Source organism: Streptomyces sp. DSM 116793 (genome assembly GCF_057320905.1).
This window is the reverse complement of sequence record NZ_CM170494.1, coordinates 8,453,010-8,510,055: the sequence shown is the minus strand read 5'-3', so window position 1 is coordinate 8,510,055 and position 57,046 is coordinate 8,453,010. Positions and strand designations below refer to the sequence as shown.

General features: G+C 72.3%; 48 protein-coding genes (2 of these 48 only partly in view). 20 read left to right on the top strand and 28 right to left on the bottom strand.

Annotation, left to right across the window (positions count from 1 at the left end; translation table 11 throughout):
* Positions 1–379, top strand: the final stretch of a protein-coding gene (locus ACSMXW_RS33545) for a LysR family transcriptional regulator (RefSeq protein WP_485801927.1). 503 nt of this gene lie to the left of the window's left edge; only the last 379 of its 882 coding nucleotides appear in the window; the start codon falls outside the window, past its left edge; its stop codon occupies positions 377–379.
* A 239-nt stretch (positions 380–618) separates the two neighbouring features.
* Here the strand turns inward: ACSMXW_RS33545 and ACSMXW_RS33540 are convergent, their stop codons facing one another.
* A complete protein-coding gene (locus tag ACSMXW_RS33540) occupies positions 619–2,754 on the bottom strand; it encodes a putative bifunctional diguanylate cyclase/phosphodiesterase (protein ID WP_485801926.1) in 2,136 nt (711 codons plus the stop codon).
* On the bottom strand, positions 2,751–3,563 hold the full coding sequence (locus ACSMXW_RS33535) for an SAM-dependent methyltransferase (RefSeq protein ID WP_485801924.1): 813 nt from the start codon (positions 3,561–3,563) through the stop codon (positions 2,751–2,753). Before ACSMXW_RS33535 ends, ACSMXW_RS33540 begins: the two co-directional genes overlap by 4 nt.
* Positions 3,564–4,311: 748 nt before the next feature.
* Here ACSMXW_RS33535 and ACSMXW_RS33530 point away from each other — a divergent pair.
* A complete protein-coding gene (locus tag ACSMXW_RS33530) occupies positions 4,312–4,941 on the top strand; it encodes a hypothetical protein (RefSeq protein ID WP_485801922.1) in 630 nt (209 codons plus the stop codon).
* Positions 4,942–5,149: 208 nt separating this feature from the next.
* Here ACSMXW_RS33530 and ACSMXW_RS33525 read toward each other — a convergent pair whose 3' ends face one another.
* Positions 5,150–5,641 (bottom strand): hypothetical protein, encoded by a 492-nt coding sequence (locus tag ACSMXW_RS33525; protein WP_485801921.1) that lies wholly within the window; start codon positions 5,639–5,641, stop codon positions 5,150–5,152.
* Between the two features lie 329 nt (positions 5,642–5,970).
* Between ACSMXW_RS33525 and ACSMXW_RS33520 the strand changes: the two genes are divergently transcribed.
* The 3 genes from ACSMXW_RS33520 (at position 5,971) to ACSMXW_RS33510 (ending at position 9,010) form a co-directional block, all read left to right on the top strand.
* Positions 5,971–6,633, top strand: a complete 663-nt coding sequence (locus ACSMXW_RS33520; RefSeq protein ID WP_485801920.1) for a class F sortase — start codon at positions 5,971–5,973, stop codon at positions 6,631–6,633.
* A 79-nt stretch (positions 6,634–6,712) separates the two neighbouring features.
* Positions 6,713–7,174: a universal stress protein gene (locus tag ACSMXW_RS33515; RefSeq protein WP_485801918.1), complete on the top strand. Its 462-nt coding sequence runs from the start codon at positions 6,713–6,715 to the stop codon at positions 7,172–7,174.
* A 357-nt stretch (positions 7,175–7,531) separates the two neighbouring features.
* Positions 7,532–9,010, top strand: a complete 1,479-nt coding sequence (locus ACSMXW_RS33510; RefSeq protein ID WP_485801916.1) for an amino acid permease — start codon at positions 7,532–7,534, stop codon at positions 9,008–9,010.
* A 38-nt stretch (positions 9,011–9,048) separates the two neighbouring features.
* Here ACSMXW_RS33510 and ACSMXW_RS33505 read toward each other — a convergent pair whose 3' ends face one another.
* Positions 9,049–10,182 carry a CapA family protein gene (locus ACSMXW_RS33505; protein WP_485808468.1) on the bottom strand — a complete coding sequence of 378 codons (1,134 nt, stop codon included), beginning with the start codon at positions 10,180–10,182 and terminating at the stop codon, positions 9,049–9,051.
* 763 nt (positions 10,183–10,945) lie between these two features.
* Here ACSMXW_RS33505 and ACSMXW_RS33500 point away from each other — a divergent pair.
* Positions 10,946–11,467, top strand: coding sequence for a sigma-70 family RNA polymerase sigma factor (locus ACSMXW_RS33500; protein ID WP_485801915.1), 522 nt, complete (start codon positions 10,946–10,948; stop codon positions 11,465–11,467).
* 139 nt (positions 11,468–11,606) lie between these two features.
* Positions 11,607–12,122 (top strand): hypothetical protein, encoded by a 516-nt coding sequence (locus ACSMXW_RS33495; RefSeq protein WP_485801913.1) that lies wholly within the window; start codon positions 11,607–11,609, stop codon positions 12,120–12,122.
* Positions 12,123–12,262: 140 nt separating this feature from the next.
* On the opposite strand, the gene ACSMXW_RS33490 is transcribed toward ACSMXW_RS33495, so the two are convergent.
* From ACSMXW_RS33490 to ACSMXW_RS33465, 6 genes are all read right to left on the bottom strand, one after another.
* Positions 12,263–13,471 (bottom strand): sensor histidine kinase, encoded by a 1,209-nt coding sequence (locus ACSMXW_RS33490; RefSeq protein ID WP_485801911.1) that lies wholly within the window; start codon positions 13,469–13,471, stop codon positions 12,263–12,265.
* On the bottom strand, positions 13,468–15,063 hold the full coding sequence (locus ACSMXW_RS33485) for a sodium/solute symporter (protein ID WP_485801910.1): 1,596 nt from the start codon (positions 15,061–15,063) through the stop codon (positions 13,468–13,470). Before ACSMXW_RS33485 ends, ACSMXW_RS33490 begins: the two co-directional genes overlap by 4 nt.
* Positions 15,060–15,437: a hypothetical protein gene (locus ACSMXW_RS33480; protein WP_485801909.1), complete on the bottom strand. Its 378-nt coding sequence runs from the start codon at positions 15,435–15,437 to the stop codon at positions 15,060–15,062. The genes ACSMXW_RS33485 and ACSMXW_RS33480 overlap by 4 nt, the downstream gene beginning before the upstream one ends.
* A gap of 134 nt (positions 15,438–15,571) precedes the next feature.
* The gene (locus tag ACSMXW_RS33475) at positions 15,572–16,372 is read right to left on the bottom strand and encodes a LytR/AlgR family response regulator transcription factor (protein WP_485801907.1); all 801 of its coding nucleotides are present in this window, start codon (positions 16,370–16,372) and stop codon (positions 15,572–15,574) included.
* A gap of 51 nt (positions 16,373–16,423) precedes the next feature.
* Complete coding sequence (locus tag ACSMXW_RS33470; protein ID WP_485801906.1) at positions 16,424–17,284, bottom strand: Fpg/Nei family DNA glycosylase; 861 nt, start codon at positions 17,282–17,284, stop codon at positions 16,424–16,426.
* A gap of 40 nt (positions 17,285–17,324) precedes the next feature.
* Entirely contained in the window at positions 17,325–19,412 is a 2,088-nt protein-coding gene (locus ACSMXW_RS33465) for a SpoIIE family protein phosphatase (protein WP_485801904.1), read from the bottom strand.
* A 194-nt stretch (positions 19,413–19,606) separates the two neighbouring features.
* Here ACSMXW_RS33465 and ACSMXW_RS33460 point away from each other — a divergent pair, with 194 nt between their 5' ends.
* Positions 19,607–21,040 (top strand): lipase maturation factor family protein, encoded by a 1,434-nt coding sequence (locus ACSMXW_RS33460; RefSeq protein ID WP_485801903.1) that lies wholly within the window; start codon positions 19,607–19,609, stop codon positions 21,038–21,040.
* Between the two features lie 114 nt (positions 21,041–21,154).
* Here ACSMXW_RS33460 and ACSMXW_RS33455 read toward each other — a convergent pair whose 3' ends face one another.
* The 8 genes from ACSMXW_RS33455 to ACSMXW_RS33420 are packed head-to-tail and all read right to left on the bottom strand — an operon-like array spanning position 21,155 to position 29,257.
* Positions 21,155–22,003 carry an amidohydrolase family protein gene (locus tag ACSMXW_RS33455; RefSeq protein WP_485808466.1) on the bottom strand — a complete coding sequence of 283 codons (849 nt, stop codon included), beginning with the start codon at positions 22,001–22,003 and terminating at the stop codon, positions 21,155–21,157.
* Between the two features lie 56 nt (positions 22,004–22,059).
* The gene (locus tag ACSMXW_RS33450; protein ID WP_485801901.1) at positions 22,060–22,374 is read right to left on the bottom strand and encodes an L-rhamnose mutarotase; all 315 of its coding nucleotides are present in this window, start codon (positions 22,372–22,374) and stop codon (positions 22,060–22,062) included.
* Positions 22,371–23,390: an aldo/keto reductase gene (locus tag ACSMXW_RS33445; RefSeq protein WP_485801900.1), complete on the bottom strand. Its 1,020-nt coding sequence runs from the start codon at positions 23,388–23,390 to the stop codon at positions 22,371–22,373. The genes ACSMXW_RS33450 and ACSMXW_RS33445 overlap by 4 nt, the downstream gene beginning before the upstream one ends.
* Before the next feature lie 14 nt (positions 23,391–23,404).
* On the bottom strand, positions 23,405–24,205 hold the full coding sequence (locus ACSMXW_RS33440; protein WP_485801898.1) for an SDR family NAD(P)-dependent oxidoreductase: 801 nt from the start codon (positions 24,203–24,205) through the stop codon (positions 23,405–23,407).
* Complete coding sequence (locus tag ACSMXW_RS33435) at positions 24,202–25,551, bottom strand: L-fuconate dehydratase (protein ID WP_485801897.1); 1,350 nt, start codon at positions 25,549–25,551, stop codon at positions 24,202–24,204. Before ACSMXW_RS33435 ends, ACSMXW_RS33440 begins: the two co-directional genes overlap by 4 nt.
* Positions 25,552–25,570: 19 nt before the next feature.
* Positions 25,571–26,605, bottom strand: a complete 1,035-nt coding sequence (locus ACSMXW_RS33430; RefSeq protein ID WP_485801895.1) for an ABC transporter permease — start codon at positions 26,603–26,605, stop codon at positions 25,571–25,573.
* Positions 26,598–28,190, bottom strand: coding sequence for a sugar ABC transporter ATP-binding protein (locus ACSMXW_RS33425; RefSeq protein WP_485801893.1), 1,593 nt, complete (start codon positions 28,188–28,190; stop codon positions 26,598–26,600). The genes ACSMXW_RS33430 and ACSMXW_RS33425 overlap by 8 nt, the downstream gene beginning before the upstream one ends.
* Positions 28,187–29,257 (bottom strand): sugar ABC transporter substrate-binding protein, encoded by a 1,071-nt coding sequence (locus ACSMXW_RS33420; protein ID WP_485801891.1) that lies wholly within the window; start codon positions 29,255–29,257, stop codon positions 28,187–28,189. Before ACSMXW_RS33420 ends, ACSMXW_RS33425 begins: the two co-directional genes overlap by 4 nt.
* Before the next feature lie 261 nt (positions 29,258–29,518).
* On the opposite strand from ACSMXW_RS33420, the gene ACSMXW_RS33415 reads away from it, so the two are divergent.
* Positions 29,519–30,229: a FadR/GntR family transcriptional regulator gene (locus ACSMXW_RS33415; protein ID WP_485801889.1), complete on the top strand. Its 711-nt coding sequence runs from the start codon at positions 29,519–29,521 to the stop codon at positions 30,227–30,229.
* 245 nt (positions 30,230–30,474) lie between these two features.
* Here the strand turns inward: ACSMXW_RS33415 and ACSMXW_RS33410 are convergent, their stop codons facing one another.
* From ACSMXW_RS33410 to ACSMXW_RS33395, 4 genes are all read right to left on the bottom strand, one after another.
* A complete protein-coding gene (locus ACSMXW_RS33410; protein ID WP_485801888.1) occupies positions 30,475–33,498 on the bottom strand; it encodes an alpha-mannosidase in 3,024 nt (1,007 codons plus the stop codon).
* Between the two features lie 309 nt (positions 33,499–33,807).
* Positions 33,808–34,767, bottom strand: coding sequence for a carbohydrate ABC transporter permease (locus ACSMXW_RS33405; RefSeq protein WP_485801887.1), 960 nt, complete (start codon positions 34,765–34,767; stop codon positions 33,808–33,810).
* Complete coding sequence (locus ACSMXW_RS33400) at positions 34,764–35,738, bottom strand: carbohydrate ABC transporter permease (protein WP_485801886.1); 975 nt, start codon at positions 35,736–35,738, stop codon at positions 34,764–34,766. Before ACSMXW_RS33400 ends, ACSMXW_RS33405 begins: the two co-directional genes overlap by 4 nt.
* A 14-nt stretch (positions 35,739–35,752) precedes the next feature.
* Entirely contained in the window at positions 35,753–37,027 is a 1,275-nt protein-coding gene (locus ACSMXW_RS33395) for an extracellular solute-binding protein (protein WP_485808465.1), read from the bottom strand.
* 349 nt (positions 37,028–37,376) lie between these two features.
* On the opposite strand from ACSMXW_RS33395, the gene ACSMXW_RS33390 reads away from it, so the two are divergent.
* Positions 37,377–38,423, top strand: coding sequence for a LacI family DNA-binding transcriptional regulator (locus ACSMXW_RS33390; RefSeq protein WP_485801885.1), 1,047 nt, complete (start codon positions 37,377–37,379; stop codon positions 38,421–38,423).
* A 281-nt stretch (positions 38,424–38,704) separates the two neighbouring features.
* Here the strand turns inward: ACSMXW_RS33390 and ACSMXW_RS33385 are convergent, their stop codons facing one another.
* The 3 genes from ACSMXW_RS33385 to ACSMXW_RS33375 form a co-directional block, all read right to left on the bottom strand.
* Entirely contained in the window at positions 38,705–39,442 is a 738-nt protein-coding gene (locus tag ACSMXW_RS33385; protein ID WP_485801884.1) for a flavodoxin family protein, read from the bottom strand.
* A 361-nt stretch (positions 39,443–39,803) separates the two neighbouring features.
* Positions 39,804–39,977, bottom strand: a complete 174-nt coding sequence (locus ACSMXW_RS33380; protein WP_485801882.1) for a hypothetical protein — start codon at positions 39,975–39,977, stop codon at positions 39,804–39,806.
* Between the two features lie 412 nt (positions 39,978–40,389).
* Complete coding sequence (locus ACSMXW_RS33375; RefSeq protein ID WP_485808464.1) at positions 40,390–41,814, bottom strand: SDR family NAD(P)-dependent oxidoreductase; 1,425 nt, start codon at positions 41,812–41,814, stop codon at positions 40,390–40,392.
* A gap of 762 nt (positions 41,815–42,576) precedes the next feature.
* Here ACSMXW_RS33375 and ACSMXW_RS33370 point away from each other — a divergent pair.
* The gene (locus ACSMXW_RS33370; protein ID WP_485801880.1) at positions 42,577–43,791 is read left to right on the top strand and encodes a DMT family transporter; all 1,215 of its coding nucleotides are present in this window, start codon (positions 42,577–42,579) and stop codon (positions 43,789–43,791) included.
* On the opposite strand, the gene ACSMXW_RS33365 is transcribed toward ACSMXW_RS33370, so the two are convergent.
* Positions 43,781–45,115, bottom strand: coding sequence for a transglycosylase family protein (locus ACSMXW_RS33365; protein WP_485801878.1), 1,335 nt, complete (start codon positions 45,113–45,115; stop codon positions 43,781–43,783). The genes ACSMXW_RS33370 and ACSMXW_RS33365 overlap by 11 nt on opposite strands.
* Before the next feature lie 373 nt (positions 45,116–45,488).
* On the opposite strand from ACSMXW_RS33365, the gene gndA reads away from it, so the two are divergent.
* On the top strand, positions 45,489–46,928 hold the full coding sequence (gndA, locus tag ACSMXW_RS33360) for an NADP-dependent phosphogluconate dehydrogenase (protein ID WP_485801876.1): 1,440 nt from the start codon (positions 45,489–45,491) through the stop codon (positions 46,926–46,928).
* A gap of 1,006 nt (positions 46,929–47,934) precedes the next feature.
* On the opposite strand, the gene panD is transcribed toward gndA, so the two are convergent.
* Complete coding sequence (gene panD / locus ACSMXW_RS33355; RefSeq protein WP_485801875.1) at positions 47,935–48,357, bottom strand: aspartate 1-decarboxylase; 423 nt, start codon at positions 48,355–48,357, stop codon at positions 47,935–47,937.
* A gap of 322 nt (positions 48,358–48,679) precedes the next feature.
* Between panD and ACSMXW_RS33350 the strand changes: the two genes are divergently transcribed.
* The 6 genes from ACSMXW_RS33350 to ACSMXW_RS33325 all read left to right on the top strand — a co-directional run bounded on the left by ACSMXW_RS33350 (position 48,680) and on the right by ACSMXW_RS33325 (position 54,122).
* Positions 48,680–49,186: a thiamine pyrophosphate-dependent enzyme gene (locus tag ACSMXW_RS33350; RefSeq protein WP_485801873.1), complete on the top strand. Its 507-nt coding sequence runs from the start codon at positions 48,680–48,682 to the stop codon at positions 49,184–49,186.
* 8 nt (positions 49,187–49,194) lie between these two features.
* Positions 49,195–49,671, top strand: a complete 477-nt coding sequence (locus ACSMXW_RS33345; RefSeq protein ID WP_485801871.1) for an alpha/beta hydrolase fold domain-containing protein — start codon at positions 49,195–49,197, stop codon at positions 49,669–49,671.
* Positions 49,668–50,900, top strand: coding sequence for an alpha-hydroxy acid oxidase (locus ACSMXW_RS33340; RefSeq protein WP_485801869.1), 1,233 nt, complete (start codon positions 49,668–49,670; stop codon positions 50,898–50,900). The genes ACSMXW_RS33345 and ACSMXW_RS33340 overlap by 4 nt, the downstream gene beginning before the upstream one ends.
* A 161-nt stretch (positions 50,901–51,061) precedes the next feature.
* Positions 51,062–51,919 carry a helix-turn-helix transcriptional regulator gene (locus tag ACSMXW_RS33335; RefSeq protein WP_485801867.1) on the top strand — a complete coding sequence of 286 codons (858 nt, stop codon included), beginning with the start codon at positions 51,062–51,064 and terminating at the stop codon, positions 51,917–51,919.
* Positions 51,920–52,310: 391 nt separating this feature from the next.
* A complete protein-coding gene (locus tag ACSMXW_RS33330) occupies positions 52,311–52,970 on the top strand; it encodes a hydrolase (protein WP_485801865.1) in 660 nt (219 codons plus the stop codon).
* Between the two features lie 243 nt (positions 52,971–53,213).
* Entirely contained in the window at positions 53,214–54,122 is a 909-nt protein-coding gene (locus ACSMXW_RS33325) for a hypothetical protein (protein WP_485801864.1), read from the top strand.
* Here ACSMXW_RS33325 and ACSMXW_RS33320 read toward each other — a convergent pair.
* Entirely contained in the window at positions 54,053–55,084 is a 1,032-nt protein-coding gene (locus tag ACSMXW_RS33320) for an aldo/keto reductase (protein ID WP_485801862.1), read from the bottom strand. The two genes, ACSMXW_RS33325 and ACSMXW_RS33320, sit on opposite strands and share 70 nt — an antisense overlap.
* A 366-nt stretch (positions 55,085–55,450) precedes the next feature.
* Between ACSMXW_RS33320 and ACSMXW_RS33315 the strand changes: the two genes are divergently transcribed.
* Together ACSMXW_RS33315 and ACSMXW_RS33310 are read left to right on the top strand one after the other, a co-directional pair.
* Positions 55,451–56,365, top strand: a complete 915-nt coding sequence (locus ACSMXW_RS33315) for an AraC family transcriptional regulator (RefSeq protein ID WP_485801860.1) — start codon at positions 55,451–55,453, stop codon at positions 56,363–56,365.
* A 329-nt stretch (positions 56,366–56,694) separates the two neighbouring features.
* Positions 56,695–57,046: the start of an aldehyde dehydrogenase family protein gene (locus ACSMXW_RS33310; protein ID WP_485808462.1), read on the top strand. The gene runs 1,067 nt beyond the window's last position; 352 of the gene's 1,419 nt are visible here — the first part of the coding sequence; the start codon lies at positions 56,695–56,697; its stop codon lies off the right edge, out of view.

Sequence of the window (57,046 nt, the reverse complement as noted above, 5' to 3'; positions counted from 1 at the left end):
CGTGGTCTCCTCACCGCACTCGCCGGCGCCGGGCTCGGGGGACGTGGTCCGGGTACCGGACCTTGAGGGCGAGCGCCTGGTGATGTTCCGGCACGGCTACGACCTCAGGGAGCTGACCGTGGCCGCCTGCCGCGCCGAGGGCTTCGAGCCGGCCTTCGCGGTGGAGGGCGGCGAGATGGACGCGGTGCTCGGTTTCGTACGGGCCGGTCTCGGGGTGGCCGTGGTGCCGCAGATGGTGGCCGAGCGGGCCGGCCACGGGTTGCGGGTGACTCCGCTGGCCCGCCCCGGTCTGCACCGGGCCATCGCGCTGGCCCACCGCAGCGACGTCGCGCCCCCCAGGGCGGCGCGCGAACTCCAGCGGATGCTCCTGTCGCGGTGACCGCGCGGCCCCGGACAGCCCCGGTACACCCGGGGGCGCGGGGCCGTGCCGTGTGACACCTCCCGGGCCCTTCGGGCAGTGGGGGCATCGTCGCATGGGCGCGACAAGCCACGACGCGGGGAAGTGCGCGGCCCAACCCAACGAAAGCCGCACACCACCGCCGACCCAGAGGGACATTTCCAGACATGTCCGGACCACCGGCAAGACGGCGCTGAGCCGCCCCTCACACGGCGCGGGCGTCAGCCGGTCGCGTCGGCCAGGGCGAGGTGGTGGAGGCGGTCGAGTGGGCCGGGGCGGGCGTAGTACCAGCCCTGGGCGGTGTCACAGCCCATGTCCCGCAGGGCCTCTGCCTGCGCACCCGTCTCCACGCCCTCCACGGTCACCGACAGACTCAGGCTGTGCGCGAGTGACACGATCCCCTCGACGATCTTGAGGTCGACCGGGTCTGCGGGAAACTGCTGCATGCCCCGCGTGAACGAGCGGTCGAGCTTGAGAATGCTCACGGGCAGCCTGCGGAGGTTCGCGAGGTTCGAGTAACCCGTGCCGAAGTCGTCGAGCGCGATGTCCACGCCCATCTCGGCCAGCCGCCGCAGCGGCTTGAGGAGGTCGTCGTCGGCTCCGATCAGCGCCGACTCGGTGACCTCCAGGCAGAGCGCGGACGGATCGAGCCCGAGCCGGTCCAGGATGTCGACCGTGTCGGCGACCAGCCCCGGATGCTGGAGCTGGCAGGGCGAGAGGTTCACATTGATCCGCAGCGGCCCGGCCTCGGTGTGCCGCTCCTGCCAGCGCCTGGCCTGCCGCACGGACTCCTCGAGCACCCAGCGGCCCAGCGGCACGATCAGGCCGGTGTCCTCGGCCAGCGGTATGAACCGGTCGGGCCCGAGCACCCCGTGCTGCGGATGCGCCCAGCGCACCAGCGCCTCCGCGCCCCGCACGCTGCCGTCCCCGAGGTGCACCAGCGGCTGGTACTCGATGAAGAACTCGTCGCGCTCGAGGGCCGCGGGCAGCGCGGTGGTCAGGCCGTGCCGGGTGATGGCGCGGGCGTCCGCCTCCGGGTCGGCCAGCTCGTAGCGGTTGCCGCCCGCCGACTTGGCCCGGTACATGGTGATGTCGGCGCTGCGCAGCACCTCGGCCGGGCTGCGCTCCTTCGCGGGGCCCTCCACGATGCCGATGCTGCCGCGTACCGTCAGCTCACGGCCCTCGATGCGGACCGGGGTGCCCAGCGCGTTCATGATCCGGCCGGCCAGGTCGTCGACGTCGGTCTCGTCGGCGGGTCCCGACGTCAGCGCCACGAACTCGTCGCCGCCGAGCCGGGCGACCATCTCGCCGGGCGCCGTCGCACAGGCCTGGAGCCGGTCGGCGACCTCCACCAGGAGCCGGTCGCCGGCCGCGTGCCCCAGGCTGTCGTTGACGGTCTTGAAGCCGTCCAGGTCGAGATAGCAGAGGCCGAAGCGCTTGTCCTCGCCGGCCGCGAGCGCCTTCTCCAGGCGTTCGAAGAACAGCGTCCTGTTGGGCAGTCCGGTGAGCGCGTCATGGGTGGCCTCGTAGCGCAGCCGGAGGTTGAGCAGCCTGCGCTCGGTGGTGTCCTCCATCAGCGCCAGCTGGTACTGCGGGCGGCCCTCGGCGTCGCGGAGCAGGGAGACCGTCAGATTGGTCCACAGCACGGTGCCGTCGGGGCGGTAGAAGGCCTTCTCCACGCGGTAGTGCTCACGGTCGCCGCGCACCAGCTCCTCGTAGAGCCGCCATATGTGGGGGGTGTCGTCGGGGTGTGTCCAGTCGGTGACTTTGCGGCCGCGAATGAGTTGCTCGGAGCCGCCGAACATCCGCACCAGGGCGTCGTTGGCCTCCAGGACGGTGCCGTCCAGGTCGGCTATGCCGATGCCTATCGCGGCCTCCTCGAAGACCGCGCGGAAGCGCGCCTCGCTGGCGTGCAGGGCCAGGGCCACGGTGCCGCGGGCGTCCAGCGCCGCGCGCGCGACGGCCTCCTGCTCGGCGAGGGTGCGCTCGCGCAGGGCGCCGGCGAAGCCGGCCGCGACGGCGTGCTGCACCCGGGAGCACCGGGACCGCAGCTCCTCCTGGGGGCCTTCGCCGCCGCAATAGAGCACCAGATAGGCGTCGACCACGTCGAGGGTGCGGCTGAGCGCCTCCGGGTCGGTGCAGTGCGCGTCGACGAGCGCCGCACCGACCCGCTGGCCGGGGGCGGCGTCGAAGGAGCGGGCGAGCAGCGCGTCGCGCAGCTGCCGGGCGAGCGGCAGGAGCCGCTCCTCGAACTCCGGGCGGTTCAGCGAGGTGGCGGTGACCGGGAAGACCGCCCGGCTCCAGATGGTCGTGAACCTGCGCAGTCTGTCTTCCGGGCCGTCCGGCTCCGCGGTCACGCCTTTCGCCCCACACCGGCGACGCCCCAGAAGGCGAAGGGGTCCTCCTCCTCGGGAGCGGTCACCGGCCGCCAGCACGGCAGCGGCACGAGCCCCGGTTCCACCATGTCGTACCCCTCGAAGAACCGCGCGATCTCGTCACGCGAGCGCATGATCAGTGGATTGCGGATGTCCCTGTACACATCCAGTGCTCTGCCCGCCTGTTCGGCCGGGACGGGGATCCCTTCTTCCGAGACGTGCGTGAGGATGAGCAGACTACCCGGTGCCATGGCGTCCCGGAGGGCGCGCACGGCTTCGTACGGATCGTCGGCGTCGGTGAGGAAGTGCAGCACCGCGACGAGCAACAGCGCGGCCGGCCGCCGCAGATCGAGCAGCCGTCCGACGGGTTCGAGCGTCAGGACCTCGCGCGGCCTGCGCAGATCGGCCGTGCCCGCGTCCGCCGCCGCATTGCCTTCGAGGACCGCCCGGCCGTGCGCGACGGCCACCGGGTCGTGGTCGACGTACACCACCCGGGCGTCCGGGTGGGCCTGTTGGGCGACTTCGTGGACATTGCCGAAGGCCGGGATTCCGGAGCCCATGTCGAGGAACTGCGTGATGCCCTCGGCCACGGCGTACTGCACCGCCCGCCGCATGAAGGCACGGTTCGCCTGGGCGATCCTCGGCAGCCCCGGCATGGCCTCCATGGCCTTGCGGCCCGCCGCCCTGTCGGCCTCGAAGTTGTGCGAACCGCCCAGGTAGAAGTCGTAGATGCGGGCCACGCTGGGCACCGAGACATCAATGCCCGGCGGTGCCCACGGCGGACGCTCCATCAAAGTCTCCAAGGCTCGGACGATCCGGTGTTCGAGCTGAGGCTACTGATCGCCCGCCAAAGGAGCGAGCCCAAACGGAAATTGGCGGTCCGTTCTCGGTCACTGCCTGCGGCAAGTGCCGTAAATCGACGGACGTAAAACCGTTGAATCTGTCGGAAGTCTGCCAAGATGCGCGTAGCGCACCTTGGGGCCGCTTCGGTACGCGGCAGCCGAGACCGGACCCCTGCGCGGTTCCGGGGCATCCCGAGGTGATGGCGGCTCGGATTCCGGTCCGGGGGTGTGTCGCGCACGCGCATGTACCGTCGTACGCCGGGTTCAGTCGCCATGACGGAATGGCCGGTTCTCGTCCTTGCGGATGCGCAGCCCGGCGTCCGGACAGGGGAGCGGGGAACCGCGCGACAAGCCACGACGACCGTCACGTCCAGGGCACCTCGCACGCCCTTCAGGCAGTGGGGGACGCCCCGCAGGGGCAGTCTCCGCCGCAGCCTGACCAACGGCCGGTGCACGGGTTGCCCGCGCCCACGCGGCGGAGCCTCCCCCACTGTCTGAAGGGCGTGGGAGTGCCCCACGACACGGCCTCGCGGCCCCTGTCGGGCGCCGGGCACCCGAACGGTCCCGCGCCTTACCCCGTTCGCGCGATAGCGATCGCGCCACGCCGCGCGCCTCCTTAGCGTAGGGGACATCGAGGTGCATACGACGCGAGCGGAACAAGTCCGCAGGGTGCTCCTCGGGAGGTGGAGGACGCCCCATGTGCGCCATACGCACCGCCTCGGCCGCCCTGCTCGGTGCCGCCGCGCTGGCCCTCATACCTCCCGTCCCGGCCGCCGCCGCCTCGCGGCCCGGTGCCGTGCCACCCACCGCCGCCGGCCTCGGTGACGAGCCGTTCCAGGCCATGGTCACGCCGGCGGTGATCGCCGCCGGCGGCAGGGTCACCCTCACCGCACGCGGCTGCCACGGCGACACCACGGCGACCTCCCCCCTCTTCGGCACGGTGACCCTCCAGAAGCACTCCGGCGCGGGCACGGCGACCGTGCCCGGGGCGGCACGGCCTCACGGGGCGCAGCGGGTCACCTTCGTCTGCGCGGACGGGCGTGTGCGGACCCGCGAGCTGACGGTCACGGCCGGCGCGGGCACGGCCCACGGGCGCGCCGCCGACGACGGCTTCGCGCGGCACGGTGTGCGGGCCGGCTTCGGTGGCACCCTGCGCGGCTTCGACCTGCAGGAGATAGGGGTGGGCGCGGCGCTCATCGCCGGCGCGCTGGCCCTGGTGTACCGCCGCGCCCGGCGCCACCCCGGCGTCGTGCGGGTGACGCCCGCCGAGTCCGGTGAGTCCCGTGTGTCCGCGGAGCGGAAGCGGACCGGGCGGGTGGCGGGGTGAGCACGGCCCTTCGCCCCGGAAGCGGTGGTCCCGGGGTGAAGGGCCGTACCGTACGGGCGGCCCGGGCACGAGGTGCGCGGCCGCGCTGCGTCAGAGGGGTGAGGGGGGCATGGGGTGGTCGGGGGCGGCGGGGTCGCGCCGGACGGCGGCCCCCACTGCCGTGCTGGTGGGGTGGTACCACGACCGGACCGCCGGGAGCGGCCCGGGATCAGGCCTTGCTCTCGGCGCGCCGGTTCCGCAGCACGAGGCCGCCGCCCAGCAGGGCCGCCGCCAGGAGCCCCCCGCCGACCAGCATGTCGCTGCCGGCGGCGCCGGTGGTGCTGCCACCGAGACCGCCCTGCACACCGCCGATGACGGTGAAGGCGTTCCGCTTGGTGAGGGTGGTGCCGTCGCACCGGGCCGTGACGTCGTACGAGCCGCGGTTGGCGTTGTTGAAGACCCGGACGGTGGCGGTGACGCGGTTGCTGTTGGGCTCGAAGGGCTGCAGCCGAGTCGTGGGGAAGGCCGGCGACTCCACCGTTCCGCCGGGGACCCGGCATTCAGCGGCGTCGACGGTGATGGTGAGCTGACCGCCGCGGGCGACGACCTGCGGGCTGACGGTGATGTTGTTGGGGTCGTTCCAGGCCGCGGCCGTGGGGGCGGCGAGTCCTACGGCGGTGGCCGTAAGGGCCGAGACCGCCAGGGCTCGGAATCTGCGCATGGGAATCCTCCGCGGAAGGCGCCCGGGGAGCCGTCCCCGGTGGGTCGGTGAACACGCCTTCCAGACAGACCCTCAGATGCGGTGCGCAGGGTCGCATGTCGGGACTCGTCCGTCCCGGTGAGACGACACGCCGGAGCCCCCTGCGCCCGCCTGGATCGCCGCAGGTCACCTCGCATCAGAAATTTCCCGGCGGGCGGGACTCGGATGGCGCACCGAAGTGTCGGCGCCACCCGTTCGCCGCTGCCGCGTCGCCGCCCGGGGGCGGTGCGCCTACCGTGCTGGTAAGCGCACCGCGCGGCTCGCCCGCCGCGTCGAGAGGGGATAAGCGAATGTTCTCGTCCGAGTCGGCCGAGGAGGAGGAACGGCCCAGGAAGCGCACGCCGTGGGGCGCGCTCGCGCTGGTCCTGCTCACCGGTCTCGCGCTGATCCGCAACGGCTCGGGGGAGTTCAACACCGGCCCCCCGCAGCCCGCCTCCGCGGCGGCACCGAGCGCCAGCTTCGCCGTCGGGGTGCCCGCCCCCGGGCTGCAGCCGCTGCCGTACTCGATGGTCGACCGGGTAGCCATCCCGGAGATCAAGGTGGACGCGCCGGTCACCCCGGTGGGCCTCGACTCGGACGGGTGGGTGGGTGCGCCGCCGCCCGAGGATCCCAACCTCGCCGGCTGGTTCACCGGCGCGGTGTCCCCCGGTGAGAAGGGCACGGCCGTCATCGTCGGCCATGTCGACAACGCCCGGGGCCCGGCCGTGTTCTACGGCCTCGGTTCGCTGAAGCAGGGAAACCACATCGAGGTCAGGCGCCGGGACCAGCGCACCGCCGTCTTCGAGGTGTACGGGGTCGAGCTCTTCGAGAAGGAGAACTTCCCGGGCGACCGGGTCTACGCCAGCACGGGGAAGCCGGAGCTGCGGGTGATCACCTGCGGCGGCGGCTTCTCCAAGCAGCGCGGCTACGACGGCAACGTGGTGGTGTTCGCGCGCATGGTGGAGGTGCGCTGACAGCCGTGCCACGCGGTCCCGGAAGCTGCTGCCGTCCCCCCGGGGTCCCGGACCAACCGGTTCCGCTAGCCTCACGGCTGTGACCGATCAGCAGTCCACCCGGTTCGAGCGCGGCACGGACGGTCCCAAGGTGATCGTCGTCGGCGTCGACGGCTCGGAGTCCTCGTTGCGCGCCGCCTCCTACGCGGGTGGGCTGGCCCGCCGGCAGCACGCACTGCTCGCCGTCGTGTACGTACAGCCGGTGATGGCTGCGGGCGCCGCGCTCGGGGTACCGGTCGCGGACACCACCGACGAGATCGCCGAGAGCCTGGCCAGGGAGATCCGGAAGGCGGCCGAGCGGGTGAAGGACATATTCGAGGTGCGCTGGGAGTTCCACACCTTCCGCGGTGACCCCTACAACGGCCTGGTGACCGCCGCGGACGAACTCAAGGCCGATGCCGTCGTGGTGGGCGCCTCGGAGCAGGCCGGCCACCGCTTCGTCGGCTCGGTGGCGATCCGGCTGGTCAAGGCGGGCCGGTGGCCGGTGACGGTGGTGCCGTAGGCCACCGCGGTGGGCCGGCGGAGGCAGGTGCGTAGCCGGCGACGGGGGTCTGGTGCGGTGGGTGCCGTGGCCGGCGACGGCGGACCGGTTCGGTGGTACCTGACCGGCGACGGTGGTCTGGTGCGGTGGGGTGCCGTGGCCGGCGACGGCAGGCCGGTGCCGTGGTTGCGGCACGAACGGTGACCGGTGGCCGTGGGAGGCACCGGGCGCGTACACACCGTGACGCACGTGCGACGGTGTGTCATGGCCGGGCGGCCGTGACACACGGTCCGTGGTGCGGTGTCTTCCCTCCCGGACGTTCGTCAGACATCATGATCGGCCATCAGCCGACTGCCGTCCGCGAAGAGGTGGGTCCTCATGGCGCGACTCCGTATGGGCGAGGGCGTACTCCGCCGCAAACCGATCGACCAGATCGCCGAGGCCGGGAGCGCGCCGGGCGCCGAGGGGGGCGAGGGCGAGCAGCTGACCCGGACCCTGGGCCTGTGGCAGCTCACCGCGATCGGGGTGGGCGGCATCATCGGCGCGGGCATCTTCGCGCTGGCCGGCACGGTGGCCAACGGCACCGCGGGCCCGGCCGTGCTGGTGTCCTTCCTGATCGCGGGGGTGGCGAGTGCGGCGGCGGCGCTGTCGTACGCGGAGTTCGCGGGGCTCATCCCGAGAGCGGGCTCGGCCTACACCTACGGCTATGCGGTGCTGGGCGAGCTGGCCGGCTGGTGCATCGGGTGGGACCTGCTGCTGGAGTACACGGCGATCGTCTCGGTGGTGGCGATCGGCATCTCCGGCTACTTCACCTTCCTGCTCGGCGACATGGGCGCCCACCTGCCGACCTGGATGCTGGGCGCGCCCGGCACCGGCAGCGGCCACCGGGTGGACCTGATCGCGGCGCTGCTCTGTCTGCTCATCGCCTACCTGCTCAACCTGGGCATCAAGAACGCCGCGCGCTTCGAGACGTTCGTGGTGGGCCTGAAGGTTCTGGTCGTGCTGCTGGTGATCGGCGTCGGCTTCTTCCACATCAGCACCGGCAACTACCACCCGTACTTCCCCTACGGGGTAGGGGGCGCCTTCACGGGTGCGGCGACGGTGTTCTTCGCGGTGTTCGGCTACGACGCGATGAGCACGGCCGCCGAGGAGTCCAAGGACGCCCAGCGGCACATGCCGAAGGCGATCATCTACTCGCTGGTGATCGCGATGGTGCTCTACGTACTGGTCTGCCTGGTGCTCACCGGCATGCAGAACTACCGGCACATCGACAAGGCCAGCGGGCTGTCCTCGGCGTTCAAGTCGGTGGGGCTCGGGTCCCTCGCCGACGTGATCGCGGTGGGCGCGATCATCGGCATCCTGACCGTGATGTTCACCTTCATGCTGGGGGTGACGCGGGTGTGGTTCTCGATGAGCCGGGACGGGCTGCTGCCGAAGTGGTTCGCCAAGACCCACCCGACCCGGCGGGTGCCCACCCGGGTGACGTGGATCGTGGGCGCGGCCTCCGCCGTCATCGCCGGGTTCCTGCCGATCGGCGAGGCGGCCGAGTTGACCAACATCGGCATTCTGCTGGCGTTCGTGGTGGTGTGCGTGGCAGTGATCGTGCTCCGCTACCGCCGGCCCGACCTGCCCCGGACGTTCCGCACCCCGGGCATGCCGGTGGTGCCGGCGATCGGTGTGGTCTTCTCCGTCTGGCTGATCACGTTCCTGCAGTGGGTGACCTGGGTGCGGTTCGCGGTGTGGTTCGCGATCGGCCTGGTGATCTACTTCGGGTACTCGCGGCGCAGGTCGCTGCTGGCGGCGCCCGCCGCGGGGGATGCGGCGCCGCCGAGCGCGCGGGACACCACCGCCCCATGACCGGACGCGACGCCGCCGCCCCTTGACCAGGCGGGACGCTACCGCCCCATGACCAGCCCGTCGCGGCCCGCGCCGCGGCTGAGCACCACCTTCCGGATCCGGTCGCGCACCGGCGTCAGCGGCCGGCCCCTGCGGATCGCCTCGTTGAGGTTGGTGACCCGCCCGGTCGCCGTGTCGTACCACTGCGGGATGAACTCGGCCCTGGTCACCCGCCACCGCTCGCCGTCCCGCCCGGGCGGCGCGAAGGTGAAGCGGGCGAGGGTGCCCTCGTTGCCGCGCGGGTCCTGCTGGCCGGCGTGGTTGACCATGTCGCCGGCGATCTGGTCGCCCATGCCGTAGACCACCCAGGTGCCGCCCACCTTCTCGTAGGCCTGCGGGATGTGGGCGTGGGTGCCCAGGATCAGGTCGATGTCGGGGCGGCCCGCGGTGCGGGACGCGGTCAGCTCGCGGGCGAGGGTGAGCTGTTGCGCGTCCGGCTCGTCCTGCCACTCGGTGCCCCAGTGTACGGACACCACGACCACGTCGGCGCCCGCCCGGCGGGCCGCGCGGGCGTCCGCGACGATCCGGTCGCGGTCGATCAGGTTGACCGTCCAGGGTCTGCCGACGGGCAGCGGGATGCCGTTGGTGCCGTAGGTGTAGGCGAGGTGGGCCACCCTGGCACCGCCCGCCTGGAGCCAGGCCGGGGTGTGGGCCTCCGCCTCCGTGCGCCCGGAGCCGGCGTGCCGCACGCCCGCCCGGTCGAGGGCGTCCAGCGTGCGCTGCACCCCGGCGGCGCCGTCGTCGAGCGTGTGGTTGGAGGCGGTGGAGCAGGCGTCGTACCCCGTGGCGTGCAGGCCGGCGGCGACCTCGGGCGGGGACTTGAACGAGGGGTAGCCGGTGTAGTCGCCCCTCGCGCCGTAGACCGTCTCCATGTGGCAGATGGCCAGGTCGGCCCGGGAGACCACGGGCTTGACGTCCGCCAGCATCGGGGCGAAGTCGTAGCCGCGGCCGCCCGCGTCGGCGCCGGCCTGGCGGATGATCGAGTCGTGCGGCAGCACATCGCCGGAGGCGACCAGCGTGAAACCGCGCGATGCCGGCCCGGTGCCCGCCGGGTGGGTGCCGGCGGCGCGGCCGGCGTGCCGCTGTTGGGTCGCGCAGGCCCCGACCGCGAGCAGCACGGTGAGCGCGGGCATCAGCGTCCAGCGCAGGACGCCCCGGATCCTGCTGGGCCGTGCGGTGCGGCGGGGCTGTGCGGTGGGCCGGCAGCCGCGGGTGCCCCGGATCCTCCCGGCGCCCGGGACGGCGGCGCGCCCGAGGCATCGGGCGGGTCTGCGTGCGCTGCGCTCGGGCATGGCTGGCCTCTCCGTGCGGTGTGCTTTACCTACACAATCCGCATATATGACTAATACGGAGTCAAGCAGCCAGGCCGCCCCGGTCCCCGATTCGGCGGCACCCAGGCAGCAGGGGTCCACCCCGGCCCACCCAAGCGGCACGAAGAACAGCACGACCAGCCACAACCAACCGCAACACCACCACCAGCCGAACGAACAGCCCCAACCGGCCCGGCCACCGACCGAAGAAGACCTGAGCACTCACCGCACCCCTTGAGCGCACCCATGACGCAGGGCCCACCCCGGCCCACCCAAGGGGCGCGGGGAACTGCGCGACCAGCCACAACGAACCGCGACATCGCCACCGGCCGAACGGACAGCCCCGACCGACCCGGCCACCGGCCGAAGGACGCAGCCGCAAACGCCCCGGCCGACGCCCGAAAGACGCCCGGCCGACGGCCGAAAGACGCACCCCCGGCCGCCCGGGCACCGGAGAAGGGGCGCGGGGACGCGACAGGCCCCCGGTCACCCGCTCACCGCACCGCTCGCCGACCGCATCGACCGCCCGCCGCAGACCCGGGCCGCCGCCCTGTCCGTGCCGCCCGGCCTGCGCTGGCATACGCCCATGACGGTGAGGACGCAGGAGCGTGAGCTGGCCGAACTCCTTCGTGAGCACGCGGGTCCGCTCTTCGCGCTGTTGCTGAGGCTGAGCGACGGAGACCGGCAGCGCGCCGAGGACCTGGTGCAGGAGACCCTGGTACGCGCCTGGCAGCACCCGGAGGCGCTGCGCGCCGACTACGAGTCGGTGCGCCCCTGGCTGTTCACGGTCGGCAGACGCCTGGCGATCGACGCGCGGCGCGCCCGACTGGCCCGCCCCGCCGAGGTCCAGGGCACGGAGCTGGAGAGCGCGCGGGTCTGCGCGGACCACGCGGAGCGCGCCGCCGCGATGCTCGACGTCCGGGAGGCTGTGAAGACTCTCACTCCCGAACACCGGGACGTTCTGTTGCAGGTGTACTTCCGTGGTGCAAGCGTGGCGGAAGCCGCCCAGGCCCTGGGGATACCTCCCGGTACTGTGAAGTCCCGGGCGTACTACGCGCTCCGCGCGCTGCGCCGGGTGCTCCCCGGTTACGCGTCCGACCAGGGATGAAACCACGGCTGAGGCAAAGGCTTCGCAAAGCGCCTTGCCAGTGCGCCGGTTGAGTACTCGGCTGGCCCATGACATCCGTGTTCCACAGAATCAGGGGCCCGGCCGTGGCGTGCCATGGACCGGAGGAAGGCGGGAAGGGATGCAGCACAGGGGCCGAGGAAGTACGGACGGCGCCGGCGGAGGCGAACTCACCGTCCCCATGGCGTGGTTGTACGCCGAGTACATCGCCGACGAGGTGCTGCGCACCGGGGACCTGATGCCGCCCACCTCGTTCGAGTTCCGCGCCGGGCGCGACGCCCTCGCGCTGACGATCTTCCTGTCCGCCCCGGACACGGAGCTCACCGGACCCCGCATCGTCACGCACCTGGACACCTGGCTGTCGCTGACGGCCTACGACCAGCCGTGGCGGGACTGGGTGCGCGAGCGGATGGCGCTGCTCACCGCGGACGCTGTGGCGTCCGGGGGCGTCGGTCCCGATCTGGAGCTCGCGGCGAACGCCTGGCGGTGGCTGGAGGAGACCGAGCTGCTCGCTCCCGATCTGGACGCGGTGCCCGGCGGCGGCCCGGTTCCCGAGGAGGACGAGGCGCCCCAGGTGTGGACGCCCGCCTGGCAGCTCGGGCTGCCGCTCGGCCATCTGGCGATCCACCTGTTCTGAAGCCGCGCCCTCTTGGCCCGCCTGCGCCGTGCCGTGCGCCGCGCGCCACCTGCGCCACGCCCCGGACGGCCCGGCTCCACGCACCGCCCCGGGCGCCCCGGCCGCCCCACCCGGCCCTCCGCACCCCCCGGCGAGCGCCGTCAGCCCGTGCCGTCCGCCGGTGAGGAGTGCACGCCCGCCCGGTACTTGGGGATCCGGATCGTGATCCGCATGCCCGCGCCCACGCCGGTGTCGATGACCAGCCCGTACTCGTCCCCGAAGACCTGCCGCAGCCGCTCGTCCACATTGGACAGACCGATGCCGGACGTCGGGTCGCCCTCGCCGCGCAGGATCCTGCGCAGCCGCTCCGGCTCCATGCCGACACCGTCGTCCTCGATCACCACCTCCGCCTCCGCGCCGGCGTCCTGGGCGCTGATGGAGATGCTGCTGCGCGCGACGGCGCCCTCCAGGCCGTGCTTGACGGCGTTCTCCACCAGCGGTTGCAGACACAGGAACGGCAGCGCCACCGGCAGCACCTCGGGCGCGATCTGCAGGGTCACCGAGAGCCGGTCGCCGAACCGGGCCCGCACCAGCGCCAGATACTGGTCGATGGAGTGCAGCTCGTCGGCGAGCGTGGTGAACTCGCCGTGCCGCCGGAACGAGTAGCGGGTGAAGTCGGCGAACTCCAGCAGCAGTTCCCTGGCCCGCTCCGGGTCGGTGCGCACGAACGACGCGATCGCCGCCAGTGAGTTGAAGATGAAGTGCGGGGAGATCTGCGCCCGCAGCGCCCTGATCTCCGCCTCGATCAGCCGGGTGCGCGAGCGGTCCAGCTCGGCCAGCTCCAGCTGGACGGAGACCCAGCGGGCCACCTCGTCGGTGGCGCGGGCCAGCACCGCGAAGTCCCGGGTCGCGTACGCCACCAGGGCGCCGAGCACCCGCTGGTCGACCACCACGGCCGCGGCCACCCCCCAGCGCAGGGAGCAGTCGGGGTCGCCGCAGCCGCAGTCGAAGGCGGTCGAGCGGCCGGTGGCCAGCAGCCCGGACAGCTTCTCCATCACGTGCCTGGCGTGCTGGTCCCCGCTGCCGTCCCAGGCGAGCACCGCCCCGCGGTTGGTGACACAGAGGGCGTCGGTGCCCAGCAGGGTGCGCAGCCCCCGCACCGCCTTGCGCGCGGTGTCCTCCGTCAGCCCGGCGCGCAGCGGGGGCGCGGCGAGCGACGCGGTGTGCAGGGTCTCGAAGGTGGCGCGCTCCACGGGCGAGCCGACATCGCTGCGGCCGTTCGGGTGCGCGCTGCGCCGGCCCACCAGGAAACCGCCCGCGAGCAGCAGCGGGCAGAGCGCGAGCAGCACGGCGGCCGCGGTCCCGGTCACTCCGGCGCCCCGGGTGCCGCCCGGCCGGGAGGCGTCCCCGGCGGCGGATTCGCCGCGGCCTCCGCGGCGGCCGCGGTCTGCCGCACGCTCAGCGACTCCGGCAGGTGCAGCCGGGTCATGGTCGCGCTGGTGTGCGGCGGGATGCTGCCCGGCGTGGCCAGCGAGACCAGCACCATGGCGAGGAACCCCACGGGCACCGACCAGATGGCGGGCCAGGCCAGCAGCGTGTGCAGCCACCCCGCGTGCGCCGGGTCCGCCCCCGCGACCGTCAGCGTGACCGCGAGCAGCGCCGAGCCGCCGCCCAGCAGCAGCCCCGCCAGCGCCCCGGGCGGGGTGAGCCTGCGCCACCAGATGCCGAGCACCAGCAGGGGGCAGAACGCCGACGCGGACACCGCGAACGCCATCCCCACCGCATCCGCCACCGGCATCCCGCTCATCAGCAGCGCACCGCCGAGCGGGACGCCCATCGCCGGTACCGCGGCCAGCCGGAAGTGCCGCACCCCGCGGGTCGGCAGCACGTCCTGGCTGAGCACTCCGGAGACCGCCATGGTGAGCCCGGACGCGGTGGACAGGAACGCCGCGAAGGCGCCGCCCGCGACCAGCGCCCCCAGCAGGTCGCCGCCGAGACCGCCGACGGCACGCCCCGGCAGCAGCAGCACCGCCGCGTCGGCGTCCTCGGTGCCGGTCAGCTCGGGCGCGTACAGCCGGCCGAGCCAGCCGTAGACGGGCGGCAGCAGGTAGAACAGGCCGACCAGTGCGAGGACGACGACGGTGGTGCGGCGCGCGGCCCGGCCGTTGGGGCTGGTGTAGAAGCGCACCACGACGTGCGGCAGGCCCATGGTGCCCAGGAAGGTGGCGACGATCAGGCCGTAGGTGGCGTACAGCGGGTGGTCGGCGCGGCTGCCCGCGAGCGGCTGGCCGGAGCCCGGCGCGGTGGACAGCGCGCCGGGGTCCGCCGGGAAGACCGGCTGGGTGCCGCCGTCGTGGCGCCAGGCGAGCAGCACGAACACGGCCGGCACCAGCAGTGCGGTGAGCTTCAGCCAGTACTGGAAGGCCTGCACGAAGGTGATACTGCGCATGCCGCCCGCGGCCACCGCGACCACCACCACACAGGCGACGAGCACCGCGCCGAGCCACCGCGGCGCCCCGGTCAGGGTGCCCAGCGTCAGCCCCGCGCCCTGCAACTGCGGCACCAGGTACAGCCAGCCGGCACCCACCACCAGGGCGCTGACGACCCGGCGCACCCGCGCGGACTCCAGGCGGCCCTCGGCGAAGTCCGGCAGCGTGTAGGCGCCGGAACGGCGCAGCGGCGCGGCCACGAAGATCAGCAGCACCAGGTAGCCGGCGGTGTAGCCGACCGGGTACCAGAGCATCTCGGGACCGTGCACGAGCAACAGCCCCGCGACGCCCAGGAACGAGGCGGCGGAGAGGTACTCGCCGCTGATCGCGGCGGCGTTGAGGGAGGGGCCCACGGTGCGGGAGGCCACGTAGAAGTCGGAGGTGGTGCGCGAGATGCGCAGGCCGAACCCGCCGATGAGGACGGTGGCGAGCACCACCACGGCCACCGCGCCGACGGCGTAGGCGTCGTTCACTGCGGTCCGGGGTGGTCGGCGCCGCGCACCAGGCGGGCGAAGTCGCGCTCGTTGCGCTCCGCGCGCCGCACGTACCACCAGCCCAGCAGCACCAGCAGCGGGTAGCCGCAGAAGCCGAGTGCGGCCCAGACGAGGGTGGCGCTGCGCAGCGCCGCGAAGAACAGCGGCAGGGTGACGACGGGCAGGGCGAGCAGGGCGAACGCGGCGAGGCCGGTGCGGAGCTGACTGCGGATCAGCGAGCGGACGTAGGCGGCGCCGAGCGTGGTCTGCTCGTCTATCTCCCACTGGGTGCGGTGCCCGGGCAGCCGGTGCACCCTGCGCGGCTCGCCGGTGACCCGCTCACGGCGGGGTGCGGGCTCGGCGCTGGCGGACACGGCGTGGAGTGTAGGCAGGGTGCCGGCCGAAGGGAAGCCGGGACACCCGTGCGGGGGCGGGTGGGACGCCCGAGCCACGACCGACGGGGCGGTGTCCGCGGACGGCCCGGGCGTGGACGGCGGGCGGCGCCGGCTCAGCCCTCCGCCCGCCGCATCAGCAGTTCGCGCACCCGGCTCGCGTGCCGCCTGCTCACGGCGAGCTGTGCGCCGCCGATCCGGACGCTCATGCCACCGCCGTCCAGGCGGAGTTCGTCGATCCGGTGCAGGGCGACCAGGTGGCTGCGGTGGATGCGCACGAACCCGTAGGGCCCCCAGCGCTCCTCCAGCGTGGCCAGCGGGATGCGCACCAGGTGGCTGCCGTCCGGGGTGTGCAGCCGGGCGTAGTCGCCCTGGGCCTCCGCGTAGGTGATGTCGGCGACGGCCAGCAGCCGGGTGACCCCGCCGAGTTCGACCGTGATGCGGTCGGCGCCCGCGGTGGGAATGCGTTCGGCGGCGGACGCCCGGCCGGCGCCGTCGGCGGGCGCGCGGTCTGCGGTGCGGGAGACCGCGAGCTGCCCGGCGACCCGGCTCACCGCCTCCGCGAGCCGCTCCCTGCGCACCGGCTTGAGGAGGTAGTCCACCGCCTTGAGATCGAAGGCCTGGACGGCGAAGTCCTCGTGGGCCGTGACGAAGACGATCAGCGGGGGCCGGGCGAAGCCGGCCAGCAGCCTCGCGACGTCGAGGCCGCTCAGCCCCGCCATCCGGATGTCGAGGAACAGCACGTCGAACGCTTCCTCGCCATCCGGTCCGGCCTCCAGGGCGCGGCCTATCCGGCGCAGCGCCTCGGTGGCCTCGGTGGCGCCCTCCACCTGACCGACCCTGGCGTCGGCCCGGAGCAGGTACACCAGCTCGGCGAGGGCCGGCTCCTCGTCGTCCACGGCCAGTACGCGCAGCATGCGGCTGGAGTCTAGAGGCTCGTGACGGCGCTGGGCAGCGGCCGGGTCCGGCTACTTCAGCAGGCGCGACATCCGGCGGTCGGCGAGGATCTTCCCGCCGGTCTGGCAGGTGGGGCAGTACTGCAGGGCCGAGTCGCTGAACGACACCTCCCGCACGGTGTCCCCGCAGACCGGGCAGGGCTCACCGGCCCGGCCGTGCACCCGCATCCCGCTCTTCTTCTCGGCCTTCAGCCGCCCGGCGGCCACACCCCGCGCCCGCTCCACCGCGTCGCCCAGCGTGCCGCGCATGGCCTCGTGGAGTCCGTGCACCTCGTCGGCGTCGAGGCTCGCCGCCAGCTTGTACGGGCTCATGCGCGCGGCGTGTAGGATCTCGTCGCTGTAGGCATTGCCGATCCCGGCGATCAGGCTCTGGTCGCGCAGGGCGCCCTTGATCTGCCGCCGCTCCCCCGCCAGCAGCCCGGCCAGGCGCGCCTGGTCGAAGTCGGCGGCGAGCGGGTCGGGGCCCAGCCTGGCGATGCCGGGCACCTGGGCGGGGTCGCGCACGACGTACACGGCGAGGCGCTTCTGGGTGCCCTGCTCGGTGAGGTCGAAGCCCTCGCCGGATTCCAGGGCGACCCGCAGGGCGAGCGGGCCCTTGCCAGGACGGGGCGCCCCGTCGGGCAGCCGGTCGCGCCAGTGGAGCCAGCCGGCGCGGGCCAGGTGCACGACCATGTGCAGGCCGTCCGCGTCCACGTCGAGGAACTTGCCGTACCGCCGCACGGCCGTGACGCTCCGGCCCTCCAGGGCGGTGACGGGCGGGTCGTAGGTCTTCAGGACATTGATCGCGACCGGCAGCACCCGCACGATGTCGTGCTCGGTCAGGTGGTCGCCGAGGAAGTCGGTGAGCGCTTCCACCTCGGGAAGTTCGGGCATGGCTCCAGGGTGCCACCACCGAGGGCGTCACCACTCTCCGTCACTCGCGCGGGCGCACCGTGAACTCGCCCCACACACACTTCCCGCCGCCGCGCGACTCCACGCCCCATACGTCCGCCAGCCGGTCGACCAGCAGCAGGCCCCGCCCGGACATGCCGACGGCGCCGGTGTCCCGGCGGCGCGGCAGGGCGCTGGAGCCGTCCTCGACCTCGACGCGCAGCCGCCGGTCGGCGCCGGTCAGCACACGGAGCGTGACGATGGCGGGGCCATCGGTGTGCATCAGGGAGTTGGTGATCAGCTCGCCCGCCACCAGCTCGATCTCGTCGGTGCGCTCCGCGGCGCCCCAGGCGTGCACCGCGGCGCGGATCATGTGGCGGGCCTCGTGGAACGCGTCGGGGTCGCCGGGCTCGATGTGCTGCTGGAGCCGGCCGCCGCCCTGCGGGGCGTCGACGCCCCTGCGGCGGAGCAGCAGCAGTGCCACGTCGTCGCGGCCGCTCAGCTCGTCCGCGGCCAGGCAGAGCCGGTCGGCGAGCCGCGGCAGGTCGCCGGGGCCGGTGGCGACCAGCGTGGTCAGGTGGTGCATGCCGTCGTCCAGGTCCCCGCCGGGCTTCTCGACGAGGCCGTCGGTGCACAGCAGCAGGGTCTCGCCGGGATCCAGCTCCACGGTGCTGACGGGGTAGGCGAGCTGTCCGAACTCCGCGGAGAGGCCGAGCGGCAGCCCGCCCTCCACGGGCAGCCGCCGGCAGGCGCCGTCGGTGTGCCGCAGCAGCGGGTCCAGATGGCCGGCCCGGACCAGCTGGACCACTCCGGTGGCGAGGTCCACTTCGGCGTAGAGGCAGGTCGCGAAGCGCTCGGTGTCCAGTTCGTGCAGGAAGACGGAGGCCCTGGCCATCACGGCGGCGGGCGTGTGGCCCTCCGCGGCGTAGGCGCGCAGCACGATCCTCAGCTGGCCCATCACCGCGGCGGCATGGGTGTCGTGTCCCTGCACGTCGCCGATGACCGCGCCGACCCGGCCGCGGGGCAGGGGTATCACGTCGTACCAGTCGCCGCCGATGCCGCGGCCGAGCGAGGCCGACCGGTAGCGGACCGCGATCTCGGCGCCGGCCACCTCGGGGATGGTGCGCGGCAGCATGGCCTGCTGGAGGCCCTCAGCGAGGTCCTTCTCCTGCTCGAAGAGCATGGCACGCTGCAGGCTCTGGGCGATGCTGCTGCTCAGGGCGACCATGACGTTCCGCTCTTCTTCCGAGAAGCCGAGCCTGTCGCGGTAGAGCATTCCGAGTGTGCCGATCGGGCGGGCCTGCGCGATGAGCGGCAGGTACGCGGCGGCCGTGATGCCCAGGTGGCTCAGCTGTGGCCAGAGCACCGGGTAGGACGAGGCGAACTCCTCCGGCGAGTCGATGAAGCGCGGCTTCAGCGTGCGGACCACCTCGCCCATCGGGTAGGGCTCGTCGGTCCTGGTGACGGTCGCGCCGGGTACCGGGGTGTCCGCGGAGCCCCCCGTCACCAGCCGGATCCGCCCGGCCTCCACCAAGCCCACGACCAGACTCGTGGCCCCCAGGTGCAGCAGCCCCCGGATGTCCTCCAGCACGTCGATGACGTCCTGGACGGTGCGGGCGTGGGCGAGGGCGGCGGTGGTGCGCTGCACGATGCCGGTCTGCCGCCTGCGCTCGTCGCCGGAGGTGCCGGTCCGCTCCTCGCGGTGCCGGCGGGCGGCCCTGTCGCCGAGCTCCTGGGTGGCGTCCCGCACGATGCCGAAGATGCGCCGCGGCCGGCCGGTCTCGTCGCGGCGTATGTACCCCTGGGTGTGCGTCCAGCGCATGGTGCCGTTGTGGCAGCGGATCCGGAAGTAGGTGCCGTAGTTCTCCGCGCCGGTCTTGAGGGCGCCGGAGATGACCGCGTCGACCCGGGCCGCCTCGTTCGGCGGGAAGAGCGCGCCCAGGTTGTAGGCGAGTCCGTCGTACTCGCCGGGCCGCACGTCGAGCACCTCGTGGCCCTGGGCGTCGAGGTGCAGCAGGCCGCTGTCGAGGTCCCAGTCGAAGCTGCCCATGCCGTTGAGCGCCAGGATGGGGTCCGGGTCGACCGGCCAGTCCTCGGGGAGTGCCGGCGCCTTCGCGCCCCGCTCGATCATGGAGCCACCTTGCCGCCAGTTGCCGACTCGTTGCGTCTCTACGGTTCCGTCACTTCCCCGCCGGTCCACCGCTCCCCCACCGGTCTGCTCCGTTTGTGAAGTTTATCTAGCTTTCATATGGCGTGCCGCTTCCTGCTCCGCCATTCCCCTCACTCCGCGGGCCCGGCCGGATGACCCCGCGTCACACTGGCGGCATGGAATGGTTCACGGCCGACGGCTACTGGATGAGCCGGCTGATCTTACAGCGGGGTCTCGCCGCCCTCTATCTGGTGGCGTTCCTTGCGGCGGCCCTGCAGTTCAGGGCGCTGATCGGGAGCCGCGGGATGCTGCCGGTGCCCGCCTTCACGGCCCGGGTGCCCTTCCGCAGAGCGCCGAGCCTGTTCCACGCGCACTACTCGGACCGGTTCTTCGCGGGCTGCGCCTGGCTGGGCTGCGCCGTGGCCCTCGCCCTGCTCGCCGGCGCCGACAACCAGGTGCCGCTGTGGGCGGCGATGCTGCTGTGGGCGCTGCCCTGGGCGCTGTACCTCTCGATCGTGAACGTCGGCCAGACCTGGTACGGCTTCGGCTGGGAGTCGCTGCTGCTGGAAGTGGGGTTCCTGGCGATCTGGCTCGGCAACGACCACGTGGGGCCGCCCGTCGTGGTGCTGTTCCTGCTGCGCTGGGTGCTGTTCCGGGTGGAGTTCGGGGCCGGGTTGATCAAGATCAGGGGGGACGAGTGCTGGCGCCGGCTCACCTGTCTGGACTACCACCACGAGACACAGCCGATGCCGGGCCCGCTGAGCTGGTTCTTCCACCACCTCCCGAAGCCGCTGCACCGTGTGGAGGTGGCCGCGAACCACGTCACGCAGCTCCTCGTGCCGGTGCTGCTCTTCACCCCGCAGCCCATCGCCTCCGTGGCAGCCGGCCTGATGATCGTCACCCAGCTGTGGCTGGTGCTCTCGGGCAATTTCGCCTGGCTGAACTGGGTGACGATCGTGGTGGCGTTCGCCGCCGTGGACCTCTCCCCGCTCACCGGCGGCCGCGACCAGCCGGGCGCGCCGCTCTGGTACGAGGTGCTGGTGCTCACCGTCATGGCGCTGCTGGTGGCCCTGAGCTACCGGCCCGCGCGCAATCTGTTCGCCCGGCGGCAGCTGATGAACTTCTCGTTCGACCCGCTGCATCTGGTGAACACCTACGGCGCCTTCGGCAGCGTCAGCCGGATCCGTCTCGAGGTGGTGCTGGAGGGCACCGCGGAGCCGCTGCCGCAGACGGACGCCGACTGGCGGGAGTACGAGTTCAGGGGCAAGCCGGGCGATCCCCGGCACTGGCCGCGCCAGTTCGCGCCGTACCATCTGCGTCTCGACTGGCTGATGTGGTTCGCCGCGCTCTCCCCCGCCTACGCCCGCCCCTGGTTCGGCCCGCTGGTGGAGCGGCTGCTCAGGGGCGACCGGGACACGCTGCGGCTGCTGCGCCGCTCGCCCTTCCCCGCGAAGGCACCGCCGGCGGCCGTCCGGGCCCGGCTCTACCGGTACCGGTTCACGACCCCGGCCGAGCTGCGCGCCACGGGCGCCTGCTGGGACCGCACCTACGTCCGCGAGTACTGGCCGCCGACCCGGCTGGACACCGCGGCGCGCGGACCGGGGGCCTGATGTATCCCAGGGGTGCCCCCACGCCTGCCCCCAGGACACACCTCGCGCCCCTTCCCGGGCGCGGCCCCGCACCCCTTCCCGGGCGCGGCCCGCCGACAGGCTGTGGTGCCGGGCTCACAGCCCGTAGACGCGGGTGGCGGTGCCTGCGAAGACCTGGGTGCGCTCGGCGTCGTCCAGCCGCTCGGTGAGCCGGAGCGCGGTGTCCACGACCTGCCCGTAGTCCGCCGCGAGGGTGCACACGGGCCAGTCCGAGCCGAACATCACCCGGCCGGGCCCGAAGGCGTCCAGCACGGTCTCGGCGTACGGCCGCAGATCCGCCGTCGTCCAGGAGTCCCAGGTGGCCTCGGTGACCATGCCGGAGAGCTTGCAGACGGTGTTCGGCAGCGCGGCCAGGGCCCGGACGTGGCCGGCCCAGGGCTCCAGGGTGCCCGCGGCGACGGGCGGCTTGCCGAGGTGGTCGAGGACGAAGGTGAGCTGCGGCAGCCCGGCCGCGGCCCGGACGCACGCCGGCAACTGGTGCGGCAGCACCACCAGGTCGTAGACGAGGCCCGCGGCGGCGACGGCGGCCAGGCCGCGGCGCACGTCCGGGCGCAGCAGCCACTGCGGGTCGTTCTCGCCCTGCACCTGGTGCCGAATGCCGACCAGGTGCCGCCCGCCGGGCAGCGCGCGCAGCGCCGCCAGCGACTCCTCGACGTCCGGCCTGGTCAGGTCGGTCCAGCCGACCACGCCCGCGACCAGGTCGCTGCCCTCCGCGATGGCCAGGAACTCCGGGGTCTCGGCGGCGACGGTGACCGTCTGCACCAGCACGCTCGCCCTCACGCCCCGCGCCCGCGCCTCGGGCGCCAGGTCGTCGACGGTGAAGTTCCGCCGGATCGGCGCCATGGCCTCCCCGGTGATCCAGTCCTGGTCGCGCACCGACAGGTCCCAGACGTGGTGGTGGGCGTCGACGATCCCGGTCGTCACCGCGGGCACGGGCGCCGCGCGCCCGCCGTTCCCGGGCGGTGTTCCCTCCGGCGTGGTCACGGCAGCTCCCATACGACCGGCAGGCCCGCCCCGGCCCCCTCCGGCGAGTAGTCGTGGGTCTCGTCGAGGAGCTCCGCCATCCGGGCCTGCCAGGCGACGTTCACCGGCAGGTGCTCCAGCTCGGCCAGCAGCCGGGCGTAGTCCTCGCACTCCAGCAGGTGGAAGAGGTGGGTGCCGCTGCGCCAGATGGTCCAGGAGGTGGCGCCCGCGGCACGGATCGCGCCGATCAGCTCCTCGGGGACCTCCCGGTGCGCGGCCTCGTAGTCCGCGATCCGGTCGGCGCGGACGGTGGTGTGCAGGGCGACCCTCATGCCGTGCTCCCCGCGACGGGCCGCCCCGGCACCGGCACCCCGGGGGGCAGCAGCCGCTCGGCGTGCAGCTCGGCCCAGAAGTCCGCGGGCACCGGGCTCCGGTACTGCCGCACGCAGTCGGACACCTCGTCCGCCGACCGGGTGCCCACCAGCACCGCGGCGACGGCGGGGTGGCCGAGCGGGAAGGCGAGGGCCGCGGCCCGCAGCGTGGTGCCGTGCCGCTCGGCGACGGCCTTCATACGCAGGGCGCGGTCGAGCAGGTCGTGCGGTGCGGTGCCGTAGTCGTAGGTGGCGCCCGGCCGGGGGTCGGCGAGCAGCCCGGAGTTGAAGGCGCCGCCGACCACGACGGAGGTGCCGCGCCGCTCGGCGGCGGGCAGCAGCTCGGCCAGCGCCCGCTGGTCCAGCAGGGTGTAGCGGCCCGCGCAGAGGACCACGTCGACATCGGTGTCGCGGACGAACCTGGTGAGCATGGCCGCCTGGTTCATGCCGGCGCCTATCGCGCCCACCACGCCCTCGGAGCGCAGCCGCTCCAGGGCGGGGTAGGCCTCGCGGAAGGCCTGCTCGCCGTGGTCGTCCGGGTCGTGCAGGTAGACGACGTCCACCCGGTCGGTGCCGAGCCGGGCGAGGCTCTCCGCCAGGGAGCGGCGCACCCCGTCGGCGCTGAAGTCCCACACCCGGCGGTGCGTGGCGGGCACCGCGAAGCCGTTCGCCAGGTCGTCGGCCGCCGTGCCGCCGCCCGTCGGCTCCAGCAGCCGGCCCACCTTGGTGGACAGGGTGTACTCGTCGCGGGGCCGGCCGGCGAGGGCCGCGCCGAGCCGCCGCTCGGAGAGGCCGATGCCGTAGTGCGGGGCCGTGTCGTAGTACCGGACGCCGGCGTCCCACGCGGCGTCCACCGCGGCCCGCGCGTCCTCGTCGGCGACCGCCGTGTAGAGGTTGCCGATGGCCGCGGCGCCGAACGCCAGCTCCGTCACGTTCACCGGGCCGCGGCCGAGGGTACGGGTCGGCAGGGTCGGCATGCTGGGCACCGCGCTCACCGCCCGGCCGGGCGCAGCCTGAGCCCCTGCATGCCGCCGTCCACCGCGAGCGCGGTGCCGGTGGTGGCGCCGGAGAGCGGGCTCGCCAGGTAGGCGATGGCGGCGGCCACCTCATCGGCGCTCACCAGCCGCCCGGTGGGCTGGCGGGCCTCCAGCGCGACCCGCTCGGCGGCCGGGTCATCGGCCGCGTCCAGCAGCCTGCCGACCCAGGGGGTGTCGACGGTGCCGGGGGTGACGCAGTTGACCCGGATGCCCTCGCGGACGTGGTCCGCGGCCATGGCGAGGGTCAGCGAGTAGACGGCGCCCTTGCTGGCGCTGTACAGGGCGCGCTGCGGCAGGCCCGCAGTGGCGGCTATGGAACAGGTGTTGACGATCGCGGCGGTGCGGCCGGGCCCTGCGGCGCGGCGCAGGTGCGGCAGGGCGGCGCGGGTGGTGCGGACGATGCCGAGGACGTTGACGTCGAACACGCGCTGCCACTCGGCGTCGTCGTTGTCCTCGACGGTGCCACGGGCCCCGATCCCCGCGTTGTTGACCAGGATGTCCAGGCCGCCGAGGGCGTCGGTGGCGGCGGTGACCGCGGCGCGGACGGAGGCGTCGTCGGTGACGTCCGCGCGGTGGCCGACCAGCGGCCCGCTGTCGCCCGCCAGGTCGCCGGGGTCGCGGTCGAGCACCGCGACCCGGGCGCCGCGCGCCGCCAGCAGCTCGGCGGTGGCCCGCCCGATGCCGGACGCGCCCCCGGTGACCAGGGCCTTGAGTCCCGCGAGCTCCGAAGAGTCCGTCGGCTGCGGCGACGTCATTCCGCTGCATCCTTCCGCTGAGCGAGGTCGGCGGCCCAGAAGGTGCCGCCCGGATAGGTGTACTCCGCGATCGACTCGGGCCGGATGGTGGCCGAGAAGCCGGGTACGGACGGGGCCCGGTAGTGCCCGTCGGTGATCACCACCGGGTCCTCGAAGTGGTCGTGGAGGTGGTCCACGTACTCGATCACACGGTCGTCGGTGGTGCCGGTGAGGGCGACGTAGTCGAACATCGACAGGTGCTGTACCAGCTCGCACAGGCCCACGCCGCCGGCGTGCGGGCAGACCGGGACGCCGAACTTGGCGGCGAGCAGCAGGATGGCGAGGTTCTCGTTGACGCCGCCGACGCGTGCCGCGTCGATCTGGAGCACGTCGATGGCCTCCGCCTGGAGGAGTTGCTTGAAGACGATGCGGTTCTGCACGTGCTCGCCGGTGGCGACCTTGACGGGGGCGACGCCCCGGCGGATCGCGGCGTGGCCGAGGATGTCGTCGGGGCTGGTGGGCTCCTCCACCCAGTAGGGGTCGAACTCGGCCAGCGCCCGGGTCCACTCGATCGCCGCGTCGACGTCCCAGCGCTGGTTGGCGTCGATGGCCATCCGGATGTCCGGGCCGACGACGGAGCGCGCCACCCGGCAGCGGCGGACGTCGTCGGCGAGGTCGGCGCCCACCTTCAGCTTGATCTGGGTGAAGCCGTCGGCGACGGCCTGCCGGGCGAGCCGGGTCAGCTTCTCGTCGTCGTAGCCGAGCCAGCCGGGTGAGGTGGTGTAGGCGGGGTAGCCGCGCTCGCGCAGCCGGGCGGCGCGCTCCGCGGCTCCCTCACGCCCCCGGCGCAGCAGGTCGAGGGCCTCGTCGGGGGTGAGGGCGTCGGTGAGGTAGCGGAAGTCGACCTGGCGCACCAGCCACTCGGGGTCGGCGTCCGCGAGGAACTGCCAGAGCGGCTTGCCGGCGCACTTGGCGGCCAGGTCCCAGGCGGCGTTGACCACGGCGCCGATCGCCATGTGCATCACGCCCTTCTCGGGGCCCAGCCAGCGGAGCTGGCTGTCGCCGGTCAGGTCGCGGGCGAGCGAGCCGGGGTCGGCCGCGAGTCCGGCCACGGGACGCCCGAGCACGTGCTCCCGCAGGGAGTCGATGGCGGCGACCTGGACATCGTTGCCACGCCCGATGGTGAAGGTGAAGCCATGCCCCTCCAGGCCGTCCTCCGCGTCGGTGCGCAGCACGACGTACGCCGCCGAGTAGTCGGGGTCCGGGTTCATCGCGTCGGAGCCGTCGAGCTCCCTGGAGGTGGGGAAGCGGATGTCATAGGTGTCGACCGCGGTGATGCGGGCGGCGGAGGTGACGTTCTCGGTCACGTAAGGCCTTTCGGTTGGGTCAGTCCTGCGCGCGGCCGGTCGTGACACGGGCGATCATCAGGGCGAGCAGGATGATTCCGCCGTAGATGGCGTCGATCCAGAAGGACTGCACCTGGGCGAGCGTCAGCATGTTCTTGACGACGCCGAGCAGCAGCACTCCGGTCACGGCACCGAACATGGTGCCCTTGCCGCCGTCGAGGCTGATGCCGCCGATGACCGCGGCGGCGAACACGGTGAAGATCATGTTCTGGCCCTGGTTGGCGCCGATCGCTCCGACGTAGCCGGTGTACATGATCCCGCCGACCGAGGCGAGGACGCCGGCGATGACGTAGACGGCGAGACGCACCCGGTCCACCCGGATGCCCGCGGCCCGGGCCGCCTCGACGTTGCCGCCGATGGCGTACAGCGAGCGCCCCCAGCGGTGGTACTTGAGCATCAGTCCGGCGATGACGAAGGCCACGGCGGCGAGCCACACCGACAGCGGAATGCGCAGGAAGGTGGTGGTGGCCAGGGAGAAGAACGCGTCGGGCATGCCGAAGAGGGTCTTGCCCTTGGTGGCGCCGACGAGCAGGCCGCGCAGCACGATCAGCATGGCGAGGGTGACGATGAACGCGTTGAGCTTCAGCTTCACCACGAGCAGCCCGTTGAACGTGCCGAGCAGGGCGCCGACCACGAGGATCGCGAGGATGGCCACCCCGGCGGGCAGTTCGGTGCCGAAGCCGGACTGGGCCGCGGGCAGCACGAGCAGCGCGCCGACGGCGGGCGCGATGCCGACGACCGACTCCAGGGACAGGTCGAACTTGCCGGAGATCAGCACCAGCGACTCGGCCAGCACCAGCATGGCGAGTGACGCGGACGCGCCCAGGATGGAGACCAGGTTGGTCTCGGTGAAGAAGGCGTCGTTGAGGACGCTGCCGAGGATCAGCAGCACCACCAGCGCGGGCACCAGGGAGAGTTCGCGGGCCTTGCGCAGCAGAACGGACTTGGCGGCCCCCTCACGTCCCGCCCGCCCCGGTGCGGGGGCCTCGGCCGACGGGGCCTTGGTGTCAGCCATCGTGTTCAGCTCCTTGTGAGTGCGTGTGCTGTGCCGCCTGCCCTTCGGCCGAGACCCCCTCGATGGAGGCGATCAGCTCGTGGTCGCTCCAGCCCGCCGGGTGCTCGGCGACGACGCGGCCGTGGAAGAGGACCAGGACCCGGTCGCAGCGGCGCAGGTCGTCGAGTTCGTCGGAGACGACCAGGACGGCGGTGCCGTCCTCGCGGGCGTTGTCGACGCGTCGCAGCAGGGATTCCTTGGACTTCACGTCCACGCCAGCCGTGGGGTTGATGAGGACGAGCAGCCGCGGGTCGGAGGCGAGGGCGCGCGCCATGACGACCTTCTGCGCATTGCCCCCGGAGAGGTCGGATACGGGCTGGTCGGGTCCCTCGGCGTGGATGTCGAGCCGCTCGATGAGGTCGGACGCGAAGGAGCGCCTGCGCTCGGTGCCGACGAAACCCCGGCTGCCGATGCGGTCGAGGACGCTGAGGGTGGCGTTGTCGCCGATGGTGAGGTCCCTGACGAGGCCCTGTTCGTGCCGGTCGCGGGGCACCCAGCCGACGCCCGCGCGCAGCGCCGCGGTCACGTCGCCGAACGGCAGCGGGCTGCCCTGGAGGCTGACCGTGCCGGAGGTCGGCCGGTGCATGCCGGTGAACGACTCGGCGAGCTGGATCTTGCCGCTGCCGCTGGACCCGGCGAGGCCGACGACCTCGCCGCGGCGGATGGTGAGGTCCACGTCGTGGTAGGTGTCCGAGGTCAGTTCCCTGGCGTCGAGGAGGACGGGCGCGTCGTCGGGGACGCCGGCGCGGGCCGCGGACTCCTCGCGGGTGATGAGCTCCCCCGCCATGGCCTCCACGAGCGCCGGACGGTCGAGTTCCGCGACCGGCGCGGTGACGATCCAGCGGGCGTCACGCAGCACGGTGACGGCCTGGCAGACCTCGTAGACCTCCTGGAGGTGGTGCGAGATGAACAGGAAGGTGACACCGGACTGCTGGAGGGCCCGCATCCGCGCGAAGAGCCGTTCGATCTCGCGGTTGTCGAGCTGAGCGGTGGGTTCGTCGAGGATGATGAAGCGCGCGCCGCCGCTGAGGGCGCGGGCGATCTCCACCATCTGCCGGTCCTCGACCTTGAGTTCGGCGGTGCGCGCCTCCGGGTCGACGTGGATGTCCCAGGTGTCGAGGAGCCGCGCGGCCTCGCTGCGCAGGGTGCGCCAGCTGAAGAAGCCGCGGCGGCTGGAGGGCTGGCGGTTGAGGAAGAGGTTCTCGGCGACGGTCAGGTCGGGGACGACGGTGGGGTGCTGGTAGACGCAGGCCACCTTCTGCCGCCAGGTATCGCGGTCGCCGAGCGGCGGCGCTGGCTCGCCGTCGAAGAGGACGGTGCCCGCGTCCGGCGCCTCGAGACCGGTGAGGACCCGCACCAGGGTGGACTTGCCCGCGCCGTTGCGGCCGACGAGGGCGTGGGACTCGCCCGGCAGGACGGTCAGCTTTCCGTCCTGGAGGGCGACGGTGGGGCCGTACCGCTTGACGATGCCGACCGCCTCGACGAGCGGCCGCCGTCCGGTGGTGTCGCTCGTCTTGCCTGCGGTGCTCGTGTCGCTCGTGCTCATTTGACCGTGTTGCCCCAGAGCTTGGGGTCGTCGACGTTGTCCTTGGTGACCAGCGGCGCGGGAAGCTCGTCCTCAAGGATGCCGCTGGGCAGCTTGACGATCTTCGAGTCGTGGTCGGTCGGGCCGGGCTTGAACGTCTTCCCCTGCATCGCCGCCTTGATGTAGTACATGCCGTACTTGGCGTAGGCGTCGGCGGGCTGCGAGACGGTGGCGTCGATCTGGCCGCTGCGGATGGCGGCGAACTCCTGCGGGATACCGTCGTTGGAGATGATGGTGATGTGGCCCTTCTGGCCGGCCTTCTTCAGCAGCCCCTTGGACTTGAGGGTCTGCAGTGTGGGGGCGAGGTAGACGCCGCCCGCCTGCAGGTAGATGCCCTTGATGTCGGGGTTGGCGTTCAGCAGGGTGTCGAGCTTGGAGGCGGCCGTGTCGGCCTCCCACTTGGCCGGGATCTCCAGCACCTTGAGGCCGGGGTACTTCTTCTTGGCACAGGCGCGGAACGCCTCGGAGCGGTCACGGCCGTTGACGGAGGCGAGGTCGCCCATGACCTGCACGACCTTGCCGGTCTTGACGTGCTGGCCCAGGTAGTCGCAGGCCTTCTGGCCGTAGGCGACGTTGTCGGCGCGCACCACCATGGCGACCTTGCCCTTCTCGGGCGCGACGTCCACGGCGACGACCGGCACACCCTTGCGCTCGGCCTGCGCCAGGCCCGCGGAGATGGCGGCGCTGTCGATGGGGGCGACGAGGAGGCCCTTGACGTTCTGGTTGAGGGCGTTGTTGATGTCGGTGATCTGCTGCGAGGGGTCGTTGTTGGAGTTGACGGTCTTGAGCGCGTCCACCCCTTCGGACTTCGCCATCTTCGGCACATAGTCGTTGTACGACTGCCAGAACGGCGAGGTGAGCATGGGCAGGACCACCCCGACCTTGCCCTTGCCGTCGCCGCCGGCGGCCGCGCCGGTGTCCTTGGTGCTGCCGCACGCCGTGAGTGCGAGCGCGACGCAGGCGGCCGCAGCCGCCGTACGCACCGCCCGCGAAGTCGTTCGCCTGTTCCGCACTGTCCTGCCGGCCATCTGACGGCACTCTCCTCGCCTAGCGGTGAAACGGGAATGTGGGGACCGAGCGACGCGTCCTGAGGCCGGGTGTCCCGTTCCCGACCGGGACGATATTTATCAGACCACTTGGGAGACGCAACACCCTCCGTCGCGGATTTCCCTGAGCTTTTCTCCGGTATTGGTCGGGCCACATCCGTGGTGGTCCGACCACATCGCTGGTTACACTGCCCCGACCTCAGGCGACGGAGAGGCGACGGAAACGAAACGGAAGGACTCAGGGTGAACGACAGCGCCGAGAGCGCCCCGCAGAAGGGCACGGTGACGCAGCGCGCCATCGAGCAGATCAAGGCGCTGATCGGAGAGGGCCGCCTGGAGCCCGGGGCGCGGCTGCCGACGGAGCGGGAACTCGCGGTGCAGCTCGGCATCTCCCGCAGCTCCATGCGCGAGGCGATCCGGGCCCTGACGGTGATGGGCGTGCTGGAGGCCCGGCACGGCTCCGGTATCTACGTCACCCGCCTGGAGGCCGGCGACCTGCTGGAGACCTTCGGTGTGGTCGCCGACCTGTCCCGCGGCATGGGCCTGGTGGAACTGATGGAGGTACGGCGGGTCCTGGAGTCCACGGCCACCTCGCTGGCCGCCGCCCGGATCACCGAGGAGCAGCTCGCCGAGGTGGAGGGCCATCTGACGGCGATGAAGGACACCGACGAGTGGGAGGACATCGTCACCCACGACCTGGCGTTCCACCGCGCCATCGCGCTGGCCGCGGGCAACCACACCATGGCGGCGATCCTGGAGGGCCTGTCGTCGCGCACGTTCCGCGCGCGGGTGTGGCGCGGGTACCAGCAGGAGGGGGTGTTCTCGCGTACGAAGCGTGAGCATGAGCGGATCCATGCGGCGCTCGCCGCCCGGGACCCCGAGGCGGCTCGCGCCGCGGCGGCGGCGCATGTCGCCGGCGTCGAGGAGTGGCTGCGGGGGCGGTTGGCCCTGTGAGGTTCCTTCTGTTGCGTGCGTGAAGGCTCTTTGGTCGCCACCCACGCCCAGCCCCTTGCGGCTTCGGGCGCGATCACCGGCCGGTGGGACCTGATCGCGCAGTTCCCCGCGCCCGTGACGGGGCGCGCCCGCTGTCAGGGCGCCAGAAGAGGGGCGCGGGGAACTGCGCGACAAGCCCACCACCGGCAGTGGTCGCGGACGAGAGAGAAAGGGGCTGGGCGGGGCCGCGACCCGCGCGGCGGGGGTCAGCCGCGCCGCAGGCGCAGGGTCATGAGCTGGAAGGGCCGCAGGGACACGGCAACCGAGTCCCCGGCGAGCTCCGGCGCCGCGACGCCGGCAAGCTCACGCTCCAGCAGGTCCGTGACGGTCACCGAGGCAACCGGGAAACCGGCCGTGACAACGGCCCTCGCACGGCCCCCGTGCGCCTCATGGAAGCGCAGCACCACATCCCCGCTGCCGTCGTCGGCGAGCTTCACCGCCGTGACCACCACCGCGTCGTTGTCGACGGAGATCAGCGGAGCCACCTCGCCCGCGCCGGTGACCACCCGCGCGGGGAGGTTGATGCGGTATCCCTCCCGTACCGCGTCCCCGACGGACGCACCGGGCACGAGCGCGTGCCGGAAGCGGTGCACCCCCTGGTCCGTCTCCGGGTCCGGGAAGCGGGGGGCGCGCAGCAGCGAGGCCCGCACCGTGGTGGTAGTGCCGCCGTCCTCGGTCCTGACGGTGCGCGTCACATCGTGGCCGTACGTCGAGTCGTTCACCAGCGCCACGCCCCAGCCGGGCTCCGCGAGGTGGACGAAGCGGTGGTTGCAGGCCTCGAACTTGGCGGCCTCCCAGCTGGTGTTGGTGTGGGTGGGCCGGTAGAAGTGCCCGAACTGGGTCTCGGACGCGTACCGCTCGGCGTGGATGTCGACCGGGAAGGTCAGCTTGAGGAACTTCTCGGTCTCGTGCCAGTCGACCTCGGTGGCGATGTCGAGTCGCGGCTCGCCGGGCGCGAGGTAGAGCACCTGGGTGACGCGGGAGTCCCCGAAGCTGCGCACGATCCGCACCGAGGGCCCGTCCTCGCCCGGCTGTGCCGTCACCTCGTCCGCCTCGGTGAGGTCGGTGACCGAGTTGCGGTAGAACGCGTCGACGTCCCAGGCGTCCCACTTGTTGGGGAGGTCGGGGTGCAGCTGGAGGAGGTTGGCACACCGGCCGGGGGCGACGGTCTCGCGGTCGGCCACCAGGTCGTATGCGGAGACGACCAGGCCCCGCCCGTCGACCTCCACCCGCAGCAGGCCGTTGTCCAGGACGTGGCCGCCGCCGGGGCGCTCGGTGAGCGTGGCGGTGCCACCGGCGACGGGGGCGGCCGCGCCGCCCGCGGGCACGCCGTCACGGGTGTGCGGGGTCGAGTTGAACACCAGCGGTGTCCCGCCGTCGCCGGCCAGGGCCCGCTGGGCGGCCGTGATGATGCCGGTCAGTTCCTCGGCCACCGTCTCGTAGGTGCGGCGGGCCTCGCGGTGCACCCAGGCGATGGACGAGCCGGGCAGGATGTCGTGGAACTGGTGCAGCAGCACCGTCTTCCAGATCCGGTCGAGCTGCTCGTAGGGGTAGGCGAAGCCGGTGCGCACGGCGGCGGTCGCCGCCCACAGCTCCGCCTCGCGCAGCAGGTGCTCGCTGCGGCGGTTGCCCTGCTTGGTCCCCGCCTGGCTGGTGAGGGTGGCGCGGTGCAGCTCCAGGTAGAGCTCGCCGACCCACACCGGGGGCTCGGGGTACTCGGCCTCCGCCTTCTCGAAGAACTCCTTCGGGGTCTCCCAGACGACCTGGGCCGCACCCTCCAGGTTCCGCATCCGGGCCGCCCTGGCGACCATCTCGCGGGTGGTTCCGCCGCCTCCGTCGCCCCAGCCGGTGGGTGCCAGCGAGTGGCTCGCCGCGTCCTTGTCCTTGAAGTTGCGCACCGCGTGGGCGATCTCCCGGCCCTGCATGGAGCAGTTGTAGGTGTCCACCGGCGGGAAGTGGGTGAAGATCCGGGTGCCGTCGATGCCCTCCCAGCGGAAGGTGTGGTGCGGGAAGGAGTTCGTCTGCGACCAGGAGATCTTCTGGGTGAGCAGCCACTTGGCGCCCGCCGCCTTGATGATCTGCGGCAGCCCGGCGGCGAAGCCGAAGGTGTCGGGCAGCCAGGCCTCCTCGTTGTCGATGCCGAACTCGTCGATGAAGAACCGCTTGCCGTGCACGAACTGCCGCGCCATCGCCTCCGAGCCGGGCATGTTGGTGTCGGACTCCACCCACATGCCGCCGGCCGGCACGAACCTGCCGTCCGCCACGGCCTTCTTCACCTTCGCCCACACCTCGGGCCGGTGGTCCTTGACCCAGGCCCACTGCTGGGCCTGCGACATGGCGAAGACGAAGTCCGGCTCGTCCTGAAGCAGCGCGGTCATGTTGGCCGTGGTACGGGCCACCTTGCGCACCGTCTCGCGCAGCGGCCACAGCCAGGCGGAGTCGATGTGGGCGTGGCCGACGGCGCTGATGCGGTGGGCCGAGGGCGCCGCGGGCCGCGCGAGGACGTCCTCCAGGCGGGCCCGGGCCTCGCCGGCGGTGCCGTTCACGTCCTGTAGGTCCACCGCGTCCAGCGCGTGTTCCAGGGCGCGCAGCAGCTCCCAGCGGCGCGGGGAGTCGACGGGCAGCTCGTGCATCAGCTCGCCGAGCACGTCGAGGTCGTTGACCAGCTCCCACACGGTCTCGTCGAGGACCGCGAGGTCCATCCGGGTCAGGGTGTACTGGGGCTCGCTGCCCGCGGTCTCCCGGTCGCCGAGCGGGGTGGGCTGGAAGGGACGGTAGCCCATGATGACGGGGTTGGACGCGGCCTCGATGTGCAGCCGCACCTCCTCGCCACCCGCCACGGGCGCGCCGATGCGGACCCACTGGTTGCGCGGGTTGAGGCCCTTCACGGGCGTGCCGTCGGGGCGGTAGACCAGGCCCTCGCACTGGAAGCCGGGCATGTTCTCGTCGAAGCCCAGGTCCAGCAGGGCCTCCACGGTGCGGCCCGCCCAGGCCTCGGGCACGGTGCCGGTGACCCGGAACCAGCTCGTCCCCCACGGGGCGCCCCACCGCTCGCCCACCGCGATGGGCTCCGGCTCGGCGGCCAGCCCCTCCTCGATGGGCACCGGCTCGCCGGGCGCGTGCCACACCGCGACCTCCAGGGGCACGGACTCCGGGTACACGGCGGGCCTGATGCGTTCCTCGAGGACGCGCTCGAGCCGGGATTCGACCAGGGTGCGGTCGTCATGCATGACGGGTGCTCCGTAGTGTTTCGGGGGCGTAGTGCCGGGTGGGTGCGGGCCGGGGGCACCGCGGGGGGTGTGCCCTGTGCGGGCCGCGTGGCGGTCGGTGCGGACCGGGCACGGCGGCGGGACGGATACAGCTCTGCCAGGGACCGTACTTCCCGCCGCGCGGCCCGCTCATCCGGCTTCGGCCGGATTCCCTGGTCGCGAGGGTGACGCGGTCGTTCGGGAGGGTGCCGAGGGCCCGTTCGCCGGCCGGCGAGGGCGGGCCGGGGCAGCGGCGGCGGTGGGCGGGGACGGCGCGCGGTGGGGCGGGCGTCAGCCCTTGACGGCGCCCTCGCCCACGCCGCGGAAGAAGTACCGCTGGAGGCAGGCGAAGAGCACGATCAACGGCAGGACGGCGATGACGGTGCCGGCGGCGACCAGGCGCTCGTCGTTGGCGAAGGTGCCGTGCAGGTAGTTGAGACCGATGGTGAGGGTGAAGCGGCTCGGGTCACTGAGCACGATCAACGGCCAGAGGAAGTCGTCCCAGGCCGCCATGAACGCGAAGATCGCCACGACCGCGAGGGTGCCCCGCACCGAGGGCAGGGCGATCCGCCAGAACCGCTGCCAGGAGGTGGCGCCGTCCACGAAGGCCGCCTCCTCGACCTCGTAGGGCACCTGCCGGAAGGCGCCCCGCATCAGCAGGACGTTCAGGGCGGCCACGGAGGCGGGCAGCATCACCCCGACAAGGGTGTTGTTCAGGCCCAGCTCGCGCATGGTCGTGAACTGCGCGATGACGATGGCCTCGGCCGGCACCAGCATCGCCAGCACGAAGACCAGCACGGCCGCCGACCGGCCCCGGTAGCGCAGCCGTGCCAGGGCGTACCCGGCGAGCGAGGCGCCGGCGCAGTTGGTGACCACGCTGGCTGCGGAGACCTTCAGTGAGTTCAGCGCGTAGCTCCACACCGGGATGGTGTCGGCGACCCGCTGGTAGTTGTGCAGGGTGGGATGGGCGGGCAGGAACGACGGCGGGGAGCTGAAGATGTCCTCGGTGGGGCCCTTGAGGGAGGTCGACAGCTGCCAGAGGAAGGGGCCCACGGTCAGCGCAAGCACGCCGACCAGCAGCAGGTAGCGCAGCGCCAGCTCCCAGCCGGGGATCCGCCGGCCGTTCTGGTCGGTGAACCGCGCCGCCCGGCGGCCCCGCCGGCCTGGGCCGGCGCCGCCGGTCCGGCGCGCGCGCCCGGCGGCGGCCCGGGGCTCACGGGCGGCGCCGTCCGCCGTGACGGGTGCGCTCATGCGGGGTCCTCCCTGCGGTCCGCGCGCAGCACCAGCAGCATCAGCGCGACGGTGACGACGAAGACGACGACGGAGAGCGCCGAGGCGTACCCGACGCGGCCGGTGAGACCGGTGCCGGCGCGCTGGACCAGCATCACCAGCGTGGTGTCCTCGCCCGCGGGCCCGCCGGTGGGGCCGGCCATCAGGTACACCTCGGAGAACGTCTTGAACGCGGAGACCGCCGACAGCGCGCCCACCAGCACCATGGTGGAGCGCACCGCGGGCACGGTGACGGTCAGGAAGCGGCGCACCGCTCCCGCGCCGTCCACGGCGGCGGCCTCGTGCAGTTCCCTGGGCACATTCGCGAGCGCCGCCAAGTAAATGATCATGTAGTAGCCGAGGCCCCGCCAGACGGTGACGGCCATGGCGCTCAGCAACAGCAGCCACTGGTCACTGAGGAACCCCGCCTTCCCGCCGCCCACGGCCTCCAGGAGGGAGTTCACCAGGCCCCGTTCGTCCAGCATCCACACCCAGATCAGGCCCACCACCACGATCGAGGCGACCACCGGTGTGTAGAACGCGGAGCGGAAGAAGCCGATGCCGGGGATGTGCTTGTGGACCAGCAGGGCGAGCAGCAGCGGGAGCAGGACGAGCGCGGGCACCACGCCGAGCACATAGAGGGTGCTGTTGCGCAGGCCGGTCCAGAACATGTCGTCGTGCAGCAGCTCGCGGTAGTTGGCGAGACCCACCCAGTGGCCCGGGACCAGCATCCTGCGGTCGGTGAAGGAGTCGGTCACGGTGGACACGAACGGGTAGAGCACGAAGAGACCGACGACCAACAGGCCGGGCGCGGCGAACAGCCAGGGGCTGGTGGGCAGTTGCCGGCGCACGCGCGGGCGGCGGGCGCCGGCCGGGGCGGGTGCCCGGCGCGCGCCGGCGGGCAGGGCGGGAGCGGGGGCGGGGGCGGGGGCGGGGGCGGGGGAAGTCTGCATGGCGGGCCGCGGGGTCAGCTCTGCTGGAGCAGCCGGTCGCAGGCCCTGACGGCGCCGTCCAGCGCGGCCTCGGGGCTCTGCTTGCCCTGCAGGGCGCGGTCGACGGCATTGCGCAGCTCGATCTTCATCTGGTCGCTGAAGAGCACCGGCGTGTAGTTGACCGCGGACTTCAGCGACTGGGCGGCGGCGACCCGCACCCGGGTCTCGTCGGTGCCGTCCTGCTTGGTGAAGTACGGGTCGTCGAGCGAGCCGGCGGTGCTGGGGAAGATCGCCACTTTCCTGGCGAAGGACATCTGGTGCGCGGCGTCGGTGACGAAGTGCGCGAACGCCACGGCCGCGGGCTTCTGCTTCGTCCGGGCGTTCACCATCACGCCCATCACATACATGTTGACCTTGCCGGTGCTGGTGATCTGGTCGGTGATGCCGATGTTCCGGTAGAGGCGCGGCGCCTGCTTCTTGAAGTTGCCGAGGTCCAGTGCGCTGCCGGGGTTCATCGCGACGGCCTCGGTGAGGAACTTCTTACCCGCGGACTCCGGGGTTGCGGTGAGCGCCTGGGGGTCGAGGGCCTTCGCGTCGTACAGCTCCTTGTACTTGGCGAGCAGTTCCACGCCCTTGGGGTCGTTGAAGGTGAAGCCGGTGCCCGCCTTGTTCATCAGCGGCACGCCGTAGCGGCCGAAGTCCTCGATGGTGGGGACGCCCGCGAGCGTGGCGACCTTGCCGTGGCTGCGGTCGGCCATCCGCAGGGCGTCGGCGAACAGCTCCGCGTAGGTCTTCGGGGGCTTGGCGGGGTCGAGCCCGGCGTCCTCGAAGAGCCGCTTGTTGTAGAAGAGCGGGCCGGTGTTCAGGTACCAGGGGAAGGCGAAGGTGCCACTCGCGCCGGGCACCTGCTGGCCGCGCCAGGCACCCGGCAGGTACTCCTTCCGGTACTGCCCCGCCGCCTTGTCCAGGTCGAGCGCGAGGCCCGCCCTGGCGAGCGGGGCGAGCAGGTCGGGCGAGACGTTGACGACGTCGGGCAGGGTGCCGCCGGCCGCGTCGGCGCTGATCTTGTCCGCGTATCCCTCGGCCGGCTGGTCGATCCACTTCACGTGCGTGCCGGGGTGCTTCTTCTCGAACTCCTTCACCAGGCCGTCGAAGTAGGCCTGGTAGTTGGCGCGCAGGTTCCAGGTCTGGAAGGTGATGGTGCCCGTCACCTTTCCGGAGGCGTCGTCGCTGCCGCCGTCACCGCTGCCGCAGGCGGCGAGCGGCAGGGCGAGAGCGAGCACGGCGGCGGTGAGGGCGCGGCGCGGCAGGCGCCGGGCGAGGGCGCCGCGGGCTGGGCCGCTGCGGGAAGAGGGCTCGGTACGCACGGTGGATCGGCTCCTTTGCTCGGCCCGGAACACAGCGAGGGCCCAGGGCGCCGCACAGAGCTCACGGCGGCGGTCGGGCACTGCCGTGCAGGACCCTGCAATACGCCTGCGGAAAAAGTCAATGGATTGGTCGGTACCAAACCCGACTCGACTGGATCACCGCAGGTCAGCTCGGTCGTGGGCGCCAATAAATGCCACGGCTAATGCGCTTTAGGAGATACGGCTCAAGCGCTTTACCTCCCAGCCGTGCGCTAGGGTGGCGTGTCTCAGGAGTCCGGTGAAAGGGGCGGGATTGTCAGCCAAGCGGTCGCCCGCGCGCCGCCCGACGATGAAGGACATCGCGCGCCGCGCCGGCGTCTCGGAGAGCGCTGTCTCCTTCGCGCTCAACGACCGTCCCGGGGTCTCCGAGGCCACCCGCGCCCGGGTGCGCAGGGTCGCACAGCAACTCGGCTGGCGGCCCAGCACCGCGGCGCGCGCCCTGTCCGGCGAGGGTGCCGCCACGGTCGGGCTGGTGCTGGCGAGGCCGGCGGCCATGCTCGGCGTGGACTCGTTCTTCCTGCAACTCGTCTCGGGCATCCAGGAGGTGCTGGCGGAGCGTCACCTCGGGCTGCTCTTCCAGGTGGTGGAGGACGTCGGGGCGGAGTGCGAGGTGTACCGGAGCTGGTGGGCCGAGCACCGGGTGGACGGCGTGATGGTGGTCGACCCCCGGATCGACGATCCCCGGCCCGCGCTGCTGGACGAGCTGGCGCTGCCGGTTGTCGTCATCGGCGGCGTTCCGGAGAGCGGCCACCCGGGGCTGTCCACGGTCTGGGCGGACGACGCCGGGGCGATGGCGCAGGTGGTGGAGCGGCTGCACGCCCTGGGGCACCGCAGGATCGTGCACATCGCGGGCCTCGCCGACCTCGCCCACACCGACCGCCGGATCCGCACCCTGCGGGCCGAGGCCGCGCGGCGCGGGCTGACCGGCGTGCGGTCGGTGACCACGGACTACTCCGACGCGGAGGGCGCCGCCGCCACCCGCCGGGTGCTCGGCTCGGCCACCCCGCCGACGGCACTGGTCTACGACAACGACGTGATGGCCGTCGCCGGGGTGGCCGCCGCTGCCGCCCTCGGCTTCTCCGTGCCGGGCGACGTGTCGGTGGTCGCCTGGGAGGACTCGGCGCTCTGCCGGATGGTGCATCCGTGGCTGTCGGCGATGTCTCGTGACTCGGTGTCCTTCGGCCGCACCGCGGCGCGTGAGCTGCTCGGCCTGCTCGACGGGGGGCCTGCTCGGGCGGTGCAGGTGCCGGTGCCGCGTCTGATCGAGCGGGAGAGTACGTCGGCGGTGCGCGGGGAGTGATGCGGCGGCGCCCGGCCGGCCCGCGGCGGGCGCCGGGTCCGTCGGCCTTGCGGCCCGTCGGCTGCCACCGGCCGGTGGGCGGTTGCTCGCGCAGCTCCCCGCGCCCCCGTCAGGGCGCTGCCCCTCCAGACCTCCCCCGGCACCCCCGGTCGGCGGTTGCTCGCGCAGCTCCCCACGTCCCCGTCAGGGCGCTGTCCCTGCCGGTCTCCTTCTCGTCGCCGGCCGGTGGGAGTGCTCGCGCATCTTCCGCGGCCCTGTCGGGAGCGCCAACCGCGCGTGTCCTACCGGTGCTCCGGGTTCGACTGGTCGTAGCGGCAGCCGGCGTCCCAGGCGGTGCGTTGGTTGCCGTGGGGCGGGATGCCGCCGGCGTCCTTCAGGAGGCGGGCCATGTGCAGGAGGTTCCAGGTCATGAAGGTGGTGTTGCGGTTGGTGAAGTCGTTCTCCGGGCCGCCCGAGCCGGGGTCAAGATAGGACGGGCCCGGGCCCGCTTCGCCCACCCAGCCGGCGTCCGCCTGCGGCGGGACGGTGTAGCCCACGTGCTGGAGGCTGTAGAGGACGGCCGCCGCGCAGTGCTTGACGCCGTCCTCGTTGCCGGTGATCAGGCAGCCGCCGACCCTGCCGTAGTAGGCGTACTGGCCCAAGTCGTTGAGCAGGCTGGAGCAGGAGTAGAGCCGCTCGATGACCATCCTGGTCACCGAGCTGTTGTCGCCGAGCCAGACCGGGCCCGCCAGGATGAGGATGTCGGCCGCCATGACCCGCTCGTAGAGCGCCGGCCAGGCGTCGCTGGCCCAGCCGTGCTCGGTCATGTCGGGCCAGACGCCGGTGGCGATGTCCTCGTCGACGGCCCGGACCAGCTCCACCCGCACCCCCTGTGCCCGCATGATCCCCATGCTGCGGTCGACCAGGCCCTGGGTGTTGCTGCGCTCCGGGGAGCGCTTGAGGGTGCAGTTGATGTACAGCGCCCTCAGATCGTCGTAGCGGGCGGGGGGTGCGGTGGCGTCCTCGCTCGGGCTGGTCATACGGTGCCCTCCGGGCATCGGGCCGCCGTGCCGTTCACCGCGGCGCAACGCTGACCATGGTGCTGGCCCGGCGATCACCGTCGCGGCAGCGCCGCATCGGGGCGCCGACGACCACCCCGACAGCCGAACGGCCCGGCGCCGGCCACGGGCCCGTACGGGGACGCGCTCACGACCCATGAGAGGCCGGTCGCGGCCCTACGAGGACCGGTTCCACGGCCGGCGCCCTGATGCCGTGGCCCTGAGGCCGGCGCTCGTGAGCCCGCTCGTGAGCCCGCGCTCGTGAGGCCCGTGCCCCTGAGTGACGGCACTCCCGGAAACGGCGCCGTGGCAGCCCGGGGCCGGCGTCCCCTTGCAGCGTCGGTCAGTCGACGCTAGGCAGGATGTGGGGCTCGGCGAGGTCGTCCTCGTAGCCGGCGAGGCGGATGGGGGCGGACCTGGCCCAGACGTCCAGGCTGCCGAGCTTCTCGGCGCCTGGAACGAGGCGCTCCGTGCGTTCCTTCGGGGATTGTTCGGCCGTGGGCTTCTCTGGTGTCACCGCGCACTCCTTCTGTGTCGGGTAACCCTCGGGGACAGGCCCGCCCGGTCTCCGACCAGGCGCCTGACGCCCGGTGGGGCTTGGGACGAGGGCAGCTGGGACGCGGTGGCGCCGGCAGTTCGCTGTGGAGCAGGCCGTGGTGGCCGGCCTGTCCCTGGACGGACCATGGAAATGGATGTGGCCCCGAGAACCGTCCGTCCGCTCCAGAGTAACCATGTGAGCGCATATCCGCTCGATAGCGAGGAATAATAAGGCTATTTGTCCGCGACCATCCGCTTCCATTCGGCCATGATCCCCGGTCGGGCCGGCGTCCGCAGGCCGGGCGGGGACGCACCGGCCCGCCGAGTCCCGTGCGAGCAGGGCGAGTCGGGCGCCCGCGGGGCCGGACGCGCTGCTCCGTCCGGGTGATGCGCTACCAGGGGCGCGGGGCGTAGTCCTTGAGGAAGACGCCGTACAGATCCTCGCCCGCCTCGCCCCGCACGATCGGGTCGTAGACGCGTGCCGCGCCGTCGACCAGATCGAGCGGGGCGTGGAAGCCCGCCTCGGCGAGGCGCATCTTGTCCGGGTGCGGCCGCTCGTCGGTGATCCAGCCGGTGTCCACCGCCGTCATCAGGATGCGGTCGGTCTGGAACATCTCCTGGGCGCTGGTCCTGGTCAGCATGTTCAGCGCGGCCTTGGCCATGTTGGTGTGCGGGTGCCCGGCGCCCTTGTAGCCGCGCCCGAAGACGCCCTCCATCGCCGAGACGTTCACGACGTAGGCACGCCGGCCGCCCGCCGCGACGGCCGCGGCCATGGCCGCCCGCAGCCTGCTGATGAGGATGAACGGCGCGGTGGAGTTGCAGAGCTGCACCTCGAGGAGTTCGACCGGATCCACGTCCTGGACGGCCTGCACCCAGCTGTTGCTGTCGTGCAGGTCGGGGACGAGCCCGCCGGCGTCCACGGCCGTGCCCGCCGCGATCCTGTCGGGCGCCGCGGACCCGGAGACCAGCGCCAGTTCGGTGATCTCCTGCGCGCTCAGGCCGCCCCGCCGGGGCGCGGGCAGCGCCGCCACGGCTCCGGAGCCGAAGGTTCCGATCACCTCGGCCGCGGGCAGCACCCCGGCGGGCAGCGGTGCCGACTCGGCGGCCACCAGTTCGCTGTACGCGGTCGGCGAGCGGCGCACGGTCTGGGCGGCGTTGTTGATCAGGACGTCCAGGGGGCCCTGGGCGGCGACCGAGTCGGCGAGCGCGACCACCTGGGCCGGGTCGCGCAGGTCGATGCCGACGATCTTCAGCCGGTGGATCCACTCGTCGCTGTCGGGCATCGCCTTGAAGCGCCGTGTCGCGTCGTTGGGGAAGCGGGTGGTGATCGTGGTGTGAGCGCCGTCACGCAGCAGCCGCAGCGCGATGTACATGCCGATCTTGGCCCGGCCGCCGGTGAGCAGGGCCCGCTTGCCGGAAAGGTCGGTGCGGGCGTCGCGGCGTGCGCGGTTCTCGGCGGCGCACGCCTGGCAGAGCTGGTGGTAGAAGGCGTCGACCTCGACGTAGCGGGTCTTGCAGACGTAGCAGGACCGGGGCCGGCGCAGGACGCCCGCGATCTCGCCCCGTGCCGCCGAGGACGGCAGCAGGCCCCGCGTCTCGTCGTCGATGCGGTCCGCCGAGCCGGTGGCGGTGGCCTCGGTGACGGCCTTGTCGTGGGCGGTCTTGGCGGCCCGCCGCTCCTGGCGGCGGCGCTGCTTGACCGTGCGGTAGAGCCCGGAGGTGGCGCGCCGGACGGCGATCGCGTCCGGGTGGTCGATCTCCAGCGTGTCCAGCTCCGCGAGCACGCCCAGGGCTATCGCGAGCCGCTCGGGGTCGATGCCGGGGCCGTACTCCGCCGGTCCGGATCCAGCCTCCCCGGGTCCGGGGCCGGACGTCCCCGGCCCGCGGCCGGACTCCCCTGGTCCGCGGCCGGACTCCCCTGGTCCGCGGCCGGACTCTCCTGATCCAGAACCGGACTCCCCTGGTCCGAGGCCTGGCTCCGCTCGGCCCGAACCGTACGGGCCGGGCGCTCCGCCCGGCTCCCCCGGCATGCGGCCGGACTCCGCCCGGCCGGTGCCGGGCCGTCCCTGCCGGGTGCCCGGGTTGCCCGGCCTTCCCGGGTCGGGTGTGAGGCGTTCGGCAGCGCTGCCGGGCCGCCGCACCGGTCCGTCGTGTGTCGCCGTCATCGCCGCCGCGTGCCCCTTCATCAGCTCGAACTGCCCGGGCGCCCCCCGGCCGGCCCGTGCACGCGGTGCGTGCTACCGGCCGGCCGGGTGCCCTCGGAAACGGCCGCGCACGGGCGTTCCAGAAGCGGGACTCTACGTCAGGCACGGCGTGCCACGCCAAACCGACCCATCGGGAATACCCCCGGCGTCCACGGCCTTTACCCCGGCGGCGTCCCCCCGCGGTCGCCAGTCCGGGGGATGACAGGAACCCCTGTGTACTCCTTTGGCAGTAGGACCCAATGCGTGCTCAGGGACGACGACACGAACCGCATTGCGAGGCATCGTGGAAGGTATGGACGCCGCCTGCACGCACCACGGGACAGACCGCACAGCGCGCTCTGCCCACCGCACGCCCGGCCCGGCGAGGTGCTCGAGATGAGTGCCCTCACCCTGGCCGTGCTGCTCTCCCTGGTCTCCGCCGTGGCGTACGCGGGCGGCGCCATCGTCCAGGAGCGGGTCGCCGCCGCGGCGCCCGGCCCGCAGTACGCCCCGCTGCACCGCCCGGTCTGGTGGGCCGCGGTCGGGCTCAACGCCCTGGGTGCCGTGCTCCACGTGGCGGCCCTGGCCTTCGGACCGCTCAGTCTGGTCCAGCCGCTCGGCGCCCTGACCATCGTCTTCGCGCTCCCCATGGCGGCCCTGTTCGCGGGGCGCAGGGCCGGCGCGACCGCCTGGCGGGGGGCCGTGATGGCCACGGTCGGGCTGGCCGGGCTGCTGGCGCTGACCGGGGTCTCCGACACCCAGTCGCTGAGCGGGCTCCAGCGGCTGGTCGTGGCGTCGGTCACCGCGGGCTCGATCGTGGCCCTGATGGTGACGGCGCACGCGCTGCACCACCATCCGGCGGTCCGCAGTGTGCTGCTGGCCACGGCATCCGGTGCCGCCTTCGGTATCGCGTCGGTGTTCACCAAGACCGTCGCGCTGGACTGGTCGGAGGGCACCACGCTCGCGGTGCTGCTGCCGACGCTGGGGGTGACCGCCGTGATGGCGGTGGCGGGCATGCTGCTGTCGCAGGCCTCCTACCGCGGCGCGGGCCTCGCCGCACCGCTGTCCACGCTCACGGTCGTCAACCCGGTGGTCGCGGCCGCGGTGGGCCTGACCATGTTCGGCGAGAGCTTCCGGCACGGCACCACGGGGGCCGTGCTGGCGCTGGGCTGCGGGGTGGTCGCGGCGGGCGGTCTGATCCTGCTGACGACCGAGCGCATCCACGCCGCGGGCCCGGCCGCCGGCGACCGCACCGTCACCGTGGCCGCGGCGGCCCGCGCGCAGCAGCCGGCGGCCGAGGGCCCCGCCGGAGGCGCCTCCCTGCCCGCGGACCTCGCCCGGTCGGTGCCCGCGCGGCAGGACATGGCACAGGGTGCCGCCCAGGATGCCTCGCCCGGGCCCGTGCCGGTGCTGGAGGACCTGGAGCGGATGCGGCGCGAGGAGCTGCCCGAGCTGAGGCGGTTCCCGGGCCTGCGGGAGGTGCCGGGGGATCTGTCCGACCTGGAGGAGGACCCGCAGCGGAGCAGGACGGCGCGCCTGCCCCGGCAGCCGGGGAGCTCGGAGCGGAGCGCCGGGGGGCGGCTCGCTCCCTGCGGCCGCCTCAGATCCTGACGCCGCCGGCCCGCAGATAGGCGAGCGGGTCGACGTCGGAACCGAATTCGGGCCCGGTCCGCACCTCGAAGTGCAGATGCGGGCCCGTGACGTTTCCGGTGGCGCCCGAGCGGCCGAGCCGCTGGCCGCCCACGACCTTCTGCCCGGTCTTCACCGAGATCGCCGAAAGGTGGGCGTACTGGCTGTACTTGCCGTCGGCGTGCCGGACCACCACCTGGTATCCGTACGAGCCGCCCCAGCCGGCGGCCACCACCTGGCCGGGCGCGATGGCCTTGACGGACGTGCCGGTGGGCACGAGGAAGTCGACGCCGGTGTGGTAGCCCTTCGACCAGGAGCCGCCCTGCGCGTGGTAGGGCGTGCCGATGGAGGCGGAGACCGGGGCGAGCAGGCCGTGGTGGGCGGGGTGCGCGGACGAGTGGGCCCTGGCGGCGGGCTTCGTGGCGGGCTTGGCCGGTTTCGCCGCGGGTTTCGCGGTCCTGGCGGGGGCCTGGGACGGCTTGTGGGCCTTGGGGTGTTCCGGCTTCGGGTGAGTGGGCTCGCCATGCCGGTCGGACGGGGCGGAGCGCGGCAGCGCCGAGGGCTCGGCCGGATGCTTCGGTGCGGGGCGGGCGGCCTTCCGCTGGTGCGGCACGGTGCCCCGGGAACCGTCGAGGGAGAGCCGCTGGCCCGGCACGATCAGGTCGGGGTCGGCTCCGACGGTGTTCCGGTTGACGGAGTAGAGCCGCTGCCAGCCGCCGTCGACACGGTGGTCCTCGGCGATCTCCGAGAGGGTGTCGCCGCGCACCACCGTGTACATCTCGGCGGTGCCCGCGCGGGACTGCGGGGTGGTCTCCGGCTTGACGTCCGGGGCGCCCTGCCTGGTCTGGCGGGTGCCCGCGGTGGTCCGGGAGCCGGTGTGCCCCTGGGAGCCGGTGTGCGCGGCGGCGGGCGCGGCCGGGGCGGGGCCGCCACGGGCGAGTCCGGCGCGTTCCGAGCAGGTGGGCCAGGCGCCGGGGCCCTGGCTGCCCAGCACCTTCTCGGCGACGGCGATCTGCTGGTCCTTGCCGGCCTGGTCGGCGCGCGGTGCGTAGGCCCGGCCGCCGTAGGCCTCCCAGGTGGACTGGGTGAACTGCAGGCCGCCGTAGTAGCCGTTGCCGGTGTTGACGTCCCAGCGGCCGCTGGACTCGCAGGCGGCGACCTTGTTCCAGGTGGCCGTGTCGGCGGCGTGGGCGACCGTGGTGCCGATGAGGGGTATGGCGAGGCCGGCGCCGCTCGCGGTGACGGTCAGCGAGGCGCGGTTGATCCGGTTCGGCTGGTACCTGCGGTGCCGACCGCGTACGGCCATGGGGGTCCCCCCGTCGAATGGCCGGAGGCGGACCCCGGCTCCCACAGCATTGGGCGCCGCAAAGTTACGCGCTGCGACAGGCCGGGACAAGAGGGCAATCAGTCGCTCATATCGGTGTTCCGGACGCGCAATCACCGCACACCGGGGCCGTCCGCACCCCGCCTGTCCAGCGGATTCCGGGCCCGCACCGGGGAGCGCGGCGGGCGCGTGCGGCACCGGGTGCCGCGTCCGAAAGCGACACCTGCTTCCGGCAGTTGCCCCGAGTTCCGGCCGGCGCCCCGGGTACTCCCCTGTCGAGACCTGTCGAGAGGGACCGCCGCCCAGGGGTGATACTGGCGGTCACGGCTTCTTTACTGATTCAGGAGTTATGCACATGAGCAGTTCGGCTCAGATCGGCGTCACGGGGCTTGCCGTGATGGGGCGCAACCTCGCCCGGAACTTCGCCCGCAACGGCTACACGGTCGCCGTCCACAACCGCACCTCGGCGAGGATGCGTGCGCTGGTGGAGGAGTTCGGCGGCGAGGGCGACTTCGTGCCGGCCGAGACCCCGCAGGAGTTGGTCGACGCGCTGGAGCGCCCCCGCCGGGTCATGATCATGGTGAAGGCCGGCGCCCCGACCGATGCGGTGATCGAGGAGTTCGCGCCGCTCCTGGAGCCGGGTGACATGATCATCGACGGCGGCAACGCACACTTCGACGACACCCGGCGCCGGGAGCGCGAGTTGCGTGACCGGGGCATCCACTTCGTCGGCACCGGCATCTCGGGCGGCGAGGAGGGCGCCCTGCACGGTCCCAGCATCATGCCGGGCGGCTCCCCGGAGTCGTACGCCTCGCTCGGCCCGATGCTGGAGAAGATCTCCGCGAAGTCGGCGGACGGGTCGCCCTGCGTGACCCACGTGGGCCCGGACGGCGCGGGACACTTCGTCAAGATGGTCCACAACGGCATCGAGTACGCGGACATGCAGCTCATCGGCGAGGCCTACCAGCTGCTGCGCGACGTGGCCGGATACACCCCCGCGCAGATCGCCGACATCTTCCGCACCTGGAACACCGGCCGGCTCGACTCGTACCTGATCGAGATCACCGCCGAGGTGCTGTCGCAGGCCGACGCCCGTACCGGGAACCCGTTCGTGGACGTGGTGCTCGACCAGGCCGAGCAGAAGGGCACCGGCCGCTGGACGGTGCAGGTCGCGCTCGACCTGGGCGTGCCGGTGTCCGGCATCGCCGAGGCCGTCTTCGCCCGCTCGCTGTCGGGCCACGCCGCACTGCGCGACGCCTCCCGGGGCCTCGCGGGCCCGACCGCGCAGCCGATGGGCGAGAAGGAGGCCGCGGCCTTCGCCGACCAGGTGGAACAGGCTCTCTACGCGTCGAAGATCGTCTCGTACACGCAGGGGTTCCACCTCATCGCCGCGGGCAGCGAGGAGTACGACTGGAACATCGACGCGGGCTCGGTCGCGGCGATCTGGCGCGCCGGCTGCATCATCCGCGCGGCGTTCCTGGACCGGATCCGCAGCGCCTACGACGCCCGCCCCGACCTGCCCAGCCTGCTCTCCGACAAGGGCTTCGCGGACGAGATCGCGGCGGCGCAGGACGACTGGCGCGCCGTGGTGGTGGCGGGGGTGCAGCAGGGTGTGGCGACCCCCGGCTTCTCGGCGGCGCTCGCCTACTACGACTCCCTGCGCGCAGGCCGCCTCCCCGCCGCGCTCACCCAGGCCCAGCGGGACTACTTCGGTGCGCACACCTACAAGCGCACGGACACCGAGGGCACCTTCCACACGCTCTGGGGCGGTGACCGCTCGGAGGTCGAGGCGTAGCACCGGGCCTCGTGAGACACGGCGCGGCCTCGCTGCGGCGTGCCGGCGGCCTTGCTGCGGCGTAGTGGCGGGCTCGCTGCGGCGTAGTGGCCTGCTCGCTGCGGCCTGGCGGGCTCGCTGCGGCGTAGTGGCCTGCTCGCTGCGGCCTGGCGGGCTCGCTCGGGGAACGCGCGCCCTGTGGGGCCGTGGCAGCCGGGGTCCGGTAAGACCGGCACGGGCAGCCGGGGTCCGGTGGGCCCCGGCACGGGCTAGGGTCCCTGGTCCTACAGCGGCCAGGGGCCATGTCCCCGCACCGGCCACCGGGGGCCAGGGCCGAGGCGCGCACGGGCCGATGATCCGCGGCCCTGCACGGGTCGGGCTCGGTGACCAAGACGGGCCGGGTGCTTGGCCCCACACCGGCCAGGGGCGTATCCCCGCACCGCCCGGACGGGGGCCGGGCCCCGGCCGGGCCAAGGACGTCGGCCCGCACTGGCCGAGAACCGCCGCCCCGCACTGGCCGAGGGACGGTGGCCCCCCAAGGGCCGGGGGCCGAGGGTCGGGGCTCCGCAGGCATTCCCCGACGGCCCCTGTGTCAGGCCCCTGCGTCAGGGGCGGCCTGTCAGGACACGGGTCCCGGCTCGGGCTCCGGCGTGGGGTCGGGGCCGGGCGGCTTCGGGACAGGTGACGGCTCCGGCATGGGCCGGGGGCCGGGGGCCGGCGTGGGATCCGGCGGCACCGGGTCGGGCGGGCGCGGATCCGGCGGCACCGGATCCGGCGGACGCGGTGGCCCGGGGCGGTCGGGGCCGGGGGTCGGGGTCGGAGGTACGGGATCTGGGAACGGGTGTGTCATTTTCGGCCTCCAGGCCGGTCGCCCGGACCACACTCCTCGTCGTCCGTGTCGCCCGGACATGATGGCTTTCTGCACTCGCCCCACGCGTACCCGGCGGGTGCCCGCCCACGCATCCATGGCGGCGCTCGACGTGCGCCCGGGCGCGGCAGGGTGCATACTGCGCGCCCGGGCAGGGGCTCAGTCCCTGGCCACGGCCCCCGGGCCGCGCACGGTGTCGCCGCCCGGAACCGGCTCGGAGGGGTCGGTGCCCCGGCCGACGATGCGGTTGGCGCGGTCCACGTGGACGACACGCGGACGCAGGGCACGGGCCTCGGCGTCGTCCACCTGCGCATAGCTGATCAGGATCACCAGGTCGCCGGGGTGCACCAGGTGCGCCGCGGCGCCGTTGATGCCGATCACGCCGGAACCCCGCTCCCCCTCGATGACGTAGGTCTCCAGGCGCGCGCCGTTGGTGATGTCGACGATATGGACCAGCTCGCCGGGCAGCAGGTCGGCGGCGTCCATCAGATCGGCGTCGATGGTCACGGAGCCCACGTAGTGGAGGTCCGCCTGTGTGACGGTGGCACGGTGGATCTTCGACTTGAACATGGTACGCAACATCGACACTCCTGAAAGTAGGCTCCCTGCCCGCGTTCTTGCAGGTCAGGGGCTGGCTCTCCACCCTACAACCAGTCGCGTGTCCGGGCAGCCGTCCCTGGGATTCCCAGGACTCGTGCTGACCGGATGCCGACTTGGCCGACGGGGCGTCAGCCACCGGGAGGAGCATCCTGGACCGTCGTCACGTTCCCGCGTTCCCCGCCGGTGGCGGCCGGCGCCAGCCTACGCAGCGACGTCGACGACCTCCGTGACGATCGCCACAGCGACAGAGACCAAGCACACCGTTCGCCACGTCCATCCCGTATCGATCGCGCTACCTGATGTGATGCCCACCGACGTGGCCGAGGCCCCGGTCGAGCGCCCGGCGGCGCCGCTGGCCGTCCCTGCCGCGGACTTCTCCGAGCGGGCACTGGAGGACTTCACCCGTGCCGCCCGCCGCATGCTCGGCGACGCCGGCTCACTCACCGTGCTTGCCGACTTCCTCGCCGACCGCTTCGGCGCAGGCCTGCACGACGGGCGGAACATGGTGGCGCTGCCGGTCAACAACGCCGGCTGCACCGTGGAACGGGCGATCCACGGTGCCGAGCAGCGGTACAACGACATTCCGGGCTGGGACCGGTCGCTGGTACCGGCCGCGATGGGCGGTGCCGAAGCCTCCGAGGTGCTGCGTGCCTCCACAGTCGCCGAGTCGACCGCCGCGCTGGACGCAGCCGCCGACCCGAAGGGCCTGGTGCTGGTAGAGGCGGTGCTGCCCATGATGGACGTGCCCGACCTGCTGGCGGCGGTCTCCCGGGCCGTCGCCGAGCAGAACGCCCCGGCGCTGGGAGAGTGAGCGACACGATGCGAACGACACGTCACGCCTCGATCGGTACGCACGGGCCGACGGCCGCGCCGGGACGGCACTGTGCTCCCACCGGCCCGGCCTTCGCCACCCTTCCGTGGCGGGCCGGAGCGGTGACCGGTGATTGGGTGGCCGCCGCCGGCACCACCGACCGCGCCGTCGCGCTGTATGTGCACGGCGGGCGCTTCCCAACGGCAGAGGATGCTGCCGCGTTCGCGGCGAGGCTCCCCGACAGCCTGAGCATCGCGGTCCTGTTGCCGCGTTACCGGCTCGCACCGCGACACCCTTACCTCGCCGCGGCACAGGACGTGCCGGCTGCCCACCGGGCGCTGCTGGAGCAGGGCCGTCCCGCGTCCAGGCGCGCACCGCCGGTCTCGTCGTCGGTGGCCTCGGGTCTCCGCGCGAGCTCGTCGCCCTCCACGTTCACAGCCGTCCGATACGACCCGCCACCCGCGCGGAGAGGAAGAACCCGATGACCACTCGCCAGTTCCCCGAACCCGCTGAGATCTTCGAGTTGTTGCGGTTCAAGAGGCCCGAGCTGAACGGCAGGAAACGCCGGCTCGACTCCGCGCTCACGATCCACGACCTGCGGAAGATCGCACGGCGGCGGACCCCCGCGGCGGCGTTCGACTACACCGACGGCGCGGCGGAGGACGAAGTGTCGATCACTCGGGCGCGCCAGGCGTTCCAGGACATCGAGTTCCACCCGCGGGTCCTGCGTGGCGCGGCGGACGTGGACACGTCCTGCGACATCTTCGGCGGGCCGAGTGCCTTGCCGTTCGGTATCGCCCCGACCGGGTTCACCCGGCTCATGCAGACCGAGGGGGAGGTCGCCGGTGCCGGCGCCGCGGGCGCGGCCGGGATCCCGTTCTCGCTGTCCACTCTCGGCACGACCTCGATCGAGGACGTCAAGGCCGTGAACCCGCTGGGCCGCAACTGGTTCCAGCTGTACGTGATGCGGGATCGGGAGATCTCCTACGCGCTGACCCGCCGGGCCGCCGAGGCAGGCTTCGACACCCTGTTGTTCACGGTCGACACCCCGGTGGCCGGGGCCCGGCTGCGGGACAAGCGCAACGGGTTCTCCATCCCCCCGCAGCTGACCGTGAGGACGATCGCCGACGCCGTGCCCCGGCCCTGGTGGTGGTACGACTTCCTGACGACTCCGAAACTCGAGTTCGCTTCCCTGTCGTCCACCGGCGGCACCGTCGGGGAACTGGTGGACGCGGCCATGGACCCGACGATCGGCTTCGAGGACCTCGAAGTGATCCGCTCGATATGGCCGGGCAAGCTCGTCATCAAAGGCGTGCAGTCGGTCGACGACGCGAGAAAGCTCGTCGATGCCGGTGTGGACGGGCTCGTGCTGTCCAACCACGGCGGACGTCAGCTCGACCGCGCACCGGTGCCGTTCCACCTGCTGCCGCACGTGGTCCGCGAACTCGGGAACGACGTCGAGGTCGCACTCGACACCGGCATCATGTCCGGCGCCGACATCGTCGCCTCGATCGCGCTCGGAGCCAAGTTCACCCTCGTCGGACGCGCCTACCTCTACGGCCTGATGGCCGGCGGCCGTGCCGGTGTGGAGCGGGTGATCCAGATCCTCTCCGAGCAGATCGCAAGGACCATGAAGCTCCTCGGTGTCGCGTCGCTCGCCGAACTCGGTCCGGAGCACGTCACCCAGCTCACCCGACTTCACCCACGCGCGTGAACAACGGCGTCTGCACTCCCGGACACGGCGGCTGCTCACCCCCGGTCCCCGGCGAGATCGCAGTTGTTAACTCCTTGACACATCGCAGGACGGCAAGGGTGTACATCGCCGTGCCAACCCCGGTCGTCCTCTCTCAGAGCGAGCGGTGAGCGAGGACGGGGGTGGAAGCAGCGGGCCGGAACCAGTCGGTCAGGCCGAACGTGGCGCTGGGCGAGTTCCTGCGCTCGCGGCGGGCCCGACTGGAGCCGGAGGAGGCCGGGCTGCCGGCCGGCCGCAGGCGCCGTGTCGCCGGCCTGCGGCGCGAAGAGCTCGCCTCGCTCGCCAACGTCAGCGTCGACTACTACACCCGCCTCGAAGAGGGGCGGCACGTAAGCGCCTCGCCCAGCGTCCTGGACGCCATCGCCACCGCACTGCGGCTGTCGGACGACGAGCGCAGTTACCTGCACCGGCTGGCCGCCCCGCGGGCCGGCGCCTACGCGGTCACGGACCGGGGGCGCCCCGAGACCGCCCGGTTGCTGCGGGCCCTCGATCCGACTCCCGCCGTGCTGTTGTGCCCCGCCATGGACGTCCTCGCCGCCAACGCGGGGCACCGTCGCCTGTATGTCGACTTCGAAGCGCTGCCGAGCCGCAACGCTCTCCACTGGATGCTCTTCGATCCCGGGGCCCGCAGTCTGTATGGCTCCGACTGGGCGGAGTCCGCGGCGGAGATGATCGGCATGCTCCGGCTGCGGAGTGACGAGGGGCTGAGCGACGCGCATTCCAGGGAAGTGATCGACGATCTCGCTGCGACCAGTGACTTCTTCCGTGAGGTGTGGGAGAGGAAGGTGGTGTCGACGGGGGTGCGGCGTGTCAGACGCTTCGCGCACCCCGAGGCCGGGCAGATCGAGATGTCCGTGGAGAACCTGCAAGTCGTTCACGCAGGCGGCCAGGTAGTGGTCGTCCACCTGCCGGAACCGGGCTCGCACGACGAGCAGGTGTGGCACTCGGTGATGGCGCGTCCCGCACCGGCGGGCGCCTGATCCCCATGCCGGGCTCGGACCACGCCTCCGTCCGGCACGGGATGGCCGTCATACCGGCCGGTGGAACCGCTGTGCAGGCACCAGTTGACCGCACGCGCCTCCCGCATTGTGACCGGCGTCATAGCCCAGCGAGGGCCAGGAAAACACTGATCATCACGCCTACGGTTTTCCCGTACAAAGCAGCCACGCACCGTATGCGTACTGAGTGAGTGGATTCCGGGCCGTTGCCGGCCGGCTTCGTGTGCCACCGGCGCGCGACGGCCTCCTTGGCGTCGCCCCTGTCCCGCGTGGTGTGTGCGTTCCGCCGGCAGTTCCCGCAGGGGTGGGGTTTCCCGACCTCGACCGAATCTTTCCCAGAGCAACCGCACGTCAACAAAGAGAAGGTGTATCCGTGACCGTCAGCCGTCTTCCCGATCTGCCCGACAGCTCCATCAACAGCCTGTTCACTCCCCAGGACACCGCCCTTGCGCTCATCGACCACCAGCCGCAGATGGTCTTCGGAGCCCGCAGCGCCGATCCCCAGTTGCTGATCAACAACGTCACGGCGCTCGCCCGTATGGCCAAGGTGTTCGACATCCCCACCGTGCTCACGTCCATTGCCGCGGACACTTTCGCCGGTCCATTGATCCCGCAGATCACGAGCACGCTGCCCGACATTGATGTCATCAACCGCTCCTACATCAACGCCTGGCAGGACGGGGCCTTCCGAGCCGCGGTGGAGGCCACCGGCCGGCGCCGTCTGCTCATAGCCGGTCTGTGGACCGAGGTCTGCGTGGCCTTCCCCGCCCTGTCGGCGACCGAGGCCGGGTACGAGGTTTTCGCCGTCGTCGACGCCTCGGCGGGCTCCAGCGTCGCCGCGCACGACGCTGCGATCGTGCGGATGTCCCAGAAGGGAGTTGTGCCCGTCAGTACTGCGAGCACCCTCTCCGAACTGCAGCGCGACTGGGACCGTAGCGACACGTACGGGCCCGTCAACGACATCGTCCGCGACCACATGGGCGCGTGGGGCGTGGGCCTCGACTACGTCCTTGCGGGGTTCTCCAAGAAGTAGGCCCCGTTCCCTGCCCCAGGGGTCTCGCGTGACGACACCGCGCGGCAGAGCCGTGTTCTGAGTGGTGCGGACTCGCCCTCCGGAGCCGCCGGCGACCTGTTCGTCGTCGGCGGCATCGTCGGCGGCCCGTTCCCTGTCGGTGGCCTGTTGAGCGGTCATCGGGTGGGCGTCACTGCGCCGGTCGCACCGTGGAACGGCCCGATCAGCCGTGAAGCGGTCGCCCGTTATCCGGGAGGCTTCGCTGTGACACTGTACGAACAGTTCGACATGACAGGTTCCACCAAGCTGAAGACGGAGCCTGAGACCCGCATCCAATTCTGGGCCGCCTACCTGATGTGGCTGTGCGCGGCGGACGACGAGGGCGCAGAGCCTCTTCCGGAGTGGTTCGGCGTGACCGCGCCGGACGTCGACGCGGCATACGAAGCGCTGACGGACGAGGAGCGCTGGCCCGTGTTCCAGATCCCCTTCGGTGGCGGACACACCGCCGTGGTGGTGCGCGAGAACTTCCCCGACGACAACGAAGGGACCCGGTACCTCCTCGTCCACCCCGACTGGAAGCAGAACGGCCACCTCGCCACCATCGACGGGCACCACGCAGGTCCCGGTCTGTCCTGGCGGGAGCTGAGCCACATCACGGAGCACGTGGATCGCACAGCACCGGGCGTCCACGACCCCGCTGCCCGCTTGCTGCTCCTGCTGCCCGCGCTCGGTGACAAGGACGTTCCGGTACGCGCACACAAGCTGGTCGCCGCGGCCCTGGTACGAACTGGCGCCTCGGCCACGGAGGCCCCCCGGGTGGCAGCGACCCTCCTGACCGCCCATCTCCTGTGGGGGTCCTCGGCCCGTTGGGCGCCGCCCGGCCCGCCCCGCTCAGCAGAGGCACGCAGCCATTCGCCGGCATCCTCCAATGCGACGCTCCGGGCAGTCCGCGGTTCGGCATGCGACTCGCCCAGAGCATCACCCGGGAACAGACCGAGCGACTCGCCCACGCGCTTGGCACCTGGCCCGTCTGACGACGCGATCGACAGCAGAGAGACACGCCCGGGTCAGCAACCGCATGACGAACTCTCCTGCTGTCGCCGTCAGGCGGCGGAGCGCTCGGTGACCGGTCGGCGGCGCAGGTTCACGCTTGATACGGCCGGCGGTGTGTAGGCCACGTCGTTGCGGCCGGCGTCGGTGCCGGGTGGAGCGATCTCGTCGATGCGGTTGAGGACGTCGTCGTCCAGGGTGACGTCGGCCCCGGCCAGCAGGTCGTCGAGTTGTTCCATGGTGCGTGGCCCGATGATCGCCGAGGTGACGCCCGGGTGGGCGATCGCGAACGCCATCGCGAGGTGGGTCATCGGCAGGCCGGCCTTTTCGGCGAGCGGGATGAGCCGTTCGACCACGTCGAGCTTGCGCTCGTCGGCGAAGTGCTGCCGCCCATGCAACCGGGACCGGTGGGTGCCGATCTTGCGGTCCTTGCGGTATCGGCCGGTGAGCAGGCCCTGGCCCAGTGGGCTCCAGACCAGCGTGCCCATCCCGTAGCGCCGGCAGACGGGCAGGACCTCGCGTTCGATGCTCCGGTTGACGATCGAGTACGGCGGCTGCTCGGTACGGAAGCGCTCAAGACAGCGCCGCTCGGCGACCCACTGCGCTTCGACGATCTCCGAGGCCGGGAAGGTCGACGATCCGATCGCGCGTACCTTGCCGCTGTGGATCAGGTCCGACAGCGCCGACAGCGTCTCCTCCACGTCGACCGTCGGATCAGGGCGGTGGACCTGGTAGAGGTCGAGGTGATCGGTCTGCAGGCGGCGCAGGGAGTGCTCGACCGCGGTGACGATCCATCGCCGTGAACCACCCCGGTGATTCGGATCGTCGCTCATCGGGAGGAACACCTTGCTGGCGAGCACGACGTTGTCGCGTCGGCCCTTGAGTGCCTTGCCGACGATTTCCTCTGATTCGCCGCGGGAGTACGCGTCGGCGGTGTCGATGAAGTTGATCCCCGCGTCCAGCGCCTTGTGGATGATCCGGATCGAATCGGCATGGTCGGCATTTCCCATGGTCCCGAACATCATGGCGCCCAGGCAGTAGGGGCTGACCTGAATTCCGGTCCGGCCCAGCGTGCGGTACTTCACACTTCTCCCCTTGGAGGAATCCGGTGAGCATTCGGTGAGCATTCGGTGAGTCATCGGCGACCTTCGTCGCCCACCCCCTGCTTCGTCCCGGAATCCATGGAACATTCCGGGACCTCCATGAGAACAGCGCCGCAGGCTGCCGCGCTATCAAGATCCTCTCGCGTGGTTGCACAGTCCTCTCGCTCGGTCGACCTTCATGGCAGCGCCCCCGGTCGGGCCGCCCGGGACCGGTATGCCTGGGACGGATCCTTCGAACCCACCGCCCGTGCGTGCCGATGGCGTCGCGGCTGGCACGGATGTCGCTAGTTTTTGCACGATCCTCTTGTTGCGCGGCGGATGGCTGCGGTCTTGTGCTGCAATCGCGGCATGTCACTGGGCGAGCTTCGCGACCTGTTGGAACGGCATGGCCGTCCCGATCTGACCACGGCCATCGACGGCGTTCGGATCTGCAGGGCGGACCGCGTCGTGTCGCCGGGAGCCTCGATGTCCGGTACGGTCCTGGCGGTTGTCGCTCAGGGTGGCAAGCGTCTGGCGCTGGGCGATCACGTCTACGAGTACGGGGCCGGGCAATATCTCGTCGCATCGGTGGATCTTCCGGTGACGGGACAATTCGTCGATGCCGTCCCGGGACGGCCTGCGCTCGGTTTCGCGATGACACTGGAGCCCTCGGTCATCGCGGAGCTGCTGTTGCGGACCGGTCCGGGTGAGCTGCGGCGGTCGCCGCGATCGCCCGGTTCCGCACGACTGGGCCTCTCGGTCAGTGATGCGCCGGACGAACTGCTCGACGCCATTGTGCGGCTGCTGCGTCTGCTCGACCGGCCGCGGGATCGGGGTGCACTGGCCCCCTTGATCAAACGTGAAATCCTCTGGCGGCTGATCACCGGGGAACAAGGTGATGTCGTGCGCCAGCTCGGGCTCGCGGACAGCAGCCTCAGTCACATCACACGAGCAGTGCGGTGGATTCGGCAGAACTACGCCCGGCAATTCCGGGTCGAGGAGTTGGCCCAACTGTCGGGCATGAGCGTGTCCGCATTCCATAAGAATTTTCAGGCGGTGACGGGGATGGCGCCGATCCAGTTTCAGAAGCACATCCGGTTGCAGATGGCACGACTGATCCTGGCGAATAATCCGAGCGACGTCACCGGAGTTGGGCATTCCGTGGGCTACGACAGTCCATCCCAGTTCAGCCGGGAGTACAGGCGACTTTTCGGTGCGCCACCCAGCCGTGATGCGGTGCGCATGCGGGATGAGGCCGGTGCCGCAGTGGCCGCGCTGCCCTGAATTCCCGTGCGGCCAAGAGGATCGTACATGCACGCGAGAGAATCCTGCTGGCCGGGCTCACACACTGTTGGTTTCATGGAGTTGCGGAAACACAGCGAAGCATTGCAGTCCCGCGGCCGAAAGTGCTGGTTCACGACGGTCGCCGACCGCAGAGAAAGTCGCCGACACGGTCCGCATAGAAGACTGACCAGGGTAATCAGAGACGCCGGCTGTGCTCTTTTTGTTCTGCACGGGCTCGGCGTGGTGTGCGCTCTCATCGGCGCGGCGGCTGTTGATCGAACATCCGCCGGCCCCGGTGTGAGCGAGGAACGATTCAGGGAGTGGCAATAATGCAGGGCAATGTCATCAACAAGATCTACGTCGACGGCGAGTTCGTGACCCCACACGGCACGGAACTGTTCGATCTGCACAATCCTGCCACAGGCGAAGTGATCGGGCAGGTCCAACTCGCCGACGAGGTCGACGCGCGGGCGGCCATCGCGGCGGCGAAGCGTGCACTGCCGGCGTGGTCCGCGACGTCCAAGGAAGAGCGGATCGACGCGCTGAGCCGGCTTCAGGCCGCACTCGCCGCCCACCGAGACGACCTCCTGGAAGCTGTCATCGTGGAGTACGGCGCGCCCCAGAGCAACGCCAACATAACGGACGCGGCCGTCGGAGCTTTCGCCGACATGATCGAAACGC

Bases quoted from the DNA above. Each gene is read 5' to 3' on its own strand.
- ACSMXW_RS33535 (WP_485801924.1), bottom strand. From the start codon at position 3,563: ATGGAGCGTCCGCCGTGGGCACCGCCGGGCATTGATGTCTCGGTGCCC.
- ACSMXW_RS33530 (WP_485801922.1), top strand. From the start codon at position 4,312: ATGTGCGCCATACGCACCGCCTCGGCCGCCCTGCTCGGTGCCGCCGCG.
- ACSMXW_RS33525 (WP_485801921.1), bottom strand. From the start codon at position 5,641: ATGCGCAGATTCCGAGCCCTGGCGGTCTCGGCCCTTACGGCCACCGCC.
- ACSMXW_RS33520 (WP_485801920.1), top strand. From the start codon at position 5,971: ATGTTCTCGTCCGAGTCGGCCGAGGAGGAGGAACGGCCCAGGAAGCGC.
- ACSMXW_RS33510 (WP_485801916.1), top strand. From the start codon at position 7,532: ATGGCGCGACTCCGTATGGGCGAGGGCGTACTCCGCCGCAAACCGATC.
- ACSMXW_RS33505 (WP_485808468.1), bottom strand. From the start codon at position 10,182: ATGCCCGCGCTCACCGTGCTGCTCGCGGTCGGGGCCTGCGCGACCCAA.
- ACSMXW_RS33500 (WP_485801915.1), top strand. From the start codon at position 10,946: ATGACGGTGAGGACGCAGGAGCGTGAGCTGGCCGAACTCCTTCGTGAG.
- ACSMXW_RS33495 (WP_485801913.1), top strand. From the start codon at position 11,607: ATGCAGCACAGGGGCCGAGGAAGTACGGACGGCGCCGGCGGAGGCGAA.
- ACSMXW_RS33475 (WP_485801907.1), bottom strand. From the start codon at position 16,372: ATGCTGCGCGTACTGGCCGTGGACGACGAGGAGCCGGCCCTCGCCGAG.
- ACSMXW_RS33470 (WP_485801906.1), bottom strand. From the start codon at position 17,284: ATGCCCGAACTTCCCGAGGTGGAAGCGCTCACCGACTTCCTCGGCGAC.
- ACSMXW_RS33465 (WP_485801904.1), bottom strand. From the start codon at position 19,412: ATGATCGAGCGGGGCGCGAAGGCGCCGGCACTCCCCGAGGACTGGCCG.
- ACSMXW_RS33460 (WP_485801903.1), top strand. From the start codon at position 19,607: ATGGAATGGTTCACGGCCGACGGCTACTGGATGAGCCGGCTGATCTTA.
- ACSMXW_RS33450 (WP_485801901.1), bottom strand. From the start codon at position 22,374: ATGAGGGTCGCCCTGCACACCACCGTCCGCGCCGACCGGATCGCGGAC.
- ACSMXW_RS33445 (WP_485801900.1), bottom strand. From the start codon at position 23,390: ATGCCGACCCTGCCGACCCGTACCCTCGGCCGCGGCCCGGTGAACGTG.
- ACSMXW_RS33440 (WP_485801898.1), bottom strand. From the start codon at position 24,205: ATGACGTCGCCGCAGCCGACGGACTCTTCGGAGCTCGCGGGACTCAAG.
- ACSMXW_RS33430 (WP_485801895.1), bottom strand. From the start codon at position 26,605: ATGGCTGACACCAAGGCCCCGTCGGCCGAGGCCCCCGCACCGGGGCGG.
- ACSMXW_RS33425 (WP_485801893.1), bottom strand. From the start codon at position 28,190: ATGAGCACGAGCGACACGAGCACCGCAGGCAAGACGAGCGACACCACC.
- ACSMXW_RS33420 (WP_485801891.1), bottom strand. From the start codon at position 29,257: ATGGCCGGCAGGACAGTGCGGAACAGGCGAACGACTTCGCGGGCGGTG.
- ACSMXW_RS33410 (WP_485801888.1), bottom strand. From the start codon at position 33,498: ATGCATGACGACCGCACCCTGGTCGAATCCCGGCTCGAGCGCGTCCTC.
- ACSMXW_RS33405 (WP_485801887.1), bottom strand. From the start codon at position 34,767: ATGAGCGCACCCGTCACGGCGGACGGCGCCGCCCGTGAGCCCCGGGCC.
- ACSMXW_RS33400 (WP_485801886.1), bottom strand. From the start codon at position 35,738: ATGCAGACTTCCCCCGCCCCCGCCCCCGCCCCCGCCCCCGCTCCCGCC.
- ACSMXW_RS33385 (WP_485801884.1), bottom strand. From the start codon at position 39,442: ATGACCAGCCCGAGCGAGGACGCCACCGCACCCCCCGCCCGCTACGAC.
- ACSMXW_RS33370 (WP_485801880.1), top strand. From the start codon at position 42,577: ATGAGTGCCCTCACCCTGGCCGTGCTGCTCTCCCTGGTCTCCGCCGTG.
- ACSMXW_RS33365 (WP_485801878.1), bottom strand. From the start codon at position 45,115: ATGGCCGTACGCGGTCGGCACCGCAGGTACCAGCCGAACCGGATCAAC.
- gndA (WP_485801876.1), top strand. From the start codon at position 45,489: ATGAGCAGTTCGGCTCAGATCGGCGTCACGGGGCTTGCCGTGATGGGG.
- panD (WP_485801875.1), bottom strand. From the start codon at position 48,357: ATGTTGCGTACCATGTTCAAGTCGAAGATCCACCGTGCCACCGTCACA.
- ACSMXW_RS33350 (WP_485801873.1), top strand. From the start codon at position 48,680: ATGCCCACCGACGTGGCCGAGGCCCCGGTCGAGCGCCCGGCGGCGCCG.
- ACSMXW_RS33345 (WP_485801871.1), top strand. From the start codon at position 49,195: ATGCGAACGACACGTCACGCCTCGATCGGTACGCACGGGCCGACGGCC.
- ACSMXW_RS33340 (WP_485801869.1), top strand. From the start codon at position 49,668: ATGACCACTCGCCAGTTCCCCGAACCCGCTGAGATCTTCGAGTTGTTG.
- ACSMXW_RS33315 (WP_485801860.1), top strand. From the start codon at position 55,451: ATGTCACTGGGCGAGCTTCGCGACCTGTTGGAACGGCATGGCCGTCCC.